46 protein-coding genes, 4 pseudogenes and 1 other annotated feature (2 of these 51 running past the window's edge) are annotated in these 57,671 nt (G+C 61.9%); of the genes and pseudogenes, 22 read left to right on the top strand and 28 right to left on the bottom strand.

From position 1 onward, the window contains the following. Positions 1–1,728, top strand: partial view of a ribonuclease E gene (gene rne / locus C2U47_RS21165; RefSeq protein ID WP_029314528.1) — the 3' portion only. Its footprint begins 1,419 nt before the window's first position; only the last 1,728 of its 3,147 coding nucleotides appear in the window; its start codon lies off the left edge, out of view; it ends in the stop codon at positions 1,726–1,728. Between the two features lie 656 nt (positions 1,729–2,384). Here the strand turns inward: rne and C2U47_RS21160 are convergent. The 4 genes from C2U47_RS21160 to apbC form a co-directional block, all read right to left on the bottom strand. Continuing rightward, a complete protein-coding gene (locus C2U47_RS21160) occupies positions 2,385–3,857 on the bottom strand; it encodes an inorganic phosphate transporter (RefSeq protein ID WP_029314527.1) in 1,473 nt (490 codons plus the stop codon). A gap of 320 nt (positions 3,858–4,177) precedes the next feature. Further along, positions 4,178–4,759, bottom strand: coding sequence for a dCTP deaminase (gene dcd, locus C2U47_RS21155; protein WP_010674732.1), 582 nt, complete (start codon positions 4,757–4,759; stop codon positions 4,178–4,180). 63 nt (positions 4,760–4,822) lie between these two features. Next, positions 4,823–5,467 carry a uridine kinase gene (gene udk, locus C2U47_RS21150; RefSeq protein WP_010674731.1) on the bottom strand — a complete coding sequence of 215 codons (645 nt, stop codon included), beginning with the start codon at positions 5,465–5,467 and terminating at the stop codon, positions 4,823–4,825. A 108-nt stretch (positions 5,468–5,575) separates the two neighbouring features. Beyond that, positions 5,576–6,658, bottom strand: coding sequence for an iron-sulfur cluster carrier protein ApbC (gene apbC, locus C2U47_RS21145; RefSeq protein WP_010674730.1), 1,083 nt, complete (start codon positions 6,656–6,658; stop codon positions 5,576–5,578). A 185-nt stretch (positions 6,659–6,843) separates the two neighbouring features. Between apbC and metG the strand changes: the two genes are divergently transcribed. Further along, positions 6,844–8,877: a methionine--tRNA ligase gene (gene metG / locus C2U47_RS21140; protein ID WP_010674729.1), complete on the top strand. Its 2,034-nt coding sequence runs from the start codon at positions 6,844–6,846 to the stop codon at positions 8,875–8,877. Positions 8,878–8,951: 74 nt separating this feature from the next. Here metG and C2U47_RS21135 read toward each other — a convergent pair whose 3' ends face one another. After that, a complete protein-coding gene (locus C2U47_RS21135; protein ID WP_010674728.1) occupies positions 8,952–9,683 on the bottom strand; it encodes a CHAD domain-containing protein in 732 nt (243 codons plus the stop codon). 12 nt (positions 9,684–9,695) lie between these two features. After that, positions 9,696–9,968, bottom strand: a complete 273-nt coding sequence (locus C2U47_RS21130) for an acylphosphatase (RefSeq protein ID WP_010674727.1) — start codon at positions 9,966–9,968, stop codon at positions 9,696–9,698. Positions 9,969–10,053: 85 nt separating this feature from the next. On the opposite strand from C2U47_RS21130, the gene C2U47_RS21125 reads away from it, so the two are divergent. Both C2U47_RS21125 and C2U47_RS21120 read left to right on the top strand, forming a co-directional pair. After that, on the top strand, positions 10,054–11,484 hold the full coding sequence (locus C2U47_RS21125) for a methyl-accepting chemotaxis protein (RefSeq protein WP_010674726.1): 1,431 nt from the start codon (positions 10,054–10,056) through the stop codon (positions 11,482–11,484). 183 nt (positions 11,485–11,667) lie between these two features. After that, complete coding sequence (locus C2U47_RS21120; protein ID WP_010674725.1) at positions 11,668–12,861, top strand: class I SAM-dependent methyltransferase; 1,194 nt, start codon at positions 11,668–11,670, stop codon at positions 12,859–12,861. A gap of 480 nt (positions 12,862–13,341) precedes the next feature. Here C2U47_RS21120 and C2U47_RS21115 read toward each other — a convergent pair whose 3' ends face one another. Beyond that, complete coding sequence (locus C2U47_RS21115; RefSeq protein WP_010674724.1) at positions 13,342–13,986, bottom strand: glutathione S-transferase family protein; 645 nt, start codon at positions 13,984–13,986, stop codon at positions 13,342–13,344. Positions 13,987–14,245: 259 nt separating this feature from the next. On the opposite strand from C2U47_RS21115, the gene C2U47_RS21110 reads away from it, so the two are divergent. From C2U47_RS21110 to C2U47_RS21095, 4 genes are all read left to right on the top strand, one after another. Continuing rightward, positions 14,246–15,430, top strand: a complete 1,185-nt coding sequence (locus tag C2U47_RS21110; protein WP_103261884.1) for an acyltransferase family protein — start codon at positions 14,246–14,248, stop codon at positions 15,428–15,430. Between the two features lie 348 nt (positions 15,431–15,778). Next, entirely contained in the window at positions 15,779–16,816 is a 1,038-nt protein-coding gene (selD, locus tag C2U47_RS21105; RefSeq protein ID WP_010674722.1) for a selenide, water dikinase SelD, read from the top strand. Then, positions 16,813–17,943: a tRNA 2-selenouridine(34) synthase MnmH gene (gene mnmH / locus C2U47_RS21100; RefSeq protein WP_010674721.1), complete on the top strand. Its 1,131-nt coding sequence runs from the start codon at positions 16,813–16,815 to the stop codon at positions 17,941–17,943. The genes selD and mnmH overlap by 4 nt, the downstream gene beginning before the upstream one ends. Further along, positions 17,937–18,581, top strand: a complete 645-nt coding sequence (locus C2U47_RS21095) for an MBL fold metallo-hydrolase (protein WP_010674720.1) — start codon at positions 17,937–17,939, stop codon at positions 18,579–18,581. Before mnmH ends, C2U47_RS21095 begins: the two co-directional genes overlap by 7 nt. On the opposite strand, the pseudogene C2U47_RS23675 reads toward C2U47_RS21095, so the two are convergent. From C2U47_RS23675 to C2U47_RS21060, 9 genes and pseudogenes are all read right to left on the bottom strand, one after another. Further along, positions 18,557–19,104 (bottom strand): annotated as a pseudogene (locus C2U47_RS23675) (HD-GYP domain-containing protein). The gene C2U47_RS21095 and the pseudogene C2U47_RS23675 sit on opposite strands and share 25 nt — an antisense overlap. A 186-nt stretch (positions 19,105–19,290) precedes the next feature. Beyond that, positions 19,291–19,572 (bottom strand): annotated as a pseudogene (locus C2U47_RS23670) (response regulator); the annotation flags it as partial. Next, complete coding sequence (locus tag C2U47_RS23815) at positions 19,569–19,967, bottom strand: hypothetical protein (RefSeq protein ID WP_010674719.1); 399 nt, start codon at positions 19,965–19,967, stop codon at positions 19,569–19,571. The gene C2U47_RS23815 and the pseudogene C2U47_RS23670, both read right to left, overlap by 4 nt. Further along, positions 19,916–22,738, bottom strand: a complete 2,823-nt coding sequence (locus C2U47_RS21085; protein ID WP_010674718.1) for a hybrid sensor histidine kinase/response regulator — start codon at positions 22,736–22,738, stop codon at positions 19,916–19,918. The genes C2U47_RS23815 and C2U47_RS21085 overlap by 52 nt, the downstream gene beginning before the upstream one ends. A gap of 204 nt (positions 22,739–22,942) precedes the next feature. Further along, entirely contained in the window at positions 22,943–23,230 is a 288-nt protein-coding gene (gene rplY / locus C2U47_RS21080; protein WP_010674717.1) for a 50S ribosomal protein L25, read from the bottom strand. A gap of 163 nt (positions 23,231–23,393) precedes the next feature. After that, a pseudogene (locus C2U47_RS21075) lies at positions 23,394–24,226 on the bottom strand (hypothetical protein). 71 nt (positions 24,227–24,297) lie between these two features. Further along, entirely contained in the window at positions 24,298–28,197 is a 3,900-nt protein-coding gene (gene hrpA, locus C2U47_RS21070; protein ID WP_029314524.1) for an ATP-dependent RNA helicase HrpA, read from the bottom strand. A gap of 189 nt (positions 28,198–28,386) precedes the next feature. Further along, on the bottom strand, positions 28,387–28,809 hold the full coding sequence (locus tag C2U47_RS21065) for a CBS domain-containing protein (protein ID WP_010674714.1): 423 nt from the start codon (positions 28,807–28,809) through the stop codon (positions 28,387–28,389). Between the two features lie 83 nt (positions 28,810–28,892). Beyond that, positions 28,893–29,963 carry a helix-turn-helix transcriptional regulator gene (locus tag C2U47_RS21060; RefSeq protein WP_029314522.1) on the bottom strand — a complete coding sequence of 357 codons (1,071 nt, stop codon included), beginning with the start codon at positions 29,961–29,963 and terminating at the stop codon, positions 28,893–28,895. Between the two features lie 406 nt (positions 29,964–30,369). Here C2U47_RS21060 and C2U47_RS21055 point away from each other — a divergent pair, with 406 nt between their 5' ends. Continuing rightward, a complete protein-coding gene (locus C2U47_RS21055) occupies positions 30,370–31,692 on the top strand; it encodes a YjiH family protein (RefSeq protein ID WP_103261883.1) in 1,323 nt (440 codons plus the stop codon). 57 nt (positions 31,693–31,749) lie between these two features. Here the strand turns inward: C2U47_RS21055 and C2U47_RS21050 are convergent, their stop codons facing one another. Further along, positions 31,750–32,631: a pirin family protein gene (locus C2U47_RS21050; RefSeq protein WP_039039144.1), complete on the bottom strand. Its 882-nt coding sequence runs from the start codon at positions 32,629–32,631 to the stop codon at positions 31,750–31,752. 118 nt (positions 32,632–32,749) lie between these two features. On the opposite strand from C2U47_RS21050, the gene C2U47_RS21045 reads away from it, so the two are divergent. Beyond that, positions 32,750–33,676: a LysR family transcriptional regulator gene (locus tag C2U47_RS21045; protein WP_010674710.1), complete on the top strand. Its 927-nt coding sequence runs from the start codon at positions 32,750–32,752 to the stop codon at positions 33,674–33,676. Between the two features lie 110 nt (positions 33,677–33,786). On the opposite strand, the gene C2U47_RS21040 is transcribed toward C2U47_RS21045, so the two are convergent. The 4 genes from C2U47_RS21040 to C2U47_RS21025 all read right to left on the bottom strand — a co-directional run bounded on the left by C2U47_RS21040 (position 33,787) and on the right by C2U47_RS21025 (position 37,951). Further along, the gene (locus tag C2U47_RS21040) at positions 33,787–34,116 is read right to left on the bottom strand and encodes a YbaB/EbfC family nucleoid-associated protein (protein WP_005301028.1); all 330 of its coding nucleotides are present in this window, start codon (positions 34,114–34,116) and stop codon (positions 33,787–33,789) included. A 124-nt stretch (positions 34,117–34,240) separates the two neighbouring features. Further along, positions 34,241–36,718 carry a DNA polymerase III subunit gamma/tau gene (gene dnaX / locus C2U47_RS21035; RefSeq protein WP_103261882.1) on the bottom strand — a complete coding sequence of 826 codons (2,478 nt, stop codon included), beginning with the start codon at positions 36,716–36,718 and terminating at the stop codon, positions 34,241–34,243. Between the two features lie 177 nt (positions 36,719–36,895). Next, positions 36,896–37,441, bottom strand: coding sequence for an adenine phosphoribosyltransferase (gene apt / locus C2U47_RS21030; RefSeq protein WP_010674707.1), 546 nt, complete (start codon positions 37,439–37,441; stop codon positions 36,896–36,898). A 132-nt stretch (positions 37,442–37,573) separates the two neighbouring features. Continuing rightward, positions 37,574–37,951 carry a YbaN family protein gene (locus tag C2U47_RS21025; protein ID WP_010674706.1) on the bottom strand — a complete coding sequence of 126 codons (378 nt, stop codon included), beginning with the start codon at positions 37,949–37,951 and terminating at the stop codon, positions 37,574–37,576. 176 nt (positions 37,952–38,127) lie between these two features. On the opposite strand from C2U47_RS21025, the gene dusC reads away from it, so the two are divergent. The 4 genes from dusC to C2U47_RS21005 all read left to right on the top strand — a co-directional run bounded on the left by dusC (position 38,128) and on the right by C2U47_RS21005 (position 41,444). After that, on the top strand, positions 38,128–39,072 hold the full coding sequence (dusC, locus tag C2U47_RS21020; protein ID WP_029314520.1) for a tRNA dihydrouridine(16) synthase DusC: 945 nt from the start codon (positions 38,128–38,130) through the stop codon (positions 39,070–39,072). A gap of 56 nt (positions 39,073–39,128) precedes the next feature. After that, the gene (locus tag C2U47_RS21015; protein ID WP_103261881.1) at positions 39,129–39,956 is read left to right on the top strand and encodes an AraC family transcriptional regulator; all 828 of its coding nucleotides are present in this window, start codon (positions 39,129–39,131) and stop codon (positions 39,954–39,956) included. Positions 39,957–40,029: 73 nt separating this feature from the next. After that, a complete protein-coding gene (locus C2U47_RS21010; RefSeq protein ID WP_233735841.1) occupies positions 40,030–40,890 on the top strand; it encodes a DMT family transporter in 861 nt (286 codons plus the stop codon). Between the two features lie 185 nt (positions 40,891–41,075). Further along, positions 41,076–41,444, top strand: a complete 369-nt coding sequence (locus tag C2U47_RS21005; protein ID WP_039039175.1) for a TraR/DksA family transcriptional regulator — start codon at positions 41,076–41,078, stop codon at positions 41,442–41,444. 158 nt (positions 41,445–41,602) lie between these two features. Here C2U47_RS21005 and rnd read toward each other — a convergent pair whose 3' ends face one another. The 7 genes and pseudogenes from rnd to C2U47_RS20970 all read right to left on the bottom strand — a co-directional run bounded on the left by rnd (position 41,603) and on the right by C2U47_RS20970 (position 49,138). After that, complete coding sequence (gene rnd / locus C2U47_RS21000) at positions 41,603–42,715, bottom strand: ribonuclease D (protein WP_103261984.1); 1,113 nt, start codon at positions 42,713–42,715, stop codon at positions 41,603–41,605. A gap of 98 nt (positions 42,716–42,813) precedes the next feature. Beyond that, entirely contained in the window at positions 42,814–44,490 is a 1,677-nt protein-coding gene (gene fadD / locus C2U47_RS20995; RefSeq protein WP_103261983.1) for a long-chain-fatty-acid--CoA ligase FadD, read from the bottom strand. A gap of 196 nt (positions 44,491–44,686) precedes the next feature. Further along, entirely contained in the window at positions 44,687–45,538 is an 852-nt protein-coding gene (locus C2U47_RS20990) for an alpha/beta fold hydrolase (protein WP_042017609.1), read from the bottom strand. A 9-nt stretch (positions 45,539–45,547) separates the two neighbouring features. Then, positions 45,548–46,063: a Slp family lipoprotein gene (locus C2U47_RS20985; protein ID WP_010674698.1), complete on the bottom strand. Its 516-nt coding sequence runs from the start codon at positions 46,061–46,063 to the stop codon at positions 45,548–45,550. Between the two features lie 50 nt (positions 46,064–46,113). Beyond that, complete coding sequence (tsaB, locus tag C2U47_RS20980) at positions 46,114–46,815, bottom strand: tRNA (adenosine(37)-N6)-threonylcarbamoyltransferase complex dimerization subunit type 1 TsaB (RefSeq protein WP_010674697.1); 702 nt, start codon at positions 46,813–46,815, stop codon at positions 46,114–46,116. 97 nt (positions 46,816–46,912) lie between these two features. Beyond that, positions 46,913–48,831, bottom strand: a pseudogene (locus C2U47_RS20975) (ATP-dependent DNA helicase). Positions 48,832–48,892: 61 nt separating this feature from the next. Then, positions 48,893–49,138, bottom strand: a complete 246-nt coding sequence (locus C2U47_RS20970; RefSeq protein ID WP_010674695.1) for a hypothetical protein — start codon at positions 49,136–49,138, stop codon at positions 48,893–48,895. A gap of 190 nt (positions 49,139–49,328) precedes the next feature. Beyond that, positions 49,329–49,454 (top strand) — a sequence feature (His leader region). Positions 49,455–49,482: 28 nt separating this feature from the next. Here C2U47_RS20970 and hisG point away from each other — a divergent pair. The 8 genes from hisG to C2U47_RS20930 all read left to right on the top strand — a co-directional run. Then, positions 49,483–50,379, top strand: coding sequence for an ATP phosphoribosyltransferase (gene hisG / locus C2U47_RS20965; protein ID WP_010674694.1), 897 nt, complete (start codon positions 49,483–49,485; stop codon positions 50,377–50,379). Between the two features lie 31 nt (positions 50,380–50,410). Next, on the top strand, positions 50,411–51,736 hold the full coding sequence (hisD, locus tag C2U47_RS20960; RefSeq protein ID WP_010674693.1) for a histidinol dehydrogenase: 1,326 nt from the start codon (positions 50,411–50,413) through the stop codon (positions 51,734–51,736). Further along, positions 51,733–52,803 (top strand): histidinol-phosphate transaminase, encoded by a 1,071-nt coding sequence (gene hisC, locus C2U47_RS20955; protein ID WP_010674692.1) that lies wholly within the window; start codon positions 51,733–51,735, stop codon positions 52,801–52,803. Before hisD ends, hisC begins: the two co-directional genes overlap by 4 nt. Before the next feature lie 19 nt (positions 52,804–52,822). Continuing rightward, a complete protein-coding gene (gene hisB / locus C2U47_RS20950) occupies positions 52,823–53,956 on the top strand; it encodes a bifunctional histidinol-phosphatase/imidazoleglycerol-phosphate dehydratase HisB (protein ID WP_010674691.1) in 1,134 nt (377 codons plus the stop codon). Then, positions 53,956–54,579 carry an imidazole glycerol phosphate synthase subunit HisH gene (gene hisH / locus C2U47_RS20945; RefSeq protein WP_010674690.1) on the top strand — a complete coding sequence of 208 codons (624 nt, stop codon included), beginning with the start codon at positions 53,956–53,958 and terminating at the stop codon, positions 54,577–54,579. The genes hisB and hisH overlap by 1 nt, the downstream gene beginning before the upstream one ends. A 5-nt stretch (positions 54,580–54,584) precedes the next feature. Next, positions 54,585–55,331 carry a 1-(5-phosphoribosyl)-5-[(5-phosphoribosylamino)methylideneamino]imidazole-4-carboxamide isomerase gene (gene hisA / locus C2U47_RS20940; RefSeq protein WP_010674689.1) on the top strand — a complete coding sequence of 249 codons (747 nt, stop codon included), beginning with the start codon at positions 54,585–54,587 and terminating at the stop codon, positions 55,329–55,331. 132 nt (positions 55,332–55,463) lie between these two features. After that, positions 55,464–56,573, top strand: a complete 1,110-nt coding sequence (locus C2U47_RS20935; protein ID WP_010674688.1) for a response regulator — start codon at positions 55,464–55,466, stop codon at positions 56,571–56,573. Then, positions 56,566–57,671 carry the 5' portion of a PAS domain-containing protein gene (locus C2U47_RS20930; protein ID WP_010674687.1) on the top strand. Its footprint extends 1,048 nt past the window's final position, so only the first 1,106 of its 2,154 coding nucleotides appear in the window; the start codon lies at positions 56,566–56,568; the stop codon falls past the right edge of the window. The genes C2U47_RS20935 and C2U47_RS20930 overlap by 8 nt, the downstream gene beginning before the upstream one ends.

Raw genomic sequence — 57,671 nt, 5'->3', positions numbered from 1 at the left:
AACCAGCATCTGGAAACCCCGCACTACGAAGTGACCCGCATCCGTCAGAACGAGATCCCGGAAGCGGCCAGCTACGAGCTCAAAACCGAGATTGCCAAGCCGGTCTATCAGCCGCGCCAGGCTCAGGTAGTCGAGCGCGAACAGCCGCTGCTGCAAGGGTTTGCCCCGGCTCCCCAGCCGGTTGCGCCCACCGCCCCGGCTCCTGTTGCGACTCCCGCTCCGGTTGCAGAACAAGTCGGCTTCTTTGGCAAGCTGGCCAAGGCCTTCTCCGGCCTGTTCGGTGCCTCCTCCGATGCGGCTCCGGCCGAGGTGAAGGCGCCTGCCGACAAACCGGCCGCCCAGCGCGAAGCTCGCAAGGATGACGGGCACCGTCACCAGCGCGATGAATCCCGCAGCCGTGGTCAACGTGGCCGTCGCGATGACAACCGCGGCAGTCGCAATGTCGAGGCCGGCGAGAAGCGTGAAGGCGCAGCCAGCCGCGAGAGCAGTGATCGCAATCGTCGCCCGCGCAAAGAGCGTGAGCCTCGTCAAGAGCGGGAACCGCGCCAGGAACGGGAACCCCGTGGCGAAGTGCGCACCGAACAGCGCATGGAGCGTGAGCCTCGCGAACCCCGCCAGGAGCGCGAACCTCGTGCCCCGCGTCCGGCTCGTGAACCTCGCGCCCCCCGCGAACCCCGTGCCGAGGTGAGCGTCGAGGCGGTTGATACCGTTGATACTGCGGTCGCCAGCGCTGAACCGCGTCAGGAAAAAGAGCAAAAAGTGGCCGAGCGCCGCGAACGTCGCCAACTGCGCAAGCAGATCCGTGTCGATGTCGCCGCGACCGACACCCCTGCCCTGCCGACTGACGAGCAAATCACCGATGTCGCCGACGTGCAAGCCGCCGCTGCTGAGCAACAAGAAGAGCAAGGCGAAGGTCAGCGTCGTTCCCGCCGTACCCCGCGCAATCAGCGCATCGAAGGACAACGTCGCAAGCGCATCAACGAAGAGGCTCGTGGCCAGCGTGAAGACGAAGCACAAGGTGAAGTGCAGCTGACTACCGCGGCCCAGGCCGATGCGGCTCAGGTGAAGGTGGAAGAACCGGTTGTGCCTGTCATCACCATTCCGAGCGCAGAAGCGGTTGCAGCCGCCCTGCAGGCTTCCGCCGCACTGACCGAACACGTGGTGGCTGAAGCCGTTGCTGAGGAAGCGGCAGAGCAAGCACTGGCAGCCCAGGCTGTGGATGCGCCCTCCACTGACGAAGTTGAGCAGGTTGCGCAAGCAGACGCTGAACCCGTCGCCGAAGTGGCAGTTGTCGAACCCGAGATGGTCGAACCTATCGTCAACACCGCCTCTCATGACGAACCTGTCGCCGTGATCGATGCTGTCGAGCAGACCCAGCAAGTGGAGGCCATCCCAGAAGAGGTTGCACCGGTTGCTGAAGCGGCACCTGTCGTTATCGCTGAGGAGACGGCCACCGCCGAGGCGGAGGTCGTCGAGATGCCGGCTGCCGTGGTGCAAACCGAGCCAGCAACCAGCCCCGAAGTGAAGGTCAGCAAGGGTGCCGGTGTATTGGCCCGTGCCCGCAAGGCTTATGCGCCCATGGCAACGCCAGCTGCGGCTCCTGCCCCGACACCCCGTGAACCCGTGGAGTACGCTCCCCTGGTACGCAGCGAAGTCGTGACCTCCGGTCGCCACGGTGGCAGCACCGCTGCCAGCAACGTGGCAACCAGCCCGGCCGGTCGCCCCTGAGCAGACTCGTTAGTCTGAATAAAGAGCCACACATCGTGTGGCTCTTTTTTTGTCTCTTTATTGGGGCTGACATCGCCTTGCTCTCCCCCCTGCCCGTTCGATATCCGCCGCTTTCCCGATGTTCAGCGACCACACACAGTCCAAACAAGACGTGAATAACACACCAGACAGAGAATTCATCTCTGTCAAAGCATCACGACATGCTCTGCTTTGTCGACAGGGTCCGTGCATTGACAGCATATGAAGCCATTGGCAAACAGTCTGGCAGCGTTCCCCTTTGGTAGCACAGTCGGTGTGTTCAGTGGTGGCTGAGACAACCCAGGTTGAACGGGAATGCCAGACATAGGGCAACCTGTGGCACTCTTCACTCTCATCATTTCTGGTGAGGATCATAGACCCGTTGAACGCCCTCCCTTCAGCTTCACGTGCAAGGGTCGGCTCGTAACAAGGCGTCACACAGGCAGGTTCCCCTCACTGTGCACAACGAGTGGCTCAGGGATGTAGAGAAGCCAAAGAGGTGATAGATAATGTCATTCAACTTCTTGTCTGATGGCATACAGCTATTACTCATTGAACTATTGCCGTATGACGTGACATTCACCAGGCAACAAAAAAGGGCCCGAAGGCCCTTGTTTCATTTCCAATGACTGTCGCGCTTATCCGCCAAAGAGATGGTTGTTCAGCAGGAAGAGACCGCCGGAGAGCAGCATGGTGAGCGGCAATGTCAGCACCCAGGCCAGCAGAATGGTCTTGATGGTCTGGCTCTGCAGGCCGGACTTGTTGGCCACCATGGTCCCCGCTACCGCAGAGGAGAGAATGTGGGTGGTGGACACCGGCATCCCGGTCAGACTCGCAATCCCGATGGACGCGGCGGCCGTGATCTGGGCTGCAATGCCCTGGCTGTAGGTCATGCCGGAGGAACCGATCTTCTCCCCTACCGTGTAGACGATACGACGCCAGCCCACCATGGTACCGCACCCGAGCGCCAGGGCGATGGACACGATGACCCAGGTCGGCGCATATTCGGCCGTTGCGGTCAGATCCTTGCGCCACTTGGCGAGATCGGTCAGCTCCTTGGCCGGCAGTGGCAACTTGGAGACCTTGCGGGCAGTGTCGTCGATGCACAGCAGCAGGCGACGCACTTCGCGGCGATCCACCAGATTCATCTCCTCGTAGGTGCGCACCTGGCCCAGACGCTTGTCGAGGGTCGCCATGGCCTGCAGGGCCTCCCCTGCCGCACAGTGGCTCATCAGCTCCTCCTGGGCTTTGGCAGGGACACTGAAGTTCACCAGATGGGAGACCTGATCCTGGTTACGCTGGTAGATCTCCATGATGCGCTGGTTGGCATCCTGGGTTCTGTCCAGATCATAGGAGCGGCTGTTCATGTCCAGCGCAAAATAGGCAGGCGCCATGCAGATCAGCACCAGCATCACCAGACCGATGCCTTTCTGGCCATCGTTGGAACCGTGTACGAAGCTCACCCCCATGGCGGAGCAAATCAGTGTGACACGGGCCCAGAACGGTGGATGCTTCTTGCCGTCCACCAGCAGGCGCTCTTCCGGGGTCTTGTGGATCTTGCTGCCAAGCCATACGCGCTTCATGGCGAACAGCAGCAAGGCGGCAATGATGAAGCCCACGGTGGGAGAGATGATGAGAGAGAGCATGATGTCGATGGCTTTGCCGACGTTGATACCCTCTTTCAGAGGTTGATGGCTGATCAGGGCATAGGCGCCGCCTACCCCCAGGATGGAACCGATCAGGGTGTGGGAGCTGGATGCCGGAATGCCGAAGTACCAGGTTCCCAGGTTCCAGACGATGGCCGAGAACAGCAGGGAGAACACCATGATCAGACCCTGGGTAGAGTCCATGCCAAGCAGCAGATCGATGGGCAGCAGGTGAACGATGGCATAGGCCACCCCCAACCCACCCAGCATGACACCGGCGAAATTGAACAGACCGGAAGCCACCACCGCCATATGAGCCGGCATCGCCTTGGTATAGATAACCGTTGCTACCGCGTTGGCGGTATCGTGAAAGCCGTTGATGAATTCATAGGCCAGCACAAAAAAAACGGCCAATACCAAACCGATTGACCACCACAAACCCAAACCACTAAACATTTCAAACATAAAAACGAACCTGTTTATGAGTTGCGGCGGATTATGCCAGAAGGCTCGATGCGCCATACCCGTTGTTGAAATATTTCAGCAAAAAAAAAAAAGGGCATTCCGTCAGAAAATGTCTTAGGGCCTGTAGGAACGGGGCTTGTCGAGGATTAATTTAAGTCCATTCCATTGCTGTGGATAGGCGCCAATCAAAGCCGGAGCATGGCTCAATGTCCCGAAAAAGGCCGCTTTTCAACCCACTCGGCACGCCCGTTTCCTTTTGTCAGATAAAAAAGAGGGTGCCTTGGCACCCTCCTCGATAGACAAGCCGCACGGTGCGGGGATCAATCCTGGTTGATCCGGCTGGCCACAGCCCCTTGCTGACTCTTGTATTTGGCATTTTCCCGTTTGTTGTACGGGCGAGCCGCGGTACCTGACAGCATCTCGAAGTTCAGGGCACCGATCTTCATCTTGGGACGCAGGGCCAGAGGCAACTTGCCGCCGTTGTAAAACTCCAGCACGATGCGGCCGGACCAGCCCGGATCGATGCGGTGGGCGGTGACGTGCACCATGAGGCCCAGGCGCGCCAGGGAGGAGCGACCATCCAGCCAGCCGACAATATCGGCGGGCAAGGTAACCGATTCATAGGTCACCGCCAGCGCCAGCTGACCCGGGTGCAGATAGAAGGCTTCACCGTCCGGCACGTGGATCTCCTCGCTCATCACCCGCTCGATGGCATCGGCCATCTCGGCACTGGTACCGCCAAGGTCGATGTAAGGCGCGGTATGATCGCGAAACACCCGAAACTCGTTGCCCAGCAGCACATCGACGCTGACGCCGCTGATCCGCTCAACACCGGGCCGCGGCTCGATGACGATCTTGCCTTCATCCAGGTGCCGTTCGATATCGGTATCACAAAGACGCATTCTGCGACTCTCCTGACAAAAGATTCATTAAAAAAAGCCGGGCATCACCCGGCTTGTTTTCTCTCAACCAATCAACATATGGCGGATACGCGCCTTGAGCATGTCGATGGCGATGCGGTTCTTGCCGCCACGGGGCACGATCACGTCGGCATACTGCTTGGACGGGTCGATGAACTGCATGAACATGGGACGCACAGTCTTCTGATACTGCTTGAGTACGGAGTCCATGGTACGACCGCGCTCCTGCACATCGCGCACCAGACGGCGCAGCAAACAGATGTCGAGCGGGGTATCCATGAAGATGGAGGCGTCCATCAGTTCGCGCAGGCGGCTGTCGGTCAACAGCAGTATCCCTTCGAGGATGATGACACGGCGCGGTGCAAAGGTAGTGACCTCGGTCATGCGCGTGTGCTCGGTATAGGAGTACTGGGGGATGTTGACCGCCTCCCCTTGCGTCAGCTGGGTCAGATGCTGCACCAGCAGATCGTGATCCAGGGCATTGGGGTGGTCATAGTTGGTCTTGACCCGCTCTTCCATGGTCAGGTGGGTCTGATCACGGTAGTAGCAATCCTCGGTGATCACACCAATCTGACCCGCTCCCAGCTCGGCCACCAGCTCTTCATAGATGGTTTGGGCGATAAGACTCTTGCCGGACGCGGATGCACCAGCAATACCGATGATCACGCAGGAATGTTGAGTATCAGACATTGAAAATACCTAAAGAGAAGAGCACTGGGGATTGTTTAAACCGATCCATTATATGAAAAAGGGGTGGCCATGCCCACCCCAAATCCGTCCCCCTTGGCCGAACGCCGATTATTCGTCCAGCGCCACCGTGTAGAGCGGGGTCGCAATCGGTTTTGCGCTGAAATAGAGCTCGGCCCCTACCCGGCGAGCCAGTTTCAGGTAAGTCTGTGACAGCTCGCCATCCGGCGCACCGAACACGGTGGGGCAGCCGTCATCCATGTGCTGGCGAATGTCGATATGCAGCGGCAACTGACCAAGCAGCGCCACGTGATACTGCTCCGCCATCTTCTGGCCACCGCCGGTACCGAACAACGGCTCGTGATGCCCGCAGGCACTGCAGACGTGGTAACTCATGTTCTCGACGATGCCAAGCACAGGCACATTGACCTTGTTGAACATGGCAATCCCCTTGCGGGCATCTGCCAGCGCCACATCCTGGGGCGTCGTGACGATCACCGCCGCCGTGGTGGGCACCTGCTGGGCCAGCGTCAGCTGGATATCGCCGGTGCCCGGGGGCATGTCCACCACCAGGTAGTCCACCTCGCCCCAGCGGGTCTCGTGCAGGATCTGCCCGAGTGCCTTGCTCGCCATGGGACCGCGCCAGATGGTGGCATCCTGCTCGGCCACCAGATAACCGATGCTGTTGCTCTTGATGCCGCAGGCCATCACCGGCTCCATCAACTTGCCATCAAAGCTGACAGGGCGCTCCTTGAGGGTCCCCGTCATGGTCGGGATGGAGGGGCCATAGATGTCCGCATCCAGCAGGGCGACCCGCGCCCCCTCTTTTTGCAGCGCCAGCGCCAGGTTGACCGCGGTAGTGGACTTGCCCACCCCTCCCTTGCCGGAGGCAACCACCAGGATATTGCGGATCCCCTGCACCGCCGCCAGTTGCTGCGCGCGGGGCATGCTGGCCACGTCTATCTCCCCCGTCCAGTCGATGCGGGTCGCACCGGTTGCGCTGCGCAGCCGGGCATCGAACTCCTCTTTGATCTGTTCAAACAGGGACTGGCCGGCAAAGGGCAGCACCAGCGTGATGGCCAGGGTCTGTTCGTGCCGCTCGACGGTACGCACAAAACCAGCCGCGACCAGATCCTTGCCCCATCCTGCCGGCTTAAATTCGGCCAGGATCTGTTTTACTGAATCAATCACCATTAACTCCCCATTATGTTGTCGTTATGCTGAGGTGAACGGTTACCGCACATAAATCAGTGGCTTGCCGACGTCATCGTGATGCCGCCAGTCAGGGCACCGGGGGCCACAACCCTAGGCAGGCCGCCTCCAATTCGGGTAACATGCACGGCACTGTATCATCCCAACAGGCACATAAAGAACGTATTATGGCAACTGATCCTCGTAGAATGCTGGTAACCTGCGCCCTCCCCTATGCCAACGGCTCCATCCATCTCGGCCACATGCTGGAACACATCCAGGCCGATATCTGGGTTCGTTATCAGCGAATGCGTGGCCATCAGGTGCATTTCGTCTGTGCCGACGATGCCCACGGCACGCCCATCATGCTCAAGGCGCAGCAGATGGGGATCTCGCCGGAAGAGATGATTGCCGCCGTCTCCCAGGAGCACCAGGGGGATTTTGCCGGTTTCAACATCAGCTTCGACAACTACCACTCCACCCACAGCGACGAGAACCGCGAGCTGGCGGGCGTGATCTATGGCCGCCTCAAAGAGTCCGGCAAAATCAAGATCCGCACCATCTCCCAACTGTTCGATCCGGAAAAATCCATGTTCCTCCCGGATCGCTTCGTCAAGGGCACCTGCCCCAAGTGCAAGTCCCCCGATCAGTACGGTGACAACTGCGACAGTTGCGGCGCGACCTACAGCCCGACCGAGCTGATTGATCCGAAATCCGCCGTCTCCGGTGCGACCCCGGTGATGAAGGACTCCGAGCACTACTTCTTCGACCTGCCCCAGTTCGAAGCCTGGCTCGCCGACTGGGTGCGCGGCTCCGGCGCCATCCAGGAAGAGATGGCCAACAAGATGCAAGAGTGGTTCGAAAGCGGCCTGCAGCAGTGGGACATCACCCGTGACGCCCCCTACTTCGGCTTCGAAATTCCCGGCGCCCCCGGCAAATACTTCTATGTCTGGCTGGACGCCCCCATCGGCTACATGGCGTCGTTCAAGAACCTGTGCAACAAGCGCGGCGACATCGACTTCGACAGCTACTGGAAAGCGGACTCCGACGCCGAGCTCTATCACTTCATCGGCAAGGACATCGCCTACTTCCACTGCCTGTTCTGGCCGGCCATGCTGGAAGGCGCGAACTTCCGCAAGCCGACCAAGGTCAACGTGCACGGCTATGTGACCGTCAACGGCGCCAAGATGTCCAAGTCCAAGGGCACCTTCATCAAGGCGTCCACCTATCTCAAGCACCTGGATCCGGAGTGCCTGCGTTACTACTACGCCGCCAAGCTCAACAGCCGCATCGACGATCTGGACTTGAACCTCGAAGACTTCGTCTCCCGCGTCAACGCCGACGTGGTCAACAAGCTGGTCAACCTGGCCTCTCGCAACGCCGGCTTTATCGCCAAGCGTTTTGACGGCAAGCTGGCCGCCACCTGCGCCGAGCCCGCACTCTACGCCGAGTTTGCCAACGCCAGCGCCAGCATCGCCGAAGCCTATGAAGCGCGCGAATTCAGTCGCGCCATCCGCGAGATCATGGCACTGGCCGACAAGGCCAACCGCTATGTGGACGACAAGGCTCCCTGGGTCATCGCCAAGCAGGAAGGGGCGGATGCCGAACTGCAAGCCGTCTGCTCCGTCGGCATCAACCTGTTCCGCGTGCTGATGGCCTACTTGAAGCCCGTCATGCCGCAACTGGCCGAGCGCGCCGAAGCCTTCCTCGGCGAGACCCTGACCTGGGACGGCATCGCCGCCCCTCTGGTCGACCACGGCGTCGCCCCCTTCAAGGCGCTCTTCTCCCGCATCGAGTCCGCCAAGGTGGATGCCATGGTGGAAGCGTCCAAGGAAGATCTCGCCAAGGAGCAGAGCAAGAAGCCGGCAGGCCCCCTGGTGGACGATCCCATCAGCGAGACCATCACCTACGACGACTTTGCCAAGATTGACCTGCGGGTGGCGCTGATCAAGAAAGCCGAAGCGGTGCCGGAAGCCGAGAAGCTGCTGAAGTTGCAACTGGATATCGGCGGCGAAACCCGTCAGGTCTTTGCCGGTATCAAGTCCGCCTACAACCCGGAAGATCTGGAAGGCAAGCTGACCGTGATGGTGGCCAACCTGGCCCCGCGCAAGATGCGCTTTGGCATGTCCGAAGGCATGGTGCTGGCGGCAGGTCCGGGCGGCAAGGATCTCTGGATCCTCGAGCCCCAGGAAGGTGCCCAGCCGGGCATGCGCGTGAAGTAATACGCCCCTTCCCGGACAGTCCCAATGAAAAGAGAGGCCAATGGCCTCTCTTTTTTTACCTTGTGGGGTGCTTACTACCCGCTCTGCAGCAATGCCATGCGAAGGGCGACCAGCTCCGCCTGATGGCAATCCAGTTGCAGTAGTTGGCAGCGGATCTCTGTTTTCAGGGCTCGCCGTTGCTGGCCTCGCCCCGTTTCGCCCCCAAGGCGTCTGAGCCATTGGCGCCTGTCCTGCAATTGCCCAAGCCGCTCCTGCCAGCTCACCAGCATGGACAACCAGGCCGGATCCCCTCCCCCCTGTGCCGTCAGCAGCTCCATCCCGTAGCGCGCCTGTTTCAGCACCAGACGCAGCCGGTGCCAGCACCGAAGTTTCGCCTTGGTGCCCATAGGAAGGGAGGTGGTCTTCGCCAGTGCATCCGACAGTGACAGCGCCAGATGCAGCCGAAACAGCGGCAAGAGATCGACATCGACGGGTACCTCTTCCAGTCGGGCCAGCCAACGGGCCAGCGGGCCGGTCAACAGGGGGACCCGTGGCAAGCGGTTCTGCCGAAGCGAACCACCATGATGCTGCGCATAGACCTGGGCATCGCGCAGGGCGGAGAGCGTGCCGACGGCACGGGTCAATCGCCGCTCCAGCTCGGGCTCATGAATGAGGGGTCGCCACAGGGCGAGCAGCGCCAGCAGGCGGCGGGCCGCTATCCGGTAGGCATGCACCTCTTCCATCCCCTTGTTCTGGCGCAGTGCCAGGGTCGCCCCCCGATATTGCCCAACGAGCCGGTTGGCCTGCGCAATCCCGCTCTCCCCCATGACCCCTCCCGGCTAGTTGGTATGAAAACCGGTTCCGGTGGGTGGCAACGCCTGGGTGCACTCCATTCGGGTGACGGTGGCGGTTCGGGGCCCGTGCTCAAGCCAGCCCAGCATCATCTGTACCTTCTGTTCGGGACCGGCAATCAGGATCTCCACCGAGCCATCTTCCAGGTTGTAGGCATGCCCCCGCAGCCCCAGTTGCAGCGCCCGCTCCCGGGTGAAGTAGCGAAACCCCACCCCCTGAACCTGACCCCACACCCGCACGACAAACGATTGCTCTCCCATTTATCACACCTTTCCCTTAAGTAATTTTTCCCCGGGGCGATAATGAGCGCGACACTCTCTTCCCCTTGCAGGACGCAATACCATTATGAAAGAAGTAAAGTTTCGGTGGGTTGACCGTTATCTCATTCACCTCACGATCAGCGAGAAATTTCTCATCACCTTCTGGTGCCCCCTGGTGTTCATCGCCTTCCTCACCTGGTATCTGCTGGCCGACGGCCATGATCAGGCGATGCAGCTCAGAGTGGATCAGCTAAAAGGGCGGGTCGAGACCACGGCCCAGCTGGTGAGCCAGCAGCCGACCCTTACCCTGCCCGCGGATCTCGTACTCACGCCTGGCGCCGCCACCGGCCTTAGCCAGCAGGGAGACATCTATCGCTATGGCGCCAGCGCAGGTCAGGCGGGCGTCGTCTCCGGCACCCTGGATACGAGTCACTACGCCCTCTGGGATGGTCAGGGCACCACGCTCACCATCATCGCGGTGCTGGCCGCCCTGCTGGCCCTCATCACCCACTATCTGATGACCTTTGTCTCGGGGGCGCTCTACTCCACCAACAAGGCATTGCAGACGGTGGCGAACGGCGATCTCACCTTCCGGCTCAATTTCTTCCCGGTGCGGGATGAGTTCTCCATTCTGGCGGGCAGCATCGACACCTTCACCGACCGCCAGCACAAGATAGTGCAACTGGTGGAAGAGTCCGCCGATGCCCTTACCCTGGCCGCCGACGAATTTCGCGAGCATGCCAGCGACGGCGAGCAGCTTGCCCGTGCCCAGCGCCAGCACATGGACTCCCTGGCCGCCGCCATGGAGCAGATGTCCGCCGCCATCCGGGAAGTAGCCCGCAACGCCAACGACACCCTGCTGCAAACCCGCCAGTCCAGCGACGAGGCGACTCACGGGGCACAACGGGTGGCACGTACCATCACCGCCATCCGCACCCTGGCAGACGAGATTGGCAATGCCTCGGGCGCGGTCGAGCGGCTGACTCACAACGCCAATCGCATCAACGAAGTGGTCAACGTCATCAACGCCATCTCCCAGCAAACCAACCTGCTGGCCCTCAACGCCGCCATCGAGGCCGCCCGGGCTGGTGAACAGGGACGCGGCTTTGCGGTGGTGGCCGACGAGGTGCGCACCCTCGCCAGCCGCACCCAGCAGGCCACGGTGGAGATCCAGCAGATGATCGAGGAGCTCCAGGCCGGGACCGGGGCGCTGAACGACATCATGGAGAAGACGGTGGGGCGCGCGGCCGACAGCCAGCAGCTCATCACCGAGGTGGGCATGGACATCGAGCGGCTCAGCAACCACAGCGATGCGGTCCTGGAGATGAGCACCCAGATCGCCACCTCCAGCGAAGAGCAGAGTTCGGTGGCAGAAGAGATCACCCGCAACCTCGACAAGGTGCGCCACGAGGCGAGCCGGGTGGAGGAGTCCGCCAGCGCGGCGGTCGCCGGCACCACCGGCCTCAAGGGAACCGCCAGCGAACTCGGTCAGGCGCTCACCGGCCTGCGGATCTGACCCCTCCGGCAGGCCATCGTCCAGATGGCCTGCCATGTCTGGGCCAGTTGCTTGGGACGCGCGAAACAGCCCGTTCGACCCTGACCGCGTGTGGATGCACGGATCCCGGTAGACGCGGCTTGCGTGCCTACCCTCACAGCCCCTACTATATGCCCCCTTCTTTTCTACCATCGGCAACTACCCATGAGCGCTTCCATCTATCTCGTCAAAGGCCGCGAAAAATCCCTGCTGCGTCGCCACCCCTGGATCTTCTCCAAGGGCATTGAGCGGGTGCAGGGCAACCCCGTTGACGGCGATACCGTCGAGATCTTCACCCATGACGGCAAATGGCTCGCCCGTGGCGCCTGGTCCGGCAGCTCCCAGATCCGTGCCCGGGTCTGGACCTTCGACAAGGATGAGAGCGTCGATCTCGACTTCTTCATCCGTCGCCTCAAATATGCGCAGGAGTCCCGTGACGGGCTCATCAAGCGTCAGGGCCTCACCGGCTATCGCCTCTGCGCCGCCGAATCCGACGGTCTGCCGGGCCTCACCATCGACCGCTACGCCGACTTCCTGGTGTGCCAGATCCTCTCCGCCGGTGCCGAGTACCAGCGCGAGCTGATCACGCAAGCCCTGCGTACCCTCTACCCCGAGTGCAGCATCTATGAGCGCTCCGACGTGGCCGTGCGCAAGAAGGAAGGGCTGAAGGAGCGCACCGGCGTCATCCATGGCGAGACCCCGACCGACCCCGTGGTCATCGAGGAGAATGGCGGCGTCAAGATCCTGGTCGATATTCGCAACGGTCACAAGACGGGTTTCTATCTGGATCAGCGGGATAACCGCCTTGCCGCAGCGAAATACACTGAAGGCAAGCGGGTGCTCAACTGCTTCTGCTACACCGGCGGTTTCGGGGTCTATGCCCTCCAGGGCGGTGCCAAGGAGGTAGTCAACGTCGATCTCTCCCAGAATGCGCTGGACATCGCCCGCCAGAACGCCGAACTGAACGGTCTCGATACCAGCAACGCCCAGTTCGTGCGTCACGACGTCTTCAAGCTCTTGCGCGAATATCGCGAGAAGGGCGAGAAGTTCGATGTCATCGTGCTGGACCCGCCCAAGTTTGCCGAGAGCAAGGCCCAGCTGCTGGGCGCCTGCCGCGGCTACAAGGACATCAACATGCTGGCGTTCCAACTGCTGGCGCCGGGTGGCGTGCTCTTGACCTACTCCTGCTCCGGCCTGATGGAGCAGAGCCTGTTCCAGAAGATAGTGGCCGATGCGGCCCTCGATGCCGGCCGTGATGCCCAGATCCTGGAGCTCCTCTCCCAGGCATCCGATCACCCCATCGGCACCGCCTATCCGGAAGGCTTCTACCTCAAGGGACTGGTGGTGCGCGCCCGCTAAGCCGAGCAGACCAGCGCAGCCCCCTTGTTCCCGGTGCCAGATCCGGGCCAGGCTGGGTTCTGCTAGTCATCAAAAAGCCCGCGATCAAAGCGGGCTTTTTTTATGCGGCCGCCAAAGAGACAACCTCCCCCCGACTTTGCCACCAACAGCGATTGCTGCCCCCATCCCTCCTCTTCGACTGACGACTGCCATCTTCAATCAAAGGTTGCCGCATCGTTAACCCGATTCTCATCTCTCTTTCACCTCAGGCATGGCATACACAACCCACCAGCAGAGACATGCCCGGCATTTGCTTTATGCAAAAGCATGAAATATTACGCATCAACATTCAAAAATTCTCGGTGAAATATCAGCCATAAACGCATACCCACTCATTTGAATGAATATTGCTGTTTTCCCCTGCAATGGATCACGCCATGCCCCTGTCCGCCTCGCACATTGCCTGGGGCGACAATACTCGCCCACCACAAGTCATCCCGCTCAATCACGCGCTGGCGCGCCCAGCGGGAAGTAGTGTCGAAATGGCCTCGCCTCCTCCACCACCCGCACGATGGAGGGATGATTGAGCAGACGGGCGCGATAGGCACGCAGACGGCCATAGCCAGCCGGGATCTCGTGGGCCCAGTCGGCGTAGAAGAGCGAGGGGGCGGCGGCGCAATCGGCCAGCGTGAAGTCTGCGCCGGCAATCCAGTGGCGTCCTTCCAGTCGCTGATCAAGCCAGGGGTAGATCTGATTGAGCATCTCGCGGGCCTCCACTGCGCCATAGCGGTCGCGATCCGCGACCGGGCGCAGCGCATCCAGCACCACTTTTTGCATCGGTGTCATCACATAGTTGTCGAAGATGCGATCCAGCATATGCACCTCCAGACCCGCATCGCCGGGCGGGATCAGGCTGATGGAACCCGGATGGTGCGCCTGCAGATGGGCGACGATGGTGCTGCTCTCGAGGATGCAGCGACCATCATCCAGCAACACTGGGAAGCGCTTGAGTGGCCAGAGGGCGGCAAGTTCGGCGTTCGCCGCCGGCTCTTCGAGATTCCGATACTCGAACGGGGTGGCATTCTCGTAAAGGGCGATCAGCACTTTCTGGCTGTAGGACGAAAAGGGGTGGGCATAGAGTTTCATGGGGATGTTCCTGACGCTCAGAGGGATGACTTCCCTAGTCTAGATCCCCTCTCTATTTTCGATGCGTCCCTATCCCATGCTGGTCCTGGGATGATAAACGCCCATTCATGACGGCAATCACACTCGTATGACTCTCTTTTAGGTAGGGTGATCCCGCCTGTGGCCGCCAAGCCGGGGCAGCCGACTCATCAGGGTTGATGAGCGGCACCACAACAAAAATTGATGTCAGGCCAAGCTGAACATCATCAAGGATCCCGTCATGAATCAATCATTGCCGCTGTTGACGCCGCTGCGGGGCATCGCTGCCCTGATGGTGGTGCTGTTCCATGCCCGCTTGCTGCTCTTTCCCCAGTGGATGGAGTCGATCGCCGGCCACACCCAACTCATCGAGAACGGCTACCTCTGGGTCGATCTGTTCTTTATTTTGAGCGGGCTGGTGCTGGCCCACGTCTACGGGGAGGCCTTCGCCCGCACGCCCCGCACCATTGGTTATGGCCGCTTCCTCTGGCTGCGGCTCACCCGGGTGTATCCCCTCTACCTGGTGACCCTGCTGCTGCTGGTTGGCTGGGAGCTCTACAAGGCCCACCACGGGATTGGCTTCTACGCCGGCCCCCTGTTCAAGATGTGGGAGTGGGAGGGGATGCCTCCTTTTGGTTCCCCCTTCACCCCCGCCGAGGCGCTGCCAAGCAGCCTGTTGCTGCTGCAGGTGGTGACCGATCACGGATTGACCTGGAACTTCGCCGCCTGGTCGCTCAGCGTGGAGTGGATTAGCTATCTGCTGTTTCCGCTGCTCATTCCGCTCGCCGTCACCCGCAGCCGCTGGAGCAACCTCGCCCCCTTGCTGGCCCTGACGGTACTGGCCTTTATCGTGCACAGCCGGGGTACCCTGGATGTCACCAGCGGAGCGCTGGCCATCGGGCGCGGGGTGAGTGAATTCGTGCTCGGCTTCTGGCTGCTGCCCAAGGTGAAGGCTGCCCGCCAGTGGTCCATGATGCAGCAAGATCTGCCGCTGCTGCTCGCCTTTCTGCTCCCCTTCGCACTGATGCAGTTCACCATGACGCCGCAGCTGACCCTGCTGCTGATCAGCGCCTACGTCTTGCTGATCTGGATTGCCGCTGCCCAGGGTGATCGCCAGAGCCCGCTGCTGCGCCTCCTGGACAACCGCTTCACCAACTGGCTGGGGGATCTCTCCTACTCCATCTACCTGCTCCACGCCTTGGTGTTGCTCACCGGCTGCGAGCTTGTCCACTCTCTGGCGCCGGGACTCACCGCGTGGTGGTACGCCCAGACCAACCCCTTGCTGGGGGTGCTGGCCACCCTGTTGATGCTCGCCGTGCTGATCGGGCTCTCGGCACTGAGCTACACCCTGCTGGAGCGGCCGCTGCAACGGCGACTGCGCCGGCTAGGCAAGGCTCCCCAACCAGTGATGGAGCAAGCTGGCTAGTTTCCGTCGCCACATGCTGCCCCGATGCAAGACCGGCACGCCGTCGGGGCGGCTCAAAGTGGGACTAGCCTGAGCAAGGCGAAGAGTACGGCTCTTTTTGAACCCGACAATCCCCTGCGCTTTGTGTGAATTCCCGTTCGAACCAGAGCGGCCATTTGTGGCATAATGGCCCGTCCTGTGGTCCTTGGCGGGGCTTCGCCGGCGCATCCTTGCCCTCCTCCTGTCCTGCCAGGCAGCCTGACATCACTGTGTTCACAGGCCGCCAGGGCCACCCTATTTTTGCGCGCACATTTGACGGTGCCACAGCAGTTATTGGCACACGCAAGTCTGCCCACACAAGGGGAAAGCATGTCTTCCATTCGTCTGACCCAATACAGCCACGGCGCTGGCTGCGGTTGCAAAATCTCCCCCAAGGTGCTCGACACCATCTTGAAGAGCCAGATCCCGGGCTTTGACGACCCCACCCTGGTGGTCGGCAACAGCAGCAAGGATGACGCCGCCGTGGTCGACATCGGCAACGGCCAGGGCATCGTCACCACCACCGACTTCTTCATGCCCATCGTCGATGACCCCTTCACCTTCGGTCGCATCGCCGCCACCAACGCCATCAGCGACATCTACGCCATGGGCGGCAAGCCCATCGTCGCCATCGCCATCCTCGGCTGGCCCATCAACACGCTGGCGCCGGAAGTGGCCCAGCAGGTGATCGACGGCGGCCGCCAGGTGTGCCACGAGGCGGGTATCTCGCTCGCCGGTGGCCACAGCATCGACGCCCCCGAGCCCATCTTCGGTCTTGCGGTGACCGGTATCGTGCCACTCGACGCCATCAAGCAGAATGACACCGCCCAGGTGGGCGACACCCTCTATCTGACCAAGCCGCTTGGCATCGGCATCCTCACCACAGCTCAGAAGAAGGGCAAGCTCAAGCCCGAGCATGAGCAACTGGCCCCGGATGCCATGTGCACCCTCAACAAGATTGGCCAGCGCTTCGCCGCCCTCCCCGGCGTGCACGCCATGACCGACGTGACCGGTTTTGGACTGGCAGGCCACCTGCTGGAGATGTGCGAAGGTTCCGGCGTCAGTGCCCGTCTGGACTTCAAGGCGCTGCCGCTGCTGGACGAGGTGGATTACTACCTGAGTGAGGGCTGCGTACCGGGCGGTACCCTGCGCAACTTCGACTCCTATGGTGATAAGCTGGGCGCCATGGATGATCGCACCCGCAACATCCTGTGCGACCCGCAGACCAGCGGCGGCCTGCTGGTAGCCGTCGGTAAAGAAAGTGAAGCCGAGCTCCTTGCCATTGCCGCACAGGCAGGGCTGACCCTCTCTCCCATCGGCCAGTTGCAGGCCCGCACCGGCAACCAGTTCATCGAGGTTGTCCAATGAGTGCCCTGCCACTGGCCACGGATTACGCCCGGATCTTTTTGGATGAGGTTCCACTCATCGATCTGCGTGCCCCCGTCGAGTTCAAGGAAGGGGCCTTTCCCACCGCCGTCAGCCTGCCGCTGATGACTGACGAGGAACGTGCCCGGGTCGGTACCTGTTACAAGCAGGAGGGACAGGCCGCAGCCATCACCCTGGGCCATCAACTGGTAGGTGGCGCGGTGCGCGCCGCGCGCATGGAAGGCTGGCTGGCCAGGTTGCGCCAGCAACCCGACGCCCTGCTCTACTGTTTTCGCGGCGGCCTGCGCTCCCAGACAGTGCAGCAGTGGCTGGCCGAGGCCGGCATCACCCGCCCCCGGGTCGCGGGCGGCTACAAGGCGCTGCGCCACTTTCTCATCGACACCCAGGCGAAGGCCAGTGCAGAGTGCGACTGGATCGTGCTGACCGGCATGACCGGCTCCGGCAAGACCCACATGCTGGCGCACATCACCCAGGCGGTGGATCTGGAAGGGCACGCCCGTCACAGGGGGTCGTCGTTTGGCCAACTGCCGGGTGGGCAACCCGGCAACATCGACTTCGAAAATCGGCTTGCCATCGAGCTGCTTCAGCGTCGCAACCGGGGGGAATCACAGTTTGTGCTGGAAGACGAGAGCCGTCTCATCGGTCGCTGCGCCCTGCCACTCAACCTTTATGAGGCCATGTGCCGGGCTCCTCTAGTGGTGGTGGAGGTGCCGCAGGAGGCACGGGCCGAGCAGATCCGCACCGATTACGTGCAGGATCTCTGGCTGCGCTATCTGGAGTTCCATGGGCCAGATGCAGGCTGGCCGCTGTTTGCCGGCTACCTCACCGACGCCATGGCCAGGCTCAAGCGCCGACTCGGTGACAAGGATTATCGCGAACTCGATGGGCTGTTGCAGGCCGCCCTCAGGGAACAGGCCCAGAGCGGGGACACCCGCGCCCATCTGGTCTGGATCAGGCTGCTGCTGACTCGCTACTATGACCCCATGTACCGCTATCAGCTGGACAACAAGCGCGAGCGGATCCTGTTTCGTGGTGACAAGGAGGCCTGCCTCGCCTTCTTCGCCGAACGTTCCCCCCTTCAGACCCCTCAGGAGAGTCCCACATGTTGAAGTTCGAGGTGATCCCGGTCACCCAGTTCGCCCAGAATTGTTCGCTTATCTGGTGTGACGAGACCCGCCAGGCTGCCCTCGTCGATCCCGGCGGCGAGGCGGACAAGCTGCTGGCCGCCATTGCCAAACTGGGGCTGACCCTCACCCATATCCTGCTGACCCACGGCCATCTGGATCACGTGGGCGCTGCCGCCGAGCTGCGCGAGAGAACCGGTATCGCCATTACCGGCCCCCACAAGGAGGATGCTTTCTGGCTCGACATGCTGCCCCAGCAGAGCCAGATGTTCGGCTTTGCCCATACTCCGGCCTTTACACCGGATAGCTGGCTCGAACAGGGTGACAAGGTACAGGTTGGCAAATGCGTGCTGGAGGTCTATTTCTGCCCGGGCCACACTCCGGGCCACATCGTACTGCTCTGCCAGGCAGAACGCCTCGCCTGGGTGGGGGATGTGCTCTTTGCCGGCAGCATAGGCCGCACCGATTTCCCGCGCGGGGATCACGGGACGCTGATCAGGTCGATTACCGAGACCCTGCTGCCGCTCGGGGATGAGATCGTCTTTATTCCGGGCCATGGCCCGAGCTCCACCTTTGGTCACGAACGGGCCAGCAATCCCTATCTGACCCAGCCCATCTGGTAATCCCCCCGCTCCTCGCGGGCATCCCATTGCGCCTTGAGGCGCAAGATCTCCGGCATGATCTCGAGAAAACGGGAGAGCAGCCGGGGATCGAAGTGCTGGCCGGAGCCATCGCGCATGGTAGCCAGCACCCGGTCCAGGGGCCAGGGCTCCTTGTAGGGACGACGCACGCTCAGGGCGTCAAAGACGTCGGCGATGGCCACGATCCGCGACGCCTCGGGGATCCCCTCGCCGGTCTCGCCGGCGGGATAGCCCGAGCCGTCCCATTTCTCGTGGTGGTGCAGGGCAATCTCCGCCGCCATGCGAAAATGGGGGCATCGGATCGCCTCAAGATCTCGTAACCGATACGCGGGTGACTTCGCATGATGATCCACTCCTCCTCGGTGAGGGGGCCAGGCTTCTTGAGGATGTGATCGGGGATACCAATCTTGCCCATGTCGTGCATGGGGGCCGCCAGCTCCAGCAGATCCGACTGCTCCGGGCTCCAGCCAGCCGCATCAGCCAGGGCCCGGGCGTATGCGGCCATGCGCCAGATATGCACCCCGGTGTCGGTGTCGTTGTAGTGGCCCGCCTCGCTCAGCATGACGATGGCAGTGCGATAGCTGCACTCGAGCTGATCGAGGCGCACCAGGGAGAGATGATTGCGCCCCCGGGCACGCACCGTGCTCGGACAGACCGGCTTGTAGATATAATCCACTCCGCCCGCCTCGAACCCCTGGCTCTCGCTGTCTGCGTTGTCGCTCGCGGTGATAAAGAGCACCGGGATCCCGGCATGAGCCGGATCGGCCTTGAGCCGACGGCACACCTCGTAACCATCCATGTCGGGCATGCGCACGTCCAGCAGGATAAGTGCCGGCTCGTGACGCCCCACGGCGGCCAACCCCTCCTCTCCCCCTTTGGCAAAGAAGAGGTTGTACTCCTCCTTGAGGATTTGCCGCAGCAACCCGAGGTTGCTCGGCTCGTCGTCGATGATCAGCACGCGCGGTCGACTCATGGCGCAGGTTCCTCCCGATCCTCCAGATAATCCTCCAGCTTGCGGGTGGCGAACGGGATATCGAACAGCTCCAGGGCTGCACTTATCTCGCTCACCAGCTCGCAAGGCAAGTGACTCCTTGCCTGGCTCAGCGCCGGCTCAATCAGATCCAGCTCCTCGCTCACCAGGGCCTGATGCAGGGCGTGCAGGCAGACCTCCCGCGCCCCCTCCTGGGCCAGCGGGGAGCTGACCGCGCCCGGCTCGCGCCCGGCATAGGTATCAATGGAGTGTTGTGCCCGCTCCAGGGCCTCGAGGAAGGGCGCGATAAGCTGGCTGGTGTCGCCACCCTGCTCGATGGCCTCGTTCAACTCGGCACTGATACGCGCCACATCGGTGAGCGACAGGCTGCCCGCCACCCCCTTGATCTTGTGGGCAGACTCGCGGCCGCATCGGTCTCGTGCTGGGCGATGTAACCCGGCAACACGGTACCGACCGTCATGTAGTCATCGCGAAAACGCCGCAGGTATTTGAGGTAGATAGAGGCTTCACCCCAGTTGCGCAGTCCGGTATCGATATCGATGCCGGCCACCGGCTCGTGGGGGAGTAGTTCGTCGTTCACGGTGAGCGGCAGGACAACGTCCGGCAGATAACGCAGCAAGGTCGCGATGAGCTGCTCCACATCGAGCGGCTTGGCGATGAAGTCGTTCATGCCAGAGGCCAATGCCGCCTCCCGCTGATCCTTGAATACCCCTGCGGTGAGAGCCAGCACGGGAGTCTCCTCCCGCCCCGGCAGCAGGCGCAGGCGACGGGTCGCCTCGTAGCCATCCATCACCGGCATCTGCACATCCATGAGCACCAGATCGATGCGCCGGGCCGGATCTGCCAGGCAGGCCAGGGCTCGCTCCCCGTCGATGGCGGTGATCACCTCGGCCCCCTCCCGTTGCAGCAAGCGGGTCGCCACCTCAAGGTTGATGTCGCTGTCATCCACCAGCAGTATGTGCACGCCCGGCAGGCGCAGACGGCGCTGGCCACTCTCAAGGGGATCCACATGCTCGCGCTTCTCGTGGATGAGACGCGCCACCGCATTGTAAAGACTGGAGCCGGTGACCGGTTTGTGCAGTACCAGATCCACCTGATCCGAACCGGGGCGGTGCATCAGTTCATCCTGGGAATAGGAGGTCGCCATGATGATGATGGGTGAACGCTCCTGCTGCTCGAAGGCGCGGCGAATGGCCAGGCAGGTCTCGAGCCCGTCCATGCCCGGCATGATCCAGTCGAGCAGGATCACGTCGAAACGCTCCCCCTGGCGCAGCAGATGATGCAGCGCCTGCTCACCGGACTCCACCACCCTCGACTGCCATCCGAGGGAACCCACCGTCATCGACAGGGCGTCGCGGGTCACCTGATTGTCGTCGGCGATGAGCAGCGAGATGTGCTGCAGACGCTCGTTCAAGGCCTCGGGCCGCTCTACCTGCTCCAGCCGGACGCGGAACCAGAATTCGCTCCCCTTGCCAAGCTCGCTGGTGACGCCGATGTCCCCCCCCATCAGGTTCACCAGGCGGCGACTGATGGTCAGACCAAGCCCGGTGCCCCCGAAGCGGCGACTGGTGGAGGAGTCTGCCTGGGAGAAGGCATTGAAAATGTTGGCCTGCTGCTCGGGGGGAATGCCGATCCCGGTGTCGCGCACCCGAAACAGCAAGGTGGCCATGCCGTCTTGCTCTGCTTCCAGCACGACCTTGACCTCCACCTCGCCGCGCTCGGTAAACTTGATGGCATTGCCGGTCAGGTTGAGCAACACCTGCTCGAGGCGCAGGGCGTCCCCAATCAGATGGGAAACCGGCTCGGGGGCACTGCTCACCACCAGTTCGAGGTGCTTCTGGCCAACGCAGGTGGACATGATGGCCGCCACGTGATCGAGCACCTCTTCGAGACTGAATGGTACCCGCTCAAGCTCGAGCCGACCCGACTCAATCTTGGAGAAATCAAGGATGTCGTTGATGATCCCGAGCAGTGCCTGCCCGGCCTGGTGGATTTTGCGCACCAGGGCATGCTGACCATCGTCGAGCCCTCCCTGTTCGAGCAGGTAGGTCAGCCCCATGATGGCGTTCATGGGGGTGCGGATCTCGTGGCTCATGTTGGCGATGAAATCACCTTTGACCTGTGCCAACCTGGCCGCTTCCTGCTGGGCCAGTTGCTCCTTGTGCCTGCTGCGCACCAGTGCAGCCACACCAGCACCAAACAACAGCAGCAGCACGGCGCTGGCGGCCAAGATGATCCCCCAGATATGAGTGCGAATGGCCTGCAGCTCGCTGTGCGGCACCAGGGACGCGGCTTTCCAGATCAGCTGATCATGATTCTGTGCCGGGTACAGGGTGGTCCAGCTCCAGAGTCCGTCGGCAGACTCCATCTGGCCGTTTGATGCGTCCCAGAACGCCTGCCAGGCCTGGGGAGAAGTCTGCTTCAGAGTCAGATCCGGGCGCTCGAGCATGAAGCCCCACTCCCGGGATGGGTCCGGGCTGCGCAGCCAGTATCCGTCCTGGTTGAACAACATAATGTGATCGGCTGCCTTGCCGCGGTTGTCGGCAAACTCCTTGAGCATACGGGCAGCCTGAACGTTGATTAGCAGCAGACCAAGATCACGTCCCCCAAGGCGCAGACGCTTGGCAATGCGGATCATGGGGTTGAAGGGGCGATCGATCACCCCGTGTTCAACGTTGAGATCGAGCGGCGAGACGTAGACCCGCTCCCAGGGCAGCGCCATAGCATCGCGAAAGTAGTAACGCTCCCCCTTGTTCTGCAACTGGTCGTCCGTCACACGCCACAGACGCTGGCCCTGGCGATCGATGCGTACCCGCTCCATGCCATCCGGGGCAAGCCAACGCACCTGGGCATAGTCGGGATTGCGGTTCAGCAGGATGGTGAACTGGACGGCCAGGGTGTCACGGTCATTGCGAGCCGCCGCTTCGAGCAGGATGGGTTCTTCCGACATGCTGCGCACATGGCGCAGCGGCACCGCCAGCTCGCCGTCAAGGCGGCCGCTGACAAGCGCCAGGAAGGTGCTCTCATCGCTGCGAACGCGATAGAGCTCGCGCTCGATCAATGCACTGCCCAGCAGATAGCCACCTGCCAGGACCAACAGCAGAATAGGTGAAAACAGCAGGATATATGTCCGTACGATTCCTTTCATAACGGTCAACATCGCCCCGAAAAATGGACTTGCCCGAGTACTTTTTGAACATCAGAGCACCACAACACGTGTCCTGCTGTCAATCATGCCTTCAAGTAAAGACCAATAGTGCTGTTTGAGTATTTTATTTTCCCGGAAAAAATGCTGTAAAAACAAAGAGGCCACCCGATTGGGTGGCCTCTTCACAGGAAAGTTCGTTGTCGATTAGACGCGAACGAAATCCAGGTGAACCAGCTTGTAGCGAACCGGGTGACGCTGGATAGCTTTCACGTTCACTTTGACTTCTTCACCGTTGATGACCAGGGTCAGCTCGGAGGAGTAGAACTCCGGCTTCTCTTGGGCCAGGATCAGCTTCTTGTGGTCCAGGGTAACGGACACGGCTTCTTTGCCTGCACCGTAAACGATGGCAGGAACCAGGTCAGCATGACGCAGGCGGCGGCTCGCACCTTTCCCCAGGTCAGAACGGACTTCAGCTTGGAATACGAAAGACATAGTGATTATCTCTTTTAAGATGAATGTATGGTGTTGACTGCGACCGGTCAGCACCTCGCAAAACGAGCGCGAATACTAGCACGGGTCCGGAGGGGATACAAGGAAAGAACCCGCGTCACTCCTCTTTGGCCAAGAGGCACTCCACCACGCCTCTCGCCATCCCCTAGCGCCCCTGCTCCAGACGAGCAAACTGCTGCTGTCGCTGGGCCGGGCTCAGGGCATCGAATTGCGCCAGAGTCTGCGCTTTCGGGCAATAGAGGCGCTGCCCGGCCTGTACCTGGATCCCTTTGGCCATCCTGTCACGATTTTCCTGCACCAGCGCCAGCAGATAACTGTAAGTATCCGAGCCGCCGGCCTCCTTTGACTGAAGCTGGCTTGCAATGCGCCACAGGGTTTCTCCCGCCGCCACCTGATGACAAACCCGCGATGCCTCCCCTGCCGCCGTGGCGGAAAGAGTCAGGGTCGCCTGCTCAGGGGAAGAATCTGCGGTGGCCATGGGCTGTGCATCTCCCTGTCTTGCCAAGGCCTGGATGGCGACTCCCTGCCCCCCAGCCGTGCGAGCAAGGGCTCCCCCAGAGGCATCCGCGCCTTCTTCTCCCGAGGCAGGGAGAACTCGGCGACAAAGGCGACAGCGCCCTGGACTTCGAACGAGGGGGCCGAGGAGGCGGCTTGCTGTACTGATTGGTGGGGCGCCATGCCATAGGCCATCTCATCGATGCGCTTTAGCCTGGCCAGGTAAGCCTTGGAGAGCTGGGCCTCCCCTTCGAACAGATCGAAGGGGGGCACCAGCCGGGCAGGAAAGAGGATCTGCCAGCGGCCATTCTTCTTTCTCTGTTCAAGAGGGGGAAACTGATTGCCCCGCCAGGCCGCAAAAATGGGCGGCACGGGGCGCTGCACCGGATAGAACTCCGGGTTGAGCTGCACCCAGGTTTGTTCCGCAATGGGTTGATACCCGCTGATGTTGACCAGTGCCACCCCCAACCAGATCCCCAGCATATGACGGCCTCCCTTCCCTTTGGCGTCTTGTTGCTTTCACACTATGGCTCAGAAAACAGATAGATAGCAGCTTAGCACTGGGCAATGGCGCTCTGCACCCGTTTATCCGAGATAGGGTATGGCGTCCCCAGTTGCTGGGCGAAGAAGGAGACTCGCAGCTCCTCGATCATCCAGCGGATATTGGCCACCTCGGCCGGGATCAGCTGGGATTTGGGGATCTTGGCGAGCAGTGCCTTGTACTCCGACTCCACGCTGTGCACCTTGAGCATGTAGACCCGATCCCGGTTAGGATCGATGGCGAGCTTCTCGAGACGACGCTCGATGGCCCGCAGATAGCGCAGCAAGTCAGGCAGCCGCTGCCAGCCGGTCTCGGTGACAAAGCCCTTGTGGATGAGGTTGCCGAGCTGCTGCTGGATGTCGGACATGGCAAAGGCGGTGTCGAGCTGCATCTTGCCCTTGAGCCGCTTCTTGATCTCATGGGAGAGGGTCAGTACGGCTTCCACCTGCTTGGCCACCTCCACCACCGCATCGTTGAGCTCGGCGCGAACATACTCCTTGAGCGCCTCGAAACCCGCCTCGTCCCAGGCCAGTCCGCCATGCTGCTCAATCAGCTTGTCACAGCCGCAGGCAATGCAGTCGTCAATAAGCTCGGCCACCTTGCCAAACGGGTTGAAATAGAGCCCGAGCTTGGCCTTGTTGGGCAGCTTCTCCTGCAGATACTTGATGGGCGACGGCACGTTGAGCAGTACCAGCCGGCGCTGGCCCGCCCACATCAGCTGCTGCTGTACCACCGGACTCTCCACCAGCTGGATGGCGACCGAATCCTTCTGATCCACCAGGGCTGGATAGGCCTTCACCTCGAACCCGCCCCGCTTCTGACTGTACTCCTGGGGCAGCTCGCCAAAGCTCCACAGGGTGAGGCCAGACTGCTCGATGTCATCGTCCGCCACTTGCGACAGGGTCTCCTGCACCTTGCCGCGCAGGGACTCTTTCAATGCCTCCAGATCCTTGCCTTCCGCCACCTTCTTGTGCTTGTCATCCACCACCCGGAATGTGAGTTTCAGGTGATCGGGTACCGCATTCCAGTCCCAGGATTCACGGGGCACGGTCACGCCGGTCATCCGGCGCAGCTGGCGCTCCATCTCGTCCAAGAGCGGCCCCTGTTCGGGGTTGATGCTGGCGAGCAGCGCATCGGCATAGTTGGGGGCCGGTACGAAGTTCTTGCGCATCGGTTTTGGCATCGACTTGATGAGGGCCACCAACAGCTCGTGACGCAGCCCCGGGATCAACCACTCGAACCCCTTCACCTCCACCTGATTCAGGAGCGGCAGCGGAATATGCAGGGTCACGCCATCGGCGGCCTCCCCCGGCTCGAACTGATAGGTCAGCTTGAGCTTGAGGCGCCCCTGCTGCCAGAAGTTGGGGTAGTCGAGATCGCTGATGCGGGCCGCATCTCCCTTCATCAACATCTCTTTTTCGAAGTTGAGCAGCTCGGCGTCCTGCTTTTGCGCCTCTTTCCACCACTTGTCGAAGTGACGGGCGGAAATCACATCTTCCGGCAAACGGGCATCGTAGAAGCGGAACAGATCCTCGTCATCCACCAGGATGTCGCGCCGGCGGGACTTGTGCTCCAGCGCCTCCACCTCGGCCAGGAGCTTGCGGTTATCGCTGAAGAAACGGTGGCGGGTCTCGAAATCTCCCTCCACCAGCGCGCGGCGGATAAACAGCTCGCGGCACAGCGCCGGATCAATGCGGCTGAAGTTGATGGTGCGCTCATTGACCAGGGTCAGGCCATAGAGGGTCACCTTCTCCTTGGCCATCACGGCGCCGTTTTTCTTCGACCAGTGGGGGTCGCTGTGGTGCAGCTTGATGAGGTGACCCGCCAGCGGCTCCACCCACTCGGGTTCAATCTTGGCGTTGATACGGGCGTAGAGGCGCGAGGTTTCCACCAATTCTGCGGCCATCACCCACTTGGGCGGCTTCTTGAACAGACCCGAGGCTGGGAAGAGGTGGAAGCGGCCGTTGCGGGCGCCGAGAAACTCCGGTTTTTCCAGATCCTTGTTGCCGATATGGCTCAAGAGGCCGGTCAGCAGCGCGCAGTGCACCGTCTTGAAATCTGCAGATTCATGGTTGGCTTTAAAACCCAGCTCCTTGACCGTCTGACGCAGCTGGAAATGGATGTCCTGCCACTCGCGTACCCGCAGGTAGGAGAGAAACTCCTTCTGGCACATGCGGCGAAACGGGTTGCTGCCAAGGGCATCCTGCTGCTCTTTCAGGTAATTCCACAGATTGACGAAGGCGAGGAAGTCGGAATCCTTGTCCTCAAAGCGTCTGTGCTGCTCGTCGGCGGCCTGCTTCTTCTCCATGGGCCGCTCACGGGGATCCTGAATGCTGAGGGCGGCGGTGATCACCATCACCTCGCTCAGGCAGCCGGTCTGCGCCGCGCTGATCACCATCTTCGCCAAACGAGGATCAAGGGGGATACGCGAGAGCTGGCGACCGGTCTCGGTCAGCTGCAACTTGGCTTCGCGATCGCCGGTGGCGGGCAGCTCGCGCACCGCCTCCAGCTCTTTCAAGAGAGTCAGGCCATCCTTGATATGGCGCGACTCGGGTGGCTCGACGAAGGGGAACGCCTCCATATTGCCAAGGCCGAGCGCCAGCATCTGCAGGATGACCGAGGCCAGGTTGGTGCGCAGGATCTCGGGGTCGGTAAAGGCAGGACGGCTATTGAAATCCTCCTCTGAGTAGAGGCGGATACAGATACCATCCGCCACCCGACCGCAACGCCCTTTACGCTGGTTGGCGCTGGCCTGGGAGACCGGCTCGATGGGCAGGCGCTGCACCTTGGTGCGCCAGGAGTAGCGACTGATGCGGGCGGTGCCCGGATCGATGACGTAACGAATGCCCGGCACCGTCAGCGAGGTCTCCGCCACGTTGGTGGCCAGCACGATACGCCGACCGGCGTGGGGCTGAAACACCTTGTTCTGCTCGGCGTTGGAGAGGCGGGCGTAGAGCGGCAGCACCTCGGTATCGCGCAGGTTGAGCTTGCGCAAGGCATCGGCAGTATCGCGGATCTCCCGCTCGCCGTTCATGAAGATGAGGATGTCACCCAGCCCTTCGCGTGCCAGCTCTTCCACCGCATCGAAGATCCCCTGCAGTTCGTCGCGCTCCTCCAGCCCGTCGCTTTTATCACTGACGAGCGGGCGGTAGCGCACCTCCACCGGATAGGTGCGACCGGAGACCTCGATCACCGGCGCCTTGTTGAAATGACGGGAGAAACGTTGCGGGTCGATAGTGGCCGAGGTGATGATCACCTTGAGATCGGGGCGCTTTGGCAGCAGCTGTTTGAGATAACCCAGAATGAAGTCGATGTTGAGGCTGCGCTCGTGGGCCTCATCGATGATGATGGTGTCGTACTGGGTCAGCATCCGGTCGTTCTGGATCTCGGCCAGCAGGATACCGTCGGTCATCAGCTTGATGTGGGTCTGCTCGCTCACCTGATCGGTAAAGCGCACCTTGTAACCCACGTAGTGGCCGAGTTCGGACTCCATCTCCTCGGCGATACGGGCCGCCACGGTGCGGGCCGCCAGACGGCGCGGCTGGGTGTGGCCGATAAAGCCCTTCACACCGCGCCCAAGCGCCAGACAGATCTTGGGGATCTGGGTGGTTTTGCCCGAGCCGGTTTCGCCGGCGATGATCACCACTTGATGCTCTTCAATGGCTTTGGCGATCTCCCCCTGCTTCTGGCTGACTGGCAGATTGTCCGGATAGGTGACCTTGGGCACGCCCGCCAGACGGGACTGGTAGCGCGCCTGTGCCACATCCAGGTCAGCGGCGATGGTCTCGAGCACGGCAGCCTGCTTGGCTTCCGGCAGCTTCTTGACCCCGTGCAGTCGACTGGAAAGACGGCGGGCGTCGAGATTCATGCAGGCGGTAAGACGGCGGCGCAGCGCCTCGATAGAGAGAGACAAGGTACGAATTCCTTAAAAGAGTGCCCATCAAGGGCCATATCGATAGCTGGGGGAGATCCTAAAGAGCGAGGCTGGGCGGTGCAAGCCTTAAAGCGCCGCGCCAGCACATCAAGCCGGAGGCGTCATGACCGTCACGGATGAAAAGAGCAGGCCAGAGCCTGCTCTTTGAAAACAACCAGACAACACCGTTCAGACTCTGGCCTGATGCACGAAACAGGTGCCAAGCTGGGCGTGGATGGCCTGCATCACATTGTGGCGGTTGATGACCCCGAGCAGGCGCCCCTCCTCCACCACAGGATAGATCTTGGGCTTTTGACCCATCATCATCTCCGCCAGATCCAGGATGCTGGTGTCGGGGCCGACTGCCAGCACCTCCTTGCGCATCACATCCCTGACCTGGGCCACCTGTTCACAGTGGTAGGCCTCTTTCAACATGACGGCGATGCAATCCTGCTCGGAGACCCAGCCAATCAGATGTCCCTGGCTGTCCACTACGGGGCCGCCCAACTGATGACTGTTGAGAAATTTTTCCACCGCCGCCTGTACCATCATCTCTGCGCTGAAGGTGATGGGCTTGGTCTGCATGTAGTCCTTTGCTTTGAGTGATTCCATGACGCTTTCCCCCAACGAGCCTCCCGAGGGGAGGCAAGAGCCGGGCACTATGTCCGGCTCACTCCAAGCATAGTCCGCATGGATCAGGAGATGGATTGCAGCAAGAGCAAGAGCTCGTTCTGGCTGTGGCAGTCGGTCTTCTTGAACACCCCTTTCAGGGTGGAGCGCACAGTTTCCACCTTGACACCGCGCAGCTCCGCGATGTCGTTGCTGCTGTAACCCTTGCTCATCAGCACCAGCAGCTCCTTCTCGCCGATAGTGAGCGGATAGAGGCTGGCCAGCGCTTCGATGTCGGGGTTGAAGGCGTGCTCGGGGTCACGCAGCACCACTTCCACATAGCGTTCAAAGCGGCTGAGTCCGCTCATCAGGGTGCATTGGACCAGCAGCGGACGCAGGTTAGGCTGACGGGGAATGGACATATAGGCGCTGGCGCCGGGCAGCAAATAGGCAAAGCCATTGAGGATCTCCTTGAGCTGGCGTTGCTGCTCCTTATTCTGCAAAGAGAAAATGCCATTGATGGCCCGCAATTCCACATTTTCATCGGCGATACGGTTGAAGGCCACATTGGAATAATGAATATGCCCCTTGTCGTCTATGATGGCGCTGGGCTTATTATGGTTTTTCACCAGCTGTTGCAACTGATAGTTCTGGGTTTCCAGGGCCAGCAAGTTCCAATAATGGTGGCTCCAGGCCGCCAGTCCGGAATAGATTTCCGAGAGCGAGGTGAGGTCGCGACTGCTGAAATCATCTTGCGTTGCACCACGGTAACTGCACAGGCTGCTCAGCCCCCTCCCTTTCACCTGGCAGACGCCGCCGGCGGCGAATTGGGCGCCGAAACTTGCCAGCAGGCCCACCGAGCTTGAAATGCTGTTGGCGCTGACAATCCCCTTGCACCCTTTATCCAGGTAATGGTTGAACCACACATCCTGGCGATGATGTTGCAGGTAAAACTGCTGCTGGGCCTCGGTCAGACCGCTGGAAAAAAGCTTTATTCCGTCGCTCTTGTCATCATCCCGCAATAAAAACAGGGATGAACTACAGGAAACGTCGGCGCGAAATTGGTCCACGACGAGCTTAATGTCAGAATCATTAATACCGCACTCGTATAACTGGCTGATATAGGGCGATATCCTTTGTTTCTCTAATGCCTTCACACCCGAACTCCTAATTCTTATTTTTATTGAAGAGGCATCTTACTCTGCAATGGGATAGTCGAAAAGTAGTCAAATGAACAAAGGGTTTATGATTTATTCATAAATAGTCATGAATATAGGCTCATGAATGAATATGGCCAAAAAGGGTAAATAGCCGCTCATGTTTTTCCTGGCGCTGGTCGCTTACCTCCCTGTTTTACCTCTTGATGTCTCACCACCCACTCGCCATCCCGGCCCCTCTTCCCCCCAAGATCACGCTTTTCAACATTGGGGTCATCTGCATCCACACCGATTCACATGTTGCATTTTGGTGACTTTGGTGTTTCCATTTTGAGCGCCGGACGATATTGTATATACAAATCATCCACTCAATGGAATTGAACCATGCGGATCACAAGGAGAGAAAATGGAACCTGAACACACGCTCACTGCACCGGCAGGATCAGGGGCCGGCATCAAGCTGCTGTTGGCCAGCCTGCTTGGCATCGCCATCTTTTTTGTTCCCTTCGAGCTTGGCGGGCGCAGCACCATAGTGGTGGATCACCTGGCCGGCTTTCTGATTGCCCAGCGCCCCCTTGCCCTGACCCTCATTCTCTTGCTCATCGCCTATGGCGCCATCACCCCCTTGCTGGATGGCCGCTGGCGCGCCCGTCCCATCGACAGGGTATTGAGCCTGTTCAAGCTGCTCGGGCTGGCCCTGGCCATTTTGTATGTCACAGACTGGGGCCCTGCCTGGTTGATGACCCCGGATCGCCTCCCCTTCCTGTTCGATAAACTGGCCATGTCTGTGGGTCTCATCGTGCCTATCGGCGCCATGGCCCTGACCTTCCTGCTCGGTTTCGGCCTGCTGGAATTCATCGGGGTGCTGATGCAACCCGTGATGCACCCCCTGTGGCGCACGCCGGGTCACTCCGCCATCGATGCGGTCGCCTCTTTCGTCGGCAGCTACTCGGTGGGCCTGCTCATCACCAACCGGGTCTTCCTCGCGGGCAAGTACACGGTGCGAGAAGCCGTCATCATCGCCACCGGCTTCTCCACCGTCTCGGCCGCCTTCATGATCATCGTGGCCAAGACCCTCAACCTGATGGGACACTGGAACTTCTACTTCTGGTCCACCCTGGTGATCACTTTCGTCATCACCGCCATCCTGGCGCGTGTTCCTCCCATCAGTCGCCTGGCTCACCATGGGGAGACCGACGAGCCGCTACCGGCTGGCATGAGCCGCTGGCAGGCGGCCCTCACCTGCGGCCTGACCCAGTCCCACCAGGCAGATCCCCTGTTGCGGCAATTGAAGGACAACCTCAGGGACGGTCTTCACATGGCCGCTGCCGTGGTGCCCACCATACTGTCCGTCGGTCTGCTGGGCCTGCTGCTGGCAAAGCACACTCCCCTGTTCGATCTGCTGGGCTGGCTGCTCTGGCCACTGACCTGGCTGCTGGATCTCGGCGAGCCGCTCGCCACCGCCAAGGCCCTCTCGGCCGGTCTGGCCGAGATGTTCCTGCCCGCCATCCTGCTCAAGGATGCCGACCTGCTGGTGCGCTATGTCGCGGCCGTGGTTTCGGTCAGCTCGGTGCTCTTCTTCTCTGCCTCCATCCCCTGCATCCTGGCCACCCGGATCCCGGTGAGCGTGGGACAGCTGGTGGTGATCTGGCTGCTGCGCACCCTGCTTGGCATCCTGCTGGCCGCCTTGTGCGGCAGGCTGGCGCTGGCCCTCGGCTGGCTCGGTTGACCAGGGCTCACAAAAAAACAAAGCGCCATCAGGCGCTTTGTTTTTATCGGGATTGTCTCAGGGGGCGATGACGGCGAACCGGCCGCTGTTGAAATCATCTATCGCCTGATGGATCTCTGCCTCGCTGTTCATGACAAAGGGGCCATAACCCACGATGGGTTCATCGATGGGCTCGCCACTCAGCAGCAACAAGCTGGCCTCGCCCTCAGCCTCCAGCATGAACTCCTCCCCGTTGGGATCGAGCAGCACCAGTTGTGCTTCGCCCGCGCGCTCCTGACCGTTGATCAAGAGAGAGCCCTTGAGCACCACCAAGGCGCTGTTCCATCCCGCTACCGCCGGCAGCACCACGCTGGCCCCGCCCTTGAGCCGCAGATCCCAGATGTTCATGGGCGAGAAGGTGCGGGCAGGCCCCTCTACCTCGCCTTGTTGCAACCCGGCATCGTTCCCGGCGATGATGCGCACCCGCACATCGCCCTCCTTGAGGCTCAGTTGCGGGATGGTGTCGCTGGTGATGCCCTGATAACCGGGCGTCGACATCTTGTGTTTGGCGGGCAGGTTGACCCACAGCTGCACCATGTCGAGGGTGCCACCACGACGGGTAAACCCCTGGGAGTGGAATTCGTCGTGCATGATGCCGGCGGCGGCCGTCATCCACTGCACGTCTCCCGGACCGATGATCCCCCCCTGACCGGTCGAGTCGCGATGGGCGACCTCCCCTTCATAGACGATAGTGACCGTCTCAAAACCACGGTGCGGGTGCTCCCCCACTCCCCTGGCATGATCGGCGGGCTCGAAATGTGCTGGGCCAGCCCTGTCCAGCAGCAGGAAGGGGCTCAAGGCGCGGCCATGGGTCTGATACGAGAACAGCGAGCGAACCGGGAATCCGTCGCCGACCCAGTGTTGTCGAGGGGCGCTGTAAATACCGATGACTCTTTTCATGATGCTCTCCTGGGTGATCGTCACGGAATGTGTCGTTGCTCGCATTGTGAGTCTGGAACGCTGCGTCCGGTAGACGTAAAATTTGCCATCAGCGTCCTATTTTGTGAACGATAACCCCATGCAACAGGATCTCAACGACCTCTATTTCTATGTCCAGGTGGTGGATCACGGGGGCTTTGCCCAGGCCGGCAGGGCCCTCGGCATGCCCAAATCGCGGCTCAGCCGCCGCATCGCCATGCTGGAGGAGCGACTCGGAGTGCGCCTTATCCAGCGTTCCACCCGCAGCTTCACCGTCACCGAACTCGGGCAGGCTTATTACACCCGTTGCCGGGCCATGCTGGTGGAAGCCGATGCGGCGCAGGATCTCATCGCCGCGACCCAGAGCGAGCCTTGCGGTCTGGTGCGCATCGCCTGCCCCATCGATCTGCTGCACGCCCACGTAGGGAGGATGCTGGTCTCCTTCGCCCTGGCCCATCCCAGCGTCAAGGTGCAGCTCGTCGGGGTCAACCGGGCGGTGGATTTGGTCGCGGAGGGGTTGGACATGGCGCTCAGGGTGCGACCACTGCCCCTGGAGGACAGCGATCTCGCCATGCGGGTGCTGGGTTATGCGACCCAGTGTCTGGTGGCAAGTCCGGCCCTTGTCGCGTCACTCGGCATGCCCCGGGCCCCCGCAGATCTGCTGTCATGGCCGAGCCTCGGTCACGGCGCCAGCCTGGAAGGCCATCACTGGACCCTGCTGGGCCCCGATGGTGCCCGAGTCAAACAGCACCACAGCCCCCGCTTTGCCACCACCGACATGCAGACATTGCGTCAGGGGGCGATCGACGGGCTCGGGGTCGTGCAACTGCCCACCATGATGATGAATGAGCCCCTGGCCGATGGCCGGCTGGTGCGTCTGCTCCCCGACTGGGCACCGCGCCAAGAGGTGATCCACGCGGTCTTCCCCTCACGCCGCGGTCTGCTGCCTGCCATCCGCGCCCTCATCGATCATCTGGTCGAGGGCTTCTCCCCCCTGGGGCAGGCAAGTACGCCGCCCCCGCCATGATCTGTTCATGGCCGTTCCCGGGTGTGCCGACATGCAAAAGGCCAGAGCTTGGCTCTGGCCTTTTCATTTTCCCCTTCACAGAGGAGGGGAAACGGATACGGGCAGGATCCTCAGAAGGGCATTTTGAAGCCAGGGGGCAGTTGCATGCCGCCGGTCAGCTCGCCCATCTTGGCCTTGTTCTGCTCTTCCACGCGGCGCACGGCGTCATTGACGGCGGCGGCGACCAGATCTTCCAGCATCTCCTTGTCATCTTCCATCAGGCTGGGATCGATCTCGATACGACGCACGCTGTGGCTGCCGGCCATGGTCACCTTGACCATGCCTGCGCCCGCCTCGCCGACCACTTCCATCTGGGCCAGCTGCTCTTGCATCTTCTGCATGCGCTCTTGCATCTGTTGGGCCTGTTTCATCAGGTTACCCATTCCACCTTTACCAAACATAGATCGTCTCTCGTCTTGAAATCCGGCATCCAGCGCCGGGCTGTGGGTTCATCTGCCCTAAGTGGGGGCAGCCAAAAGTCTTTTCAACCGGGGACAAACCCCGGCACGGTTTTTTCACCGCAATTCAGCGACTCAGTGGTTCAATGCTCTCGGGATGGAGCACGGCGCCGAAACGCTGCTGCAAGAATTGTACGTTGGGATCCGCCGCCAGATCCCGGCTCACCTGTTCACGCACCCCGAGATAGAGACGATGCTCTATCTCGAGCGGCGTCTCCCGCGCGGGATCCGAGCCCAGGGTCACATCGATGTGAACCGGGCCGCCCAGCTCGGGACCGATGAGCTCGGCCAGATCGGCGCGGGCCTTGTCGCTCACCAGATGGCGCTGCTCGGGTTTGAGCAGCAGGGAGACCCGATTGCCTTCCCGGGTCATCACCGCGTTGATGGCCAGTTGACGCAGCCGACCACCCACCCCGGTGCGGGCGATGAGCTCGGCCCAGGCGTCCCCGCAATTGACCAGCAAGGACGAGGGGATCAGACGGGCGACCTCCCCCTCCTCCTCGGGCTGAGCGTCACCCTCCAGCGCATCCCAGTCGATGGTCTCCATCAACGCAATGACGGGCTGAGGCTCGCTCGCGGCCACTGGAGGCGCGGCAGGCACCATAGCGACAACAGCAGGTGCCGCCGCATCCGCGCTGCCGACGTCAGCGCCCAGATCCCAGGGCGGCAGATCCTCCTGCGAAGGAGGAGCCATGGTGGCGGGAGCTGGCTGGGCGGAAGTCACTGCCCGCGTGGGCAACGGGGCACTGGCAAACCCCTCGTCAAACCCCTGACTCAGATACTCTTCGTAGTCACTGGCCCCCTCTTCATAGGCATCCAGAGGGGGCAGGTCGTCATACCCCGTTTGCATGACAGATCCCTGCCCCGGCATCTCGGGCCGCGCCGCTGGTTGCACCTCGGCCTGGGGCGAAGTCGCGACGGCAGGCATCGGGGCCGGTTTGGTCGCGGCCACCGGTTTGACGGGAGTGACCCGGGCAGGCGCGGCGTTTGCACTCTGCTCGCCACGCAGGCGGCTTCGCAGCAGATTGCGCTTGCCAAGCAGGCTCTGCATGCTGGAGGTCGAAGAGATGGCGACGTCTTCCCCTTGGACCTCAACCTGCTGCGTCAGCCCGGTGTCATCCGCCGCCAACGGCGCAGAGGCAGGCTCTGCAGGCGGACTGGCAGGCACCACGGCCTCGTAACCCATCCGTTCGGCCTCGCGCAGCAGCTCATCCTGCTCGGCAAAGAGCGGATCCAGCACTGCGCCCTCTTCCGCCTTGGGTGCGGGGGCGACGTGCTCGGTCTCAAGGACCGATGCTGGCGCGGCGGGAGCCTGTGGTGCTGCGCTGGCAGCCGGGGCCGGCTCAGCCCCCTGGGGCTTTCCCGGCAGGAGCGGCGCGTTTTCCCTCGCAGCCGCCATCACGCCGGTGTGCCCTGTCATGAGAGGCTGGGCCGCCAGGTTGGCGGGATGGACCACCTCGCGCCGGGGAGAGAAGGCCAGCATCCGCAGACAGGTCATTTCCAGTGCGGTGCGTCCGTCAGGGGCCCAGGGCAGATCCTTGCGCCCCCCCAGCACGATTTGATAGCAGAGCTGCACCTCTTCCGGGCTCATGGCTCCGGCTAGCTGCAGCAAGGCATCGGCATCCGCCCCCTGCTCCTGCACGCTCGCAGGCAGCAGTTGCGCCATGGCCACCCGGTGGAGCAAGGCTTCCAGCTCGGCATGGAGCTGATCAAAGTCGGGGCCCAGGGTCGCTATCTCGGTGATCTTGGCCATGGTGGCGGGTGCATCCTGGCGCAGCACTGCCTCCAGCAACTGGTGCAGGTGGTGATGATCGAGGGTCCCCAACATAGTGAGCACGCTCTCCAGGCGCACGCTGCCGTTGCCGTGGGCCAGCGCCTGATCGGTGAGGCTCAGGGCATCGCGCATGCTGCCGTCAGCCGCCTTGGCCAGGGCCAGCAGGGCGCGAGGCTCAAAGGGTTGTCCCTCCTGATCCAGCACCCATTCGAGCTGCCTGGCAATCTGGGTCTGATCCAGACTCTTCAGATGAAACTGCAGGCAGCGCGAGAGGATGGTGATGGGGAGCTTCTGCGGATCCGTGGTGGCCAGCAGGAATTTCACATAAGGGGGCGGCTCTTCCAGGGTTTTGAGCAGCGCATTGAAGCTGTGGCGCGACAGCATGTGCACTTCATCGATGAGGTACACCTTGAAACGACCACGGGCCGGACGGTACTGCACGTTGTCGAGTAGTTCGCGGGTGTCTTCCACCTTGGTGCGAGACGCCGCATCGATTTCCAGCAGATCGACGAAATTGCCCTGATCGATCTCGCGGCAGGTATCGCACACACCGCACGGATGGCTGCTGATCCCCTGCTCGCAGTTGAGGCTCTTGGCCAGAATGCGGGCGATGGTGGTCTTACCCACCCCGCGGGTCCCGCTCAGCAGGTAGGCATGGTGAAGCCGTCCCTGATCCAGGGCATTGGTCAGGGCAGTCAGCACATGTTGCTGGCCGACCACTTGTTCAAACGTATGGGGGCGCCATTTGCGCGCCAAAACCTGATAGCTCATAGATCTCGATGCTGGGAAACGAGGCATTGAGGCTGGATGCTAACACAAATGGAGGGCTGGCTGTATGGGGGATGCGCCGCCTTGGGAGGGATCGCTTGAATTTCAAACCGGTGCCCGTTCAGGCACCGGTTTGCGGCAGAAAGCAGGGTGACGAGGCCTGCCGCGCGAAGGGGCGATTTACGCCCCCGCGAGTTCCACCAGAGAGACCACCTTGACGCCGGCGGCGGTCAGGCGGGCATCACCGCCCAGGGACGGCAGGGAGATGATGAAGGCGGCATCCGCTACCTCACCGCCGGCGCGGCGGATGAGCTTGACGGTGGCATCGACGGTGCCGCCGGTGGCCAGCAGATCGTCCACCACCAGCACCTTGTCACCGGGCACGATGGCATCGGTGTGCAGTTGCAGGGTGTCGGTGCCGTACTCCAGGGCGTAGGACTCCTCGATGACGGCGCGGGGCAGCTTGCCCGGCTTGCGCACCGGCACGAACCCCAGCCCCATGGCGTAGGCAACCGGGGCGCCGAAGATGAAGCCACGGGCCTCGGTGCCGACAATCTTGGTGATGCCTTGATCACGGTAATGATCGGCCAGCAGATCGATGGTGGCCTTGAAGGCCTCGGCATTCTCGATCAGGCTGGTGATGTCGCGAAACAGAATGCCCGGCTTCGGATAGTCGGGAATGGTCTTGATGCTCGCTTCGATAAACTTCAGGGTTTCCGGATTCATTATTTGACCGCTTATTTTTTGAGCCCTGCCATGGCGGCGCACGGGGTCTCCGCCTGGGGGCAGTAAAAAGGCCCGTCACGCAAAAATGACGAGCCAACTCCATAGCATTATTGCCGCGATAGCTTAGGGATTTCACTTCTTCATTGCAACCGGCTCCAGCACCGGCAGACGCATCAACCAGGTGAGCAGGATCACCATTATGACAACCAGCAGCCACCTCACCCAGGGCAACGGCACCACCAGCAGCGATACCGAGAACGAGATCAGGATGAAGATGATGGCGCGGCATCTGGCGTGGCGGCGAATGCCGCGATACTGCTGCCAGTCGAGGATGGGGGGGCCAAACCAGGGATGCGCCAGCAACCAGCCATGAAAGCGGGGGGAGGAGCGCGCAAACAGCGCCGCCGCCAGCAACATGAAGGGGGTTGTCGGCAGCAGGGGCAGGACTATCCCGACTATCCCGGTGGCGAAGGCAAGCCAGCCCAGGGCCATCAGACACCAGCGTTTCATGGGTACTCCTCTAGTGTTTCTCTGCCTTTAGCCTAACAGAGTTGGCCCGGAAGCTGACAGCCTGGCCCAGTCTGCGGCCGTCGATGGGGGCCATCGAGTGGGCAGACGGCTGACAATCCCGGCCATTGCCACTACAATCTGCGCTCTTTTTTCTCCCCTTGTCTTCGGAAGCAGCTATGCGCGTTATTTTGGCCCCCATGCAGGGGGTGCTGGATCACCTGATGCGGGAGGTCCTCACCTCCGTCAATGATTACGACCTCTGCGTCAGTGAATTCATCCGGGTGGTCGATCAACTGCTGCCCGCCAAGGTCTTCCATCGCATCTGCCCCGAGCTGAAACAGGATGGCAAGACCCGTGCAGGGACCCCGGTACGGGTGCAACTGCTGGGACAACATCCGGAGTGGCTGGCAGAAAATGCCATACGGGCCATCGAGCTCGGCTCTCCCGGGGTCGATCTCAACTTCGGCTGCCCTGCCCCCACGGTCAACAAGAGCAAGGGGGGCGCCGTGCTGCTCAAGGAACCCGAGACCGTCTATCGCATCGTCAAGGCGGTGCGGGAGGCCGTGCCTGCCCACCTGCCGGTGAGCGCCAAGATCCGCCTGGGATACGATGACAAGGATCTCTATCTGGACAACGCCCAGGCCGTCTATCAGGGGGGGGCCAACGAGCTGGCGGTGCATGCCCGCACCAAGCGCGAAGGCTACAAGGCGCCGGCCCACTGGGAGTACGTGGACGCCATCCGCCGCGCCCTGCCCATCCCCATCACCGCCAACGGCGAGATCTGGAACCATGCCGATGCCCTGACCTGTGCCCGGGTGTCCGGTTGCGATGCCCTCATGGTGGGCCGGGGCGCCATCTCCCTGCCCAACCTGGCCAACGTGATGAAGACGGGGTGTGCCCACATGAGCTGGGCCGAGGTACTGCAATTGATGGTGACCTACACCGAGCAGGATCTGGCGAGCGACAAGGCCGACTACTACCCGAGCCGCATCAAGCAGTGGTTCTCCTACATAGTGCGGGAATACCCCCAGGCCGACGAGCTGTTTCGCCGCATCCGCACCATCAAGACCGCAGAGGAGATCCGCTCCGCCCTCGAGCGCGAGTGCGCCTCACAGGCCTAGACTTGGCCGCCACCCCGCAGCGCCCTATGATGAAGGCTCATTGACAGGAGGTCAGGATGCAAGGAGTGCCGGTCAACTTTACCCATCAGCACGACAGGGCCGATTTTCGCGCCCTGCCGGGGCAGCCTGCGACCGAGCTCTATCGCGCCCACATCCAGCACCACATCTTCGATCCCCATAGTCACGAGGGGTTTGGCCTCGGTGTCATCGAGTGCGGTGCCGAGCGCTTTCGCTATCGCGGCAGCCAGCTCCTGGCCGGTCCCGGCAGCCTGGTGCTGATGAACCCCGATGAGCTGCACACGGGCGAGTCAGCCTGCGAGCAGGGGTGGCGCTATCGCATGCTCTACCTGCCCGCCGACCGGCTCGAGGCCATCAGCGGCGAGCGCGACTGGTATTTCACCGATGCCGTGCGAAGCGATCCGCGCACTGCCCCCGTCCTGCAGGCGACCCTGGATGCCCTCTGGCACTGTGACAGCGAGCTCGCCGCCGACGGCCTGCTGCTAAGGGTGTGCGAGACCCTGCGCCCCCATGCCCGGGCCCTGGCGGCCCCGCGCGAAGCGGCCCACCCTCTGGGCCGCGCTATCGACTATATGCAGGCCTATTTCGCCCGCCCCATTACCCTGGCCGAGCTGGCCGGTTCGGTGAACCTCAGCCCCTACCACTTCCAGCGCAGCTTCAAGGCCCGCTTTCACGTCACCCCCCAGCAGATGTTGATGGCCATCCGCCTGCAGCGCGCCAAGGGGTGGCTGGCTGCCGGCCTGCCCGCTGCCGAGGTGGCCGCCGCCTGTGGTCTGGCCGATCAGTCCCACCTCAACCGTGCCTTCCTGCGCCGCTATGGCACCACCCCGGTCCGCTACCAGAAACAGGTGCAGGCTGGCCGCTAAAGCGCAATCTGGTTCAATACACCCCCCTTCCCCCTGCTAGGCTGACTTCCTTCTTCTTTACCGGATATGAAACATGTTGATCGGAGTCCTGTTTGCCCTGCTGGCCGGCCTGATGTGGGGGCTCATCTTCGTCGCCCCCCTCTTGGTGGATGGCTATCCCCCCGCCCTGCTCGCGAGCGGCCGCTACCTCGCCTTCGGCCTCATCGTACTGCCGCTCGCCTGGCAGGCCCGCAAACACCTGGCGGCCCTCTCGGCCAGCGACTGGCGAGAGGCCCTCGCCCTCACTCTGGTGGGGAACCTTCTCTACTACTTCTGCCTGTCGGGGGCCATCTTGCGCATCGGCTCGCCCCTGGCAGCCATGTTTATCGGCACCCTGCCGGTGGTGACGGCCCTGGCCGCCAACCGCCTCTATGGCGCACGGGACGGTCGCCTCTCCCGCACCCGGCTCTACCCGTCCCTGGTGCTGATGGGGGCCGGCCTCTATCTGGTCAACAGCGCCGAGCTGATCTGGCACACCGAGGCGCGCACCGAACAACTGCTTGGGCTCGCCCTGGCGGTGGGCGCCGTGCTGTGCTGGACCTGGTATCCCCTGCGCAACGCCCGCTGGCTGCGCGAGCACCCGGGCCGCAGTCCGGCCGTCTGGGCCACCGCCCAGGGGCTGGTGACCCTGCCGGTAGCGCTCATTGCCTATCTCGGCAGCCTCGGCCATCTTGCCCTGAGCGCACCGGACTTTCCCCTGCCCTTCGGGCCGACGCCCCTGCGCTTCGTGCTGCTGATGGGGGCAGTGGGGCTCCTCTGCTCCTGGCTCGGCACCCTATGCTGGAACGAAGCGAGCCAGCGCCTGCCGACCGTGCTGGTCGGGCCGCTCATCGTGTTCGAGACTCTAGCGGGACTCTTGTACGCCTTTATGCTGCGCGGGATCATGCCCCCATGAGTACCCTGGTGGGTGTCGTCTGTCTGGTGGCGGGAGTGCTCTACGTCATCACCGGCAAGCCGCAGCACCTGCCGAAAAAACCCGTCAAAGCACGGTTAACTTGACTCATGTCATCTTGATAAACCGCGGGTTTCCCTATACTGGCCGAGTTTTATCACTCGTTTTTGGGGGCTGCTGTGTGTGAAGTGACGCAAGCCCGGTTGGCCGAATGGCATCAGCGCCTTCTGACCGACTGGGCGCAAACAAGAGAGGAGCTGATCCGTCAGCTCAAGGCCTGTCGACAAGATGACTGGGCACAGAAGGTGGAGCGCTGCGAGCGGGATCAACTGGTTGATCTGACCAGCCGTCTCGATCTGCCCGGGGTGGAACACAGCGTGGCACGCCTCAAGCGGCTCGACGCGGCGCTCTGCCAGATGGATCTGGGGCTCTATGGCTTCTGCTCCGATTGTGAGGAGCCGCTGCTCCCTGAACAGCTGGAACAGGATCCGACCCTGCAACGCTGCCCGCGCTGCGAGGCCCGCTACCGCAAGGGATTCCACGCTCACGAACTCTGATGGGGGCACCCTTTGTGCCCGCCATTTTCCTCCTCCACCCCTTCTCGCTTCCCATCATGACCAACCCCCTGGCGCGACGATCCCGGCAACCCCCGGGGGCTGCCGCACAGGCATGAAAAAAGGGAGTCATGGACTCCCCTTCTCGTACTGCGTACTCGTCACTGTGCCAGCAGGTGGCCTACCAGCTCATGACGCCACCCTTGCAGCAGCATGGGCTTGTCCGCCCTGGCCCGCTCCTCGGCACTCATGCGCCAGCTCCAGGTGAAGTACTGGTGGATGATCTTCTTGCTCGCCACCAGCTCCGGCGGAATGTTGCTGGCGTTGGCCTTCTCCTCCACCATGGCCTTGATGCGCTTGAGCTCGGCCTTGTACTGGGGGAAGTCCACCAGACGGCGGATGGGATCGGGCCAGCTCGCAGGGTCGCTCTGCTGGGCGGCGGCGACGATGTCCAGCATCCGCTTGCCGTGGATCTTGATCTCGATGGGCGAGAGGCCCAGCTCGTTGAGATCCCGTAGCGAAGCGGGACGACGCTCCGCCACCTTGAACAGGTGCAGCTCTTTGACCACGAAGTTGAGGGCGAGATCCCGGCGTACCGCTTCCTGCTGGCGCCAGGCGGCCAGCTCGCGCAGGATGGCCAGCTCGCGGCGACCCAGTTGCCAGGCGTTGACGATCTCGAGGTAGGCCTGACGGGGATCGCTGCCCTGGGTCTTGCGGGCGGAGTGGTTCTGGCACTCCTGCTCGAACCAGGGGAACTTGCCGCTCTCGCGCAGTCTGGCCATCACCTTCTCGTAGAGGGGCATGAGGTAGAAGACATCCGCCGCGGCATATTCCAGCTGACGAGGGGTAAGGGGGCGCGCCAGCCAGTCGGTACGGGCCTGATCCTTCTCAAGCTCGACCCCGAGGAATTCGTTGACCAGGGCGCCAAACCCCACCGACACGCCATGGCCCAGGAAGGCTGCCGCCAGCTGGGTATCGTGCATCTGGTTGGGCAGGTGACCCGCCTGATGCTGGATAAGTTCCAGATCCTCACCGGAGGCGTGCAGGATGGCAATCTGTCCGGCCCGACCGAGGCGCTGCCACAAACCGGAGAGATCCAGGGTCAGGGGATCGAGCAGGGCAAGCTGCTTGCCATCGTAGATCTGGAACAGACCGAGCTGGGGATAGTAGGTACGGGTGCGAACGAATTCGGTATCGATGGCCAGGGGAACGTCGGCCAGAGAAGCGAGATACTGATCCAGTTCGGCTTGCTGTGAAATGAGTTGATATTGCATCGTTGCCTGCACGTTGGTCGGATCCAGAAAGAAAAAACCGTGGATGTCCCACGGTTTTGCATAACGACAGCGCTGGACTGCAAAGCAGTGCATGCCGGTTACTGCTTGGCAATCTCCTCGTCGCGCAGCACGCGGCGCAGGATCTTGCCCACGTTGGTCTTGGGAAGTTCGTCGCGAAATTCTACCAGTTTCGGCACCTTATAGGCAGTCAGATGTTTGCGGCAGTGGGCAATTATCTCCTCTTCCGCCAGCTTTGCATCTTTCTTGACCACGAAGATCTTCACCTGCTCGCCGGACACCGGGTTGGGTACGCCGACGGCGGCTACCTCCAGCACCTTGGGATGCAGGGCCACCACGTCTTCTATCTCGTTCGGGTAGACGTTGAAGCCGGAGACCAGGATCATGTCCTTCTTGCGATCGACAATCTTGAAGAAACCCTGCTCGTCGCATACCGCGATGTCGCCGGTGCAGAGCCAGCCATCCTGCATCACCTCGGCGGTCGCCTCCGGGCGCTGCCAGTAGCCGGTCATCACCTGAGGACCGCGCACCTGCATCTCGCCGGGGACACCCCGTTCGGTGACCTGGTTACCCTCGTCATCCACCAGACGGATCTCGGTGGAGCAGACCGGCAGACCGATGGAGCCGTTGTAATCCACCAGATCATAGGGGCAGACGCTCACCAGGGGCGAGCACTCGGTCAGGCCATAGCCCTCCAGCAGCGGGGTGCCGGTCAGCCCCTTCCACTGCTCGGCCACCGCCCGTTGCACCGCCATGCCGCCACCGATGGTGAGCTTGAGCTTGGCAAAATCCATGCCCTTGAACTCGTCGTTGTTGACCAGGGCGTTGAACAGGGTGTTCACCCCGGTGATGCAGGTGAAAGGATACTTCTTGATCTCTTTGACAAAACCCGGGATGTCGCGGGGGTTGCTGATGAGCAGGTTGTAGCCCCCCAGACGCATGAACAGCAGGCAGTTCACCGTCAGGGCGAAGACGTGATAGAGCGGCAGCGCCGTGACCACAAACTCCTTGCCGCGCTCCAGCACGGGGCCATAGACACCGAGGCACTGCTCGACGTTGGCGATCATATTGCGATGAGTCAGCATGGCCCCCTTGGAGAGGCCGGTGGTCCCGCCGGTGTATTGCAGGAAGGCGATGTCCTGGTTGCTGATCTCGGGTTTGATGTACTGCAGGTAGCGCCCCTTGGCGAGGGCCTGGCGCATGGTGCTGGCATGGGGCAGGTTGTACTTGGGCACCAGCTTCTTGACGTATTTGACCACGAAGTTGACCAGGGTCCCCTTGGCCAGCCCCAGGTTGTCTCCCATCCGGGTCAGGATCACATGCTTGACCGGGGTGTCATACACCACTTTTTCCAGGGTGTGGGCAAAGTTGGAGACGATGACGATGGCCTTGGCGCCGGAGTCTTTCAACTGATGCTCCAGCTCGCGCGGGGTATAGAGGGGGTTGACGTTCACCACCGTCATGCCGGCCCGCAGGATGCCGAATACCGCGATGGGGTATTGCAGCAGGTTAGGCATCATCACGGCCACCCTGTCCCCCTTGCCGAGCTTGAGCTCGTTTTGCAGGTAGGCGGCGAAGGCTCGGGACTGCTCCTCCAGCCGGCGGTAGGTAATGGTCTGCCCCATGTTGACGAAGGCGGGCTGATCGGCGAACTGGTTCACCGACTCTTCAAACATCTCGACCAGAGAGCCGTATTGGTCTGGATTGATCTCGGCGGGCACCCCTTCTGGATAACGCTTCAGCCAGACTCTTTCCACGAACTTCTCCTGCATAACTCGCACCTGTGCGCTCACTGTGTTGCCTCCGTCCCTGTCACATCCATTTCAATCAATTGTTTTAAGTTCATGCTCTAATGCCGCACATATTTACATAAGGCAACATCAATTAACAGTGAATTAACAACGGGAAATGTGAGGGAGAAAGCAAACCTGACATGATTCAAAGCCGCCGATCCTACCGGATTTGAGCGAAGTTTTCGATATAAACGGCGGTTTCTGATGAATTTTCCATATGAAAATGATGGCCTCCTGCCACTGTCACCCGTTCAATGTGGCCAAAGGCCGCCTCCCGCAACTGCCACTGTGCCAGGAGCCCGGGGAAGCCCTGCTCTCCCCGGATAAAGAGCACCGGACAGGCTATGGCCCGGATCAGGGCCTGGGCCTGCCCCTCGCTCATGCGCAGGGGCGAGAGATCGCGAAGACGGGGATCACTGCGCCAATACCAGCGCCCTGCCCGCGCCTCCAGCTGCCGCTCGCAGATAAGGCGTGCCGCACTCGAGGGAATGTCCGCCACCTTGCAGCGGGCAGCCACCGCCTCCTCGAGGGTGGCAAATCCACTAGTTGCACGCTCACGGGTACGAGTGCGGTTGAGGATGGCGCGGCGCAGCTGCCCCGGTACCTCCTCGTCGGGCTGGCTCAAGGGGCCGAGCCCCTCCAGCAGAATGAGCCGCTCGATTTGCTCGGGAAAGACGCCGGCATAGGCAGAGGCAATCAGCGCCCCCAGGGAGTGACCAAGCAGGATGAAACGCTGCCAGCCCGCGGCCTGGCTGATCTGGTAGAGATCATCCAGCCAGTCCACGAAGACATAGGGAGTCGACTTGTGATCGGAGTGACCATGGCCCGGCAAATCGACGCAGACCAGATGAAACGCCCCCAGCCAGGGGGCCAGAGGCAAAAAGCTGGCACCGTTGTCGAGCCAGCCATGGAGGGCCACCAGCAGCGGTCTGCCCTCCTGACCATTGTCCAGCAGGGCGATGTGCCGCCCGTCCGCCAGGCGCAGCCTGCGCTCCTGCAATGTCGCCGTCATCCGGGCTCCTCAGCGGCGCAGGGACCGTCTGGGCCAGAAGGGATCATAGAAAGGATCGTAAAAGTAGGGATCCATGTAGCGGATCTCCACCTCCTTCACCGGTGGCCACAGCTTGCTCCCCGTCACCTTGAGTACCGAGAAGCGATACTTGTGCTCGCCAATCTGGCTGTCCACCGGCTTGTCGAGGGTGCCGAGCACCGTCAGGCTGCGACCCTTGGCATAGAGGGTCGGGTCGACAAACCCCTGCATGATGGCGAGAAAACGACCTGGGCTCTGCTCGGTCTGCTCCGGCACCCCATTGGACTTGAGGGGCAGATAGACCACCTCGATGACACTCTGATCCGCCTTGTTGTGGACCGCCGAGATGACACCGCTCCAGCGGGCCGGCTTGCCTTCCATCCCCTGCAGAGCGGGTTGATAGGCCACCAGCTGATCCGCAGGCTCATAGGCAAGCTCTTTGGGCACCGTGCTGCAACCGCCCAGCAGCAGCCCCACCAATCCCAGCATGATCACGGATTTTCTCATTCGTCTCTCCTTCATCGTCCGACAAAGCAGCCCGGGGCAGCCGCTGCCGTTTATTCGCGACCCGGCAGTTTCTTCCAGGTCACCTTGTCACGCAGATAGACAGGGGTGGCTTGCTCAACCGGCACCGCCTCACCCGCAAACCAGGCCTGGCGTGCCAGAGGCAGCATGTCGGCGGCCGCCGGGAAACGCACCTGGCTTGGCATCAGCACATCTGCCAGGCCGCCCAGAGTCTCGCCATAGGTTTCAAAACCGGTGCCAACGCAGCTCACCGCGCCAGTCAGCTTGTCACGGGCCTGCACCAGTGCGGCTGGCTCGCTCACCACCTCCTCGCCCACCAGCGTCATCACTCCGTCCACCAGGGCGTAGTGGCCGAAATAGACCTCGTCCATGCGCGCATCGATGGCGGCAAGCACCTGCTCGGCCCCTTCCAGCTTATGGGCCCCCTGGGCCATGGCCGCCAGGGTGGAGACACCGATCATCGGCACGCCGGCACCAAAGGCGAGCCCCTGGGCCACGCTGATCCCGATCCGTACCCCGGTGAAGGAGCCAGGCCCACGACCGAAGGCGATGGCGTCGAGCTCATCCAACGATAGACCGGCTTCATCCAACAGAGCCTGAACCATGGGCAGGATCTTGCGGGTATGGTCACGGGGCGCCTCTTCCCAGCGGGAAAAGAGGGTATCGCCCACCAAGAGGGCTGCGGAGCAGGCTTCGGTGGCGGTATCCACGGCCAGGATCTTCAACTCATCCATTCTTTTTATTCTCTTCACATCAGTCAGTTAAATCGTCAGCATGGCCAAGGCCTGCCGTCATGCATGGCCGGGGGCAATCAGCCCCGGCGCGGCGGACTCACTCCCGTGGTCCGAAAAATTCTCCCAGGGTCGCCAGCTCCCGGGTCCGTGGAATGGCAGGCAGGCTCTTGATGAAGGTGGCGCCATAGGGCTTGTTGACCACCCGGGGATCACAAATAACCAATACGCCGTGATCACTGCGATCACGGATGAGCCGCCCCACCCCCTGCTTGAGGGCAATCACCGCCTTGGGCAACTGCAGCTCGGCAAAGGGATCCCCCCCCTTGAGCTTGCAATCCTCCACCCGTGCCTTGAGCTGGGGATCGTCCGGGCTCGCAAAGGGCAGCTTGTCGATGATAACACAGGACAATGCCGCCCCCGCACGTCTATCCCCTCCCAGAAACTGCTGGTGGCCACCAGCACGGCCCGACCGTTTTCCACGAAGGTCTTGAGCAGCCGCTGCTTGTTGTCTTCCCCTTGCAGCAGGACGGTGCGGCCGATTTCCCGGCGTAGCACCTCAGCCACCTGGCGCATCACCTGATGGCTGGTGCAGAGGAAAAAACATCCCCCCGGCGTCTTGTTGATGAGGGGGATCATCAGGGTCGCCAGCTGCTCCCCGCGCCCGAAGGCATTGGGCTCTGGCAAGAAACGGGGTACGCACAGGCGCGCCTGCTCGGCGTAATCGAACGGACTGTCGAGAATGAGTTCGGCGCTGCCGGCCAGCCCCATCTCGGCGACGAAGTGGGCGAAGCGATTGTCCACCGTCAAGGTGGCCGAGGTGAAGATCCAGGCCACCTCGGGGCGCTGCACCTCGGCACCGAAGCGCTCGGCGACCGACAGCGGCGTCAGATTGAGGGTAAAGTGCAGACGCGAACAGTCATACCAGTAGGAGAAACCGGTCTGGTTGACCGCCAGCACCTCCCCAAGGCGGGTGCGCAGCTCGCTGATGCGCTCGAAACAGTGATCCAGCAGCTCCCCTCGCCCGAGCGCCAGTTTCAGCACTTCATAACAGAGCCCGATGGCATCGTTGAGACGGGCCAGCGCCTGGGCCCAGAGGGATTGTCTCAGCAGATCCCGGGTGTTGCCGCGCCCCCCCTCCACGCCGAAGGCAAGGCGCAGATCCTGACTGGCAATGGCGAGCCTGTCCGCCGCCTTGCCAAGCTGGGCCATGTCATGAGCCTCTGCCCGGTAGGCGAGCTGGATATCCTGCGCCAAATCCTGGATGGTGCGGCTGCCCACGGACTTGCCGAAGTAGTGGCTGGCGATCTCGGGCAGCTGGTGCGCCTCGTCGAAGACATAGACCTGCGCCTCGGGCACCAGCTCGCCAAAGCCGGTGTCTTTGACCGCCATGTCGGCGAAAAAGAGATGGTGGTTGATCACCACCACCTGGGCGTCCATGGCACGGCGCCGGGCGATGACCAGGTGACAATCATCGTAATAGGGGCAGTCGCGACCCAGGCAGTTGTCGTTGGTGCTGGTGACGTGGGCAAGGATCTCGGCGTTCTCCTGTAGCCCCGGGATATCCCCCACATCGCCGTTGTCGGTGGCAGTCGACCAGGATTTGACCTTCACGAGATCGCTCAGGATCTCGGGCTTTTGAAGATGGGATTCACTCAACAGCCGGTTCATCCGCTCGATGCAGAGGTAATTGCTGCGCCCCTTGAGCAGTGCCACCGGCGGGGTGTAGTGAAGCGCCCCCGTGATGGTGGGCAGATCCCGATAGAAGAGCTGCTCCTGCAGGTTCTTGGATCCGGTGCTGATCACCACCCGCTTACCGGATTCCAGCGCAGGCACCAGATAGGCATAGGTTTTGCCAGTGCCCGTTCCAGCCTCCACCAGCAAGCGGCCACCTTGCTTGATGGCGCGCGACACCGCCTCGGCCATCTCCAGTTGCGGGGCACGGGCCTTGAAGCCGTCGATATGGCGGGCCAGGGGGCCGTCTGGCTTGAACAGGGTCTGGATGATGGTCAAAGGCATGTCCCGCTGCAAAAGCGGGCATTATGCCAAAAGCGCGGAAAAAGCGGGACTGATAATGCGTTCAGACGAAGAGATCAATCCGGTGGTCCGGATCCGGTTTGTGATCATCATCCTGCACCGCTGGTTGATCAGGCTTTGGCGGCTGCTCTCTCTGCTGGTGATGCTGGCCACCGCCGCCATTGTCGGTGCCTATCTTGCGCAGCTGATGTTTCTGGCTGATCTGGGTCACCTCCCGCTTGATGTCATCCGGGCTCGGTGTCGAGGGTGCGCGGGGCAGGATGGGAAATAACAGATCCTGGCTGGGCATGATGTCGCCTCCTTTGGCATCTCATTGTCTAGTTATCGACCAGAAAACCGTTTTCTCAACTTTAATCGTCCTGATCACATTTTTCGGTTGCATTTTCTGTCAAGGCAGGTAGTTTAAATCGGGCGTCAACAACGGCATCTGATTTGTAAAGGATTGATTACATCATGAAGTTCACCACCCTGAAGACTCATCATCACCATCATCATCCCGAATAGTCTTTCAGGAGGTTGACTGCTGGAAGACACTTAACTGGTGACTTCCAAAAGGACCGCAAGATTCATGAACCCTCGGAAGCACATACTTCCGAGGGTTTTTTTCGTTTTTGACTAGAAGGAAATCGAGCAATGGAAACACAACGTCTGCGCATCGCCATGCAAAAATCCGGTCGTCTGAGCCAGGATTCCCAGGCCCTCTTCAAGAGCTGCGGCCTCAAGATCAACCTGCGGGAACAGCGCCTCATCGCCCATGTCGAGAACATGCCCATCGACATTCTGCGAGTGCGTGATGACGACATCCCGGGTCTGGTGATGGAAGGGGTGGTCGATCTTGGCATCATCGGCGAGAACGTTCTCGAAGAGGTGCAGCTCATCCGCGCAGCCCAGGGGCAGCCCTTTGCGGTGAAGACCCTCAAGCAGCTCGACTTCGGCGGCTGCCGCCTCTCTCTGGCGGTGCCGGACGATGTCAACTACACAGGACCCGAGAGCCTGGCCGGCAAGCGCATCGCCACCTCCTACCCCGGTCTGCTCAAGCGCTTCTTCGACGAGAAGGGCCTGGGCTTCAAGAGCGTGATGCTGGGTGGCTCGGTGGAAGTGGCCCCCCGCGCGGGTCTGGCCGATGCCATCTGCGATCTGGTCTCCACCGGCGCGACCCTGGAAGCCAACGGCCTGAAAGAGGTCGAGGTGATCTACCGCTCCAAGGCCGTCCTGGTGCAGGCTCCCAACCCCCTGAACGATGCCAAGCAGAAACTCATCGACAAGCTGCTGCCCCGCATCCAGGGGATGCAACAGGCGCGCGAAAGCAAATACATCATGCTGCACGCCCCCAAAGACAAGCTCGATGCCATCACCGATCTGCTGCCGGGGGCGGAGCGTCCCACCATCATGCAGCTCGCCGGTGACACCAACCAGGTGGCCCTGCACGTCGTCTCCAGCGAAACCCTGTTCTGGGAGACCATGGAACAGCTCAAGGCCCTGGGTGCCAGCTCCATCCTGGTGCTGCCCATTGAAAAGATGATGGAATAAGCCGAGAGAGATGGAATAAGGAAGACACATCATGCAGACCCTGATCTGGAAGACCCTCTCCCCCGCCCGGCAAGCCGAAGTCCTGACCCGGCCCGCCCTTGGCGACGAAGCCGACATCGGTACCGTGGTGCGAGACATCATTGCCGCGGTACGCAGCCGGGGCGATGAGACCCTGCGCGAGCTGAGCCAACGTTTCGAACGTGCGCCCCGCGAACAGCTTCGGGTGAGCGACGCGGAAGTGGATGCCGCCTGCGCTCGACTCGGTGATGACATCAAGGGTGCCATCGAGGCCGCCATTGCCAATATCCGTACCTTCCACGCCGCCCAGGTACAACCCGTCGTGCGAGTCGAGACCCAACCCGGGGTACTGTGCGAGCTGCGCACCCAACCCATCAGCCGGGTCGGCCTCTATGTCCCGGGAGGCAGCGCGCCGCTCCCCTCCACCGTGATGATGCTGGCCATTCCGGCAAGCCTGGCCGGTTGCCGTGAGGTGGTGCTCTGCACCCCGTCTCCGGCGAGCGACGAGATCCTGTTTGCCGCCCGCGCCTGTGGCGTTCGCCAGGTGTTCGCCATCGGCGGCGCCCAGGCCATCGCGGCCATGGCCTATGGCACGCAAACCATCCCCAAGGTGGACAAGATCTTCGGCCCGGGCAACGCCTATGTGACCGAAGCCAAGGGCCAGGTTTCCCGTGACTGGCGGGGCGCCGCCATCGACATGCCAGCCGGCCCCTCCGAGGTGCTGGTGATCGCAGACGAGAGCGCCAACCCGGCCTTCGTGGCATCGGACCTGCTCTCCCAGGCCGAGCACGGCCCCGACAGCCAGGTGGTGCTGGTCACCACCTCCGCCCCCCTGGCCGATGCCATCGGCAGCGAGATCCAGGCGCAACTCGCCGACCTCAGCCGCCGCGACATCGCCGAGCAAGCCCTGAGGGCAAGCCTGGTGATCCTCTGCGACAGCCTGGAGGAGGCCTGCGCCATCTCCAACGCCTATGCCCCGGAACACCTCATCGTGCAGACCCGGGCCCCCCGGGATCTGCTGGACAAGCTCGAGAACGCGGGCTCCATCTTCCTCGGGGCATGGACACCGGAGTCAGTCGGTGATTACGCCAGCGGTACCAACCACACCCTGCCCACCTACGGCTATGCCCGCACCTGCTCGAGCCTGGGACTTGCCGACTATCAGCGCCGCTACACGGTTCAAGAGCTCACTGCAGACGGCATTCGCGGCCTTGGCCCCATCGTCCAGCGCATCGCCCAGGCCGAGGGACTCGATGCCCACAAGCATGCCGTCACCCTCAGGTTGAACGCCCTGGCCGCCGAGCCCCAACAAACAGCACAGCAGAAGGATTTGTCATGAGCATCGTCAATCTGGCCCGTCGCGTCGTGCGGGCTCTCACTCCCTACCAGTCCGCTCGCCGCATCGGCGGCCAGGGCCACGTCTGGCTCAATGCCAACGAGGCACCGCTGGCCTACCCCTTCACCGTCGAGGGGAGCCGTCTCAACCGCTATCCCGAGTGCCAGCCGGCCGAGGTGGTGAACGGCTATGCCGCCTACGCCGGGATCAATCCGGATCAGGTGCTGGTAAGCCGCGGTGCCGACGAGGCCATCGAGCTCTTGATCCGCACCTTCTGCGAGGCAGGGGAAGATCAGATCCTCATCTGCCCCCCCACCTACGGCATGTACGCCATCAGCGCCGAGACCTGTGGCGTGGGGATTGTCGAGCAGCCATTGACCGCCAGCCGTCAGCCGGACTGGCCCGCCATCGCCGATCGCCTCTCTGACGTGAAGCTGGTGTTCCTCTGCTCCCCCAACAATCCCACCGGGGATCTGGTGGGCCGCAAGGGACTCGTCGCCCTGCTGGAGAAGGCCCGGGACCGTGCCATCATCGTCGTGGACGAGGCCTACATCGAGTTCTGCCCGGAGGCCTCCGTGGTGGACCTGCTCGCCCAATACCCGAACCTGGTGGTGACCCGTACCCTCTCCAAGGCCTTCGCGCTGGCGGGGATCCGCTGCGGCTTTACCCTGGGGGATCCCGAGGTGATTGCCATGCTGGCCAAGGTGATCGCGCCCTACCCGATTCCCGACCCCATCGCCCAAATTGCCGCCCAGGCGCTCTCTCCCATGGGGCTGGAACTGATGCAGGAGCGGGTGCAGGAGCTCAACAAGCAAAAGGCGCTCATCAAGGCGGAGCTGCTTCGTCTGTCCTGCGTCAAGGAAGTGTTCGAGGACAAGGGCAACTTCGTGCTGGTGCGCTTCGTGGATGGCGCCGCCGTGTTCGCCGCCATGAAGGCCGCCGGCATCATCTTGCGTGATTTCTCCAGCAAGCCTGGCCTTGACAACAGCATCCGCATCACCATCGGCTATCAGGGCGAAATGGACGCCGTGCTGGCCGTGCTGCGTGACCTGCCCCCACCCTCTCTGTAAGACAAGCAAGGATGTAGCGATGAAAACCCCGTTTTTGTTTATCGACCGTGACGGCACCCTGATCGAGGAGCCGGTCACCGACAAGCAGGTGGACAGCCTTGCGAAGCTGCGCTTCGAGCCCATGGTGATACCTGTGCTGCGTGAGCTCCAGGCCGCCGGCTACGTGCTGGTGATGGTGACCAACCAGGATGGGCTCGGCACCGCCAGCCTGCCCCTTGAAAACTTCCAGCCGCCCCACGACCTGATGATGCACCTCTTCGAATCCCAGGGTGTTACCTGGGAGCAAGTGCTGATCTGTCCCCACTTCCCCACCGACGGTTGCAGCTGCCGCAAGCCTCACCTTGGGCTGGTGAAGGAGTATCTCGCCTCGGGCCGCATCGACTTTGCCAACTCCTTCGTGATTGGCGACAGACAGACCGACATCCAGCTTGCCGAGAACATGGGCATCCGCGGCATACGCTACCACCCGCAAGATCACGGCTGGAATGCCATTCGTGATCAGCTGCTCTCCAAGGGGCGCGTGGCCGAGGTGGAGCGCTACACCAAGGAGACCCGCATCCAGGTGGCGGTGGATCTCGACAAGAGCGGTGGCAACCAGATCGCCACCGGCATCGGCTTCTTCGATCACATGCTGGATCAGATAGCGACCCACGCGGGCTTTCGCCTCAAGCTCAAAGTGAGCGGCGATCTGCACATCGACGATCACCACACGGTGGAAGATGTGGGATTGGCGCTGGGTCAAGCCCTGCGCCAGGCCCTTGGCAACAAGCGCGGCATCGGCCGCTTCGGCTTCGTGCTGGCGATGGACGAGGTGCAGGCGGTGATCGACGGGCGTCCCCGCCAGGAGGCTGAAAACACCTCGCTGACCGAGCTGGACGTTGCCACGGCGCTGGATCTGAGCGGCCGTCCCTACTTCGTGTTCGACTGCCCGAGCGGCTTTGGTCGCGACAGCGTGGGAGAGATGGCCACCGAGATGGTACCCCACTTCTTCCGCTCCCTCTCTGACGCCATGGCCATCACCTTGCAGATGAAGGTGGGCAGCGGCAACACCCACCATCAGGTGGAAGCGCTGTTCAAAGGCTTTGGGCGCGCCCTGCGCCAGGCCATTCGCGTGGAAGGGAGCGAGCTTCCCTCCAGCAAGGGGGTGCTGTGATGGGGAGACAGAACCTGGTCATCATCGACACCGGCTGCGCCAACCTCACCTCGGTGCGCATGGCGTTCGAGCGCCTCGGCGTGCAGCCCAGGGTGAGCTGCAAGGCCGCCGACATCGAGCAGGCGGACAAGCTGATCCTGCCCGGCGTCGGCACTGCCATCGCCGCCATGAAGAACCTCAATGAGCGGGAACTGGTGCCCCTCATTCGCGCCGCCAAGCAGCCGCTGCTCGGTTTTTGCCTCGGCATGCAGATGCTGGCACAGGCCTCGGAAGAGAACATGAGCGCCGATGGCAGCGAAGGAGCGCTCATCGACTGCCTCGGCATCGTGCCTGGCAGGATCCGCCTGATGGAGGTGGGCAACCTGCGCCTGCCCCACATGGGCTGGAACCAGATTGAACACGACGAGACCCACCCGCTACTCAAAGGCATCCCCAGCGGCAGCTACTTCTACTTTGTCCACTCCTATGCGCTGGAGGTGACCGACGCAACCCTGGCGACCTGCGACTACGGCCTGCCCTTTACCGCCATCGTCGGGCGGGACAACTTCTTTGGCGCCCAATTCCACCCGGAGCGATCCGGCCCGGCCGGTGCCCGCCTACTGCAAAACTTTCTGGAGCTATGACAGGCATGATTATTCCCGCAATCGACCTTATCAACGGTCAGGTCGTGCGCCTCTACCAGGGCGACTACGGCCAGAAAACCGCCTACAGCGACAACCCGCAGGCCCGCTTCGATGACTATGTCAGCCAGGGGGCGGCGCAGCTGCACCTGGTGGATCTGGACGGCGCCAAGGATGCCAAGGCCCGCCAGTTGGCCCTCATCGCCCAGCTGCTGTCCGCCACCGAGGCACCGGTGCAGGTCGGCGGCGGCGTGCGCAGCGAACAGGATGTGGCAGACTTGCTGGCGGCCGGCGCCAGCCGGGTGGTGATCGGTTCCACCGCCGTCAAATCCCCGGATCTGGTGGCCAGCTGGATGGAGAAATATGGTCCCGAGCGCATCGTGCTGGCCCTGGATGTCAACATCGATGAACAGGGCAACCGCCACATCGCAGTGGCTGGCTGGCAGGAGAACAGCGGCATCTCCATCGAGGCGCTGATCGAGCGCTTCCTCCCCGCCGGACTCAGACACGTGCTCTGCACCGACATCAGCCGTGACGGTACCCTGGCGGGCACCAACGTCGAACTCTACCGGGATCTCTGTGCCCGCTACCCGAGCGTCGGCTTCCAGGCCTCCGGCGGTATCGGCGGTCTGGCGGATATCGAGGCGCTCAAGGGAACCGGCGTCAAGGGGATCATCCTCGGCCGTGCCCTGCTGGAGGGCAAGTTTGACGTGGCAGAAGCCATTCGCTGCTGGGGTGACGGCCGCGCTGCGTGACGCGCCCCTTTCCGGCATCAGACAGCCTGCCCATCCGGGCAGGCCTCTTTCTCCCCGATGGGGGCGAACCTTATTATTTGGCAGCAATTGGCTCTATACTCGACCTCACAGGGATAGCGTCATGGAAGACATATGTTGACACCTCACAACGCCACCATCCTGATCGTCGACGACTCACCCGAAAATCTGATGGTACTGACCGAATTGCTTTCGCCTCATTACCGCGTGCTGGCTGCGCAGAGCGGGGAAAAATGCCTGCGCATCGTCAGCGCGGATCCAAAGCCTGACCTCATCCTGCTGGATGTGATGATGCCCGGCATGGATGGTTATGAAGTGCTCAGGCAATTGCGTCAGTCCCCGATCAGCAGCCGTATTCCCGTCGTTCTGCTCACCGCCCTCGCCGACCCCCAGAGCGAGGAGTTCGGCCTCTCCCTCGGCGCTGCCGATTACATCACCAAGCCCATCAAGCCGGTGGTCGTTCAGGCCCGGGTGCGCACCCAGCTGGAGGCCAAGCAGGCCCGTGACGGCCTGCAAAACCAGAATGCGGCGCTGGAAGCCGAGGTCGCGCGGCGAATGGCGGAAAACGACCTGATCCAGCAGGTCTCCATCCGCGCACTCGCCCATCTGGCGGAGATCCGCGACCCCGAAACCGGCAACCATATCCTGCGCACCCAGGGCTACGTACGTCTGCTGGCCAGCGCCCTGGCTGATCACCCCCGTTTCGCCGATACCCTGACCCCGGGTTACATCGACCTGCTGAGCCGCTCCGCACCGCTTCATGATATCGGCAAGGTGGGCATTCCCGACCACATCCTGCTCAAGCCGGGCAAGCTGACTCCGGAGGAGTGGCAGATCATGCGCACCCACGCCAAGCTCGGCAGCGATGCCATTGAGGAGGCCGAACAGGACATGGAGCAGCCCCTGGCCTTCCTCACCCTGGCCAAGGAGATCGCCCACTGGCACCACGAGAAGTGGGATGGCAGCGGCTACCCGGACGGCTTGCAAGGGGACGCCATCCCCCTCTCGGCTCGCCTGATGGCGCTGGCAGACGTGTTTGACGCCCTCATCTGCGCCAGGGTCTACAAGCCGGCCATGAGCTACGACGAGGCTCGCGCCCTCATCCTCTCCGGCAGCGGCCACCATTTCGATCCCGATGTCGTGACCGCCTTCGATCGCCATTTCGACGCATTCGTCACCATTGCCGAACGCTACCAGGATGGCAGCGAGGCCGTGGATGGCTGAGGCTCCTCTGACCCGGGCACATGTGCTCAACGTCGTGCTCACCTATGCCGCCGTGGCAAGCCTGTGGATCCTGCTCTCCGACAAGGCGGTGGAGTGGCTGTTCAGCACCCCTGCCCAGTTCGCCATGGCAAGCACCATCAAGGGCTGGCTCTTTATCCTCATCACGGCCCTCATGCTTTATGCCATGCTGCGTCGTCGCATTGACACCACCGGCAGCACACCTGTCTTTACGCGGCGTCAATGGATCCCCTTCCTGTTGCTCAACGGGCTCATTTTGGCCCTGACCGCCATGGCCATCGCCCGCAACATCGAACTGGCACGCAACAAGGAGGTGGCTCGTCTCGAAGCCATCGCGGATCTCAAGAGCCAGCGCGTCACCGAGTGGCTCGGAACCCACGAGCAGGATATTCACCAGCTCATAAAGGGTCTGGGCAGTACTGATTTCTATCGTCCCGGACAAGCACCATCCTCACCCGAAGCGATCACGCCACCACTGGCAAGGCTGCTCGAATTCATCTCGGTACGCGGATTTCACGGTGCGGCCGTGTTCAATCCTGCCGGACAGCCCCTGTGGCATACCCCGGGTGGCGACACCATGAATGCCACGTTGCGTGACGCCCTGACACGGCTCGAGCAGGGCAAAGTCATGCGTCTTGGTCCCTATCTCGATGATCGCGGCCACGCCAGGCTGGACTTTCTGGTCAATCTGGAGGTCGCTGCAGGACCTGCCCCCGTGCTGGTGATGCAGATAAGCGCAAATCGCTGGCTCGATCAGATCCTGGGGGCCTGGCCCGTCCCAGACAGCAGCGGAGAAGCCATACTCTTTCGCCAGCAGGGGGATCAGGTCCACTATCTGAGTAGCCTGCGCCATCGCCCGGAACCGGCTCTCACCCTGCACTATCCCGTCACCCACCCCACCCTGCTGGCAGCCCAGTATTTGCGGCTCGCCGAACGCGGCACGCCCCAGGTACTCTATGGCCAGGATTACCGGGGTAGCGAGGTCTTCGGGGTTGTCTATCCGGTCATGAACACGGACTGGTATCTGCTGGCCAAGATCGACAAGGCGGAACTCTACCAGGCCACTTTCAAGGAGAGCGT

It is taken from the genome of Aeromonas sp. ASNIH7 (assembly GCF_002903485.1).
In the GTDB taxonomy this organism is placed as follows: Bacteria; Pseudomonadota; Gammaproteobacteria; order Enterobacterales; family Aeromonadaceae; genus Aeromonas; species Aeromonas caviae.
This window is presented reverse-complemented; position numbering and strand designations above follow the sequence as displayed.

Excerpts from the sequence above, each read along its gene's own strand:
- hisA (WP_010674689.1), top strand. The coding sequence starts at position 54,585 with ATGATTATTCCCGCAATCGACCTTATCAACGGTCAGGTCGTGCGCCTC.
- C2U47_RS21050 (WP_039039144.1), bottom strand. The coding sequence starts at position 32,631 with ATGAAAAGAGTCATCGGTATTTACAGCGCCCCTCGACAACACTGGGTC.
- C2U47_RS21045 (WP_010674710.1), top strand. The coding sequence starts at position 32,750 with ATGCAACAGGATCTCAACGACCTCTATTTCTATGTCCAGGTGGTGGAT.
- mnmH (WP_010674721.1), top strand. The coding sequence starts at position 16,813 with ATGAGTGCCCTGCCACTGGCCACGGATTACGCCCGGATCTTTTTGGAT.
- C2U47_RS21065 (WP_010674714.1), bottom strand. The coding sequence starts at position 28,809 with ATGGAATCACTCAAAGCAAAGGACTACATGCAGACCAAGCCCATCACC.
- C2U47_RS21120 (WP_010674725.1), top strand. The coding sequence starts at position 11,668 with ATGAGCGCTTCCATCTATCTCGTCAAAGGCCGCGAAAAATCCCTGCTG.
- hisH (WP_010674690.1), top strand. The coding sequence starts at position 53,956 with ATGGGGAGACAGAACCTGGTCATCATCGACACCGGCTGCGCCAACCTC.
- C2U47_RS21115 (WP_010674724.1), bottom strand. The coding sequence starts at position 13,986 with ATGAAACTCTATGCCCACCCCTTTTCGTCCTACAGCCAGAAAGTGCTG.
- C2U47_RS21095 (WP_010674720.1), top strand. The coding sequence starts at position 17,937 with ATGTTGAAGTTCGAGGTGATCCCGGTCACCCAGTTCGCCCAGAATTGT.
- tsaB (WP_010674697.1), bottom strand. The coding sequence starts at position 46,815 with ATGGATGAGTTGAAGATCCTGGCCGTGGATACCGCCACCGAAGCCTGC.
- C2U47_RS21110 (WP_103261884.1), top strand. The coding sequence starts at position 14,246 with ATGAATCAATCATTGCCGCTGTTGACGCCGCTGCGGGGCATCGCTGCC.
- C2U47_RS21130 (WP_010674727.1), bottom strand. The coding sequence starts at position 9,968 with ATGGGAGAGCAATCGTTTGTCGTGCGGGTGTGGGGTCAGGTTCAGGGG.
- hisC (WP_010674692.1), top strand. The coding sequence starts at position 51,733 with ATGAGCATCGTCAATCTGGCCCGTCGCGTCGTGCGGGCTCTCACTCCC.
- rplY (WP_010674717.1), bottom strand. The coding sequence starts at position 23,230 with ATGTCTTTCGTATTCCAAGCTGAAGTCCGTTCTGACCTGGGGAAAGGT.
- hisG (WP_010674694.1), top strand. The coding sequence starts at position 49,483 with ATGGAAACACAACGTCTGCGCATCGCCATGCAAAAATCCGGTCGTCTG.
- C2U47_RS21160 (WP_029314527.1), bottom strand. The coding sequence starts at position 3,857 with ATGTTTGAAATGTTTAGTGGTTTGGGTTTGTGGTGGTCAATCGGTTTG.
- hisB (WP_010674691.1), top strand. The coding sequence starts at position 52,823 with ATGAAAACCCCGTTTTTGTTTATCGACCGTGACGGCACCCTGATCGAG.
- C2U47_RS21135 (WP_010674728.1), bottom strand. The coding sequence starts at position 9,683 with ATGGGGGAGAGCGGGATTGCGCAGGCCAACCGGCTCGTTGGGCAATAT.
- apbC (WP_010674730.1), bottom strand. The coding sequence starts at position 6,658 with ATGGTGATTGATTCAGTAAAACAGATCCTGGCCGAATTTAAGCCGGCA.
- C2U47_RS21085 (WP_010674718.1), bottom strand. The coding sequence starts at position 22,738 with ATGAAAGGAATCGTACGGACATATATCCTGCTGTTTTCACCTATTCTG.
- C2U47_RS20970 (WP_010674695.1), bottom strand. The coding sequence starts at position 49,138 with ATGCCCAGCCAGGATCTGTTATTTCCCATCCTGCCCCGCGCACCCTCG.
- dusC (WP_029314520.1), top strand. The coding sequence starts at position 38,128 with ATGCGCGTTATTTTGGCCCCCATGCAGGGGGTGCTGGATCACCTGATG.
- C2U47_RS21055 (WP_103261883.1), top strand. The coding sequence starts at position 30,370 with ATGGAACCTGAACACACGCTCACTGCACCGGCAGGATCAGGGGCCGGC.
- C2U47_RS21010 (WP_233735841.1), top strand. The coding sequence starts at position 40,030 with ATGTTGATCGGAGTCCTGTTTGCCCTGCTGGCCGGCCTGATGTGGGGG.
- dcd (WP_010674732.1), bottom strand. The coding sequence starts at position 4,759 with ATGCGTCTTTGTGATACCGATATCGAACGGCACCTGGATGAAGGCAAG.
- rnd (WP_103261984.1), bottom strand. The coding sequence starts at position 42,715 with ATGCAATATCAACTCATTTCACAGCAAGCCGAACTGGATCAGTATCTC.
- udk (WP_010674731.1), bottom strand. The coding sequence starts at position 5,467 with ATGTCTGATACTCAACATTCCTGCGTGATCATCGGTATTGCTGGTGCA.
- C2U47_RS20990 (WP_042017609.1), bottom strand. The coding sequence starts at position 45,538 with ATGACGGCGACATTGCAGGAGCGCAGGCTGCGCCTGGCGGACGGGCGG.
- metG (WP_010674729.1), top strand. The coding sequence starts at position 6,844 with ATGGCAACTGATCCTCGTAGAATGCTGGTAACCTGCGCCCTCCCCTAT.
- C2U47_RS21125 (WP_010674726.1), top strand. The coding sequence starts at position 10,054 with ATGAAAGAAGTAAAGTTTCGGTGGGTTGACCGTTATCTCATTCACCTC.
- C2U47_RS20985 (WP_010674698.1), bottom strand. The coding sequence starts at position 46,063 with ATGAGAAAATCCGTGATCATGCTGGGATTGGTGGGGCTGCTGCTGGGC.
- selD (WP_010674722.1), top strand. The coding sequence starts at position 15,779 with ATGTCTTCCATTCGTCTGACCCAATACAGCCACGGCGCTGGCTGCGGT.
- C2U47_RS21025 (WP_010674706.1), bottom strand. The coding sequence starts at position 37,951 with ATGAAACGCTGGTGTCTGATGGCCCTGGGCTGGCTTGCCTTCGCCACC.
- apt (WP_010674707.1), bottom strand. The coding sequence starts at position 37,441 with ATGAATCCGGAAACCCTGAAGTTTATCGAAGCGAGCATCAAGACCATT.
- C2U47_RS21015 (WP_103261881.1), top strand. The coding sequence starts at position 39,129 with ATGCAAGGAGTGCCGGTCAACTTTACCCATCAGCACGACAGGGCCGAT.
- C2U47_RS21040 (WP_005301028.1), bottom strand. The coding sequence starts at position 34,116 with ATGTTTGGTAAAGGTGGAATGGGTAACCTGATGAAACAGGCCCAACAG.
- C2U47_RS20935 (WP_010674688.1), top strand. The coding sequence starts at position 55,464 with ATGTTGACACCTCACAACGCCACCATCCTGATCGTCGACGACTCACCC.
- dnaX (WP_103261882.1), bottom strand. The coding sequence starts at position 36,718 with ATGAGCTATCAGGTTTTGGCGCGCAAATGGCGCCCCCATACGTTTGAA.
- hisD (WP_010674693.1), top strand. The coding sequence starts at position 50,411 with ATGCAGACCCTGATCTGGAAGACCCTCTCCCCCGCCCGGCAAGCCGAA.